General features: G+C 65.0%; 44 protein-coding genes, 1 tRNA gene and 2 pseudogenes (1 of these 47 cut by a window edge). 23 read left to right on the top strand and 24 right to left on the bottom strand.

The window, feature by feature from the left end:
• Positions 1-425 (top strand): annotated as a pseudogene (locus ABIE58_RS12330) (IS6 family transposase); the annotation flags it as partial.
• Here the strand turns inward: ABIE58_RS12330 and ABIE58_RS12325 are convergent.
• Entirely contained in the window at positions 346-777 is a 432-nt protein-coding gene (locus ABIE58_RS12325) for a hypothetical protein (RefSeq protein ID WP_354545026.1), read from the bottom strand. The pseudogene ABIE58_RS12330 and the gene ABIE58_RS12325 overlap by 80 nt on opposite strands.
• Before the next feature lie 88 nt (positions 778-865).
• Here ABIE58_RS12325 and ABIE58_RS12320 point away from each other — a divergent pair, with 88 nt between their 5' ends.
• The 3 genes and pseudogenes from ABIE58_RS12320 (at position 866) to ABIE58_RS12310 (ending at position 3,464) form a co-directional block, all read left to right on the top strand.
• Positions 866-1,156, top strand: a complete 291-nt coding sequence (locus tag ABIE58_RS12320; protein ID WP_354545025.1) for an AMP-binding enzyme — start codon at positions 866-868, stop codon at positions 1,154-1,156.
• Between the two features lie 157 nt (positions 1,157-1,313).
• Positions 1,314-2,525: a mandelate racemase/muconate lactonizing enzyme family protein gene (locus ABIE58_RS12315; protein WP_354545018.1), complete on the top strand. Its 1,212-nt coding sequence runs from the start codon at positions 1,314-1,316 to the stop codon at positions 2,523-2,525.
• Between the two features lie 187 nt (positions 2,526-2,712).
• Positions 2,713-3,464: pseudogene (locus tag ABIE58_RS12310) on the top strand (IS6 family transposase).
• Between the two features lie 75 nt (positions 3,465-3,539).
• Here the strand turns inward: ABIE58_RS12310 and ABIE58_RS12305 are convergent.
• From ABIE58_RS12305 to dgcN, 5 genes are all read right to left on the bottom strand, one after another.
• Complete coding sequence (locus tag ABIE58_RS12305) at positions 3,540-4,406, bottom strand: branched-chain amino acid aminotransferase (protein ID WP_354545017.1); 867 nt, start codon at positions 4,404-4,406, stop codon at positions 3,540-3,542.
• A gap of 62 nt (positions 4,407-4,468) precedes the next feature.
• Positions 4,469-4,963: a VOC family protein gene (locus tag ABIE58_RS12300; RefSeq protein ID WP_354545016.1), complete on the bottom strand. Its 495-nt coding sequence runs from the start codon at positions 4,961-4,963 to the stop codon at positions 4,469-4,471.
• A gap of 96 nt (positions 4,964-5,059) precedes the next feature.
• The gene (locus ABIE58_RS12295) at positions 5,060-5,920 is read right to left on the bottom strand and encodes a D-amino-acid transaminase (protein ID WP_354545015.1); all 861 of its coding nucleotides are present in this window, start codon (positions 5,918-5,920) and stop codon (positions 5,060-5,062) included.
• Positions 5,921-5,925: 5 nt separating this feature from the next.
• Positions 5,926-6,891 (bottom strand): N-acetyl-D-Glu racemase DgcA, encoded by a 966-nt coding sequence (dgcA, locus tag ABIE58_RS12290; RefSeq protein WP_354545024.1) that lies wholly within the window; start codon positions 6,889-6,891, stop codon positions 5,926-5,928.
• Between the two features lie 37 nt (positions 6,892-6,928).
• Entirely contained in the window at positions 6,929-7,930 is a 1,002-nt protein-coding gene (dgcN, locus tag ABIE58_RS12285) for an N-acetyltransferase DgcN (protein WP_354545014.1), read from the bottom strand.
• Positions 7,931-8,184: 254 nt separating this feature from the next.
• Here dgcN and ABIE58_RS12280 point away from each other — a divergent pair, with 254 nt between their 5' ends.
• Positions 8,185-9,144, top strand: a complete 960-nt coding sequence (locus ABIE58_RS12280; protein WP_354545013.1) for an L-malyl-CoA/beta-methylmalyl-CoA lyase — start codon at positions 8,185-8,187, stop codon at positions 9,142-9,144.
• 29 nt (positions 9,145-9,173) lie between these two features.
• Here ABIE58_RS12280 and ABIE58_RS12275 read toward each other — a convergent pair whose 3' ends face one another.
• From ABIE58_RS12275 to ABIE58_RS12265, 3 genes are read right to left on the bottom strand one after another with little or no spacing between them, the layout of a single operon-like run.
• The gene (locus ABIE58_RS12275) at positions 9,174-11,252 is read right to left on the bottom strand and encodes a dipeptide ABC transporter ATP-binding protein (protein WP_354545012.1); all 2,079 of its coding nucleotides are present in this window, start codon (positions 11,250-11,252) and stop codon (positions 9,174-9,176) included.
• Positions 11,253-11,281: 29 nt separating this feature from the next.
• Complete coding sequence (locus ABIE58_RS12270) at positions 11,282-12,466, bottom strand: ABC transporter permease (protein ID WP_354545011.1); 1,185 nt, start codon at positions 12,464-12,466, stop codon at positions 11,282-11,284.
• Positions 12,467-12,475: 9 nt separating this feature from the next.
• Positions 12,476-13,522 carry an ABC transporter permease gene (locus ABIE58_RS12265; protein WP_354545010.1) on the bottom strand — a complete coding sequence of 349 codons (1,047 nt, stop codon included), beginning with the start codon at positions 13,520-13,522 and terminating at the stop codon, positions 12,476-12,478.
• Between the two features lie 283 nt (positions 13,523-13,805).
• Between ABIE58_RS12265 and parE the strand changes: the two genes are divergently transcribed.
• The 5 genes from parE (at position 13,806) to fghA (ending at position 18,587) form a co-directional block, all read left to right on the top strand.
• Positions 13,806-15,761 carry a DNA topoisomerase IV subunit B gene (parE, locus tag ABIE58_RS12260; RefSeq protein WP_354545009.1) on the top strand — a complete coding sequence of 652 codons (1,956 nt, stop codon included), beginning with the start codon at positions 13,806-13,808 and terminating at the stop codon, positions 15,759-15,761.
• Entirely contained in the window at positions 15,758-16,387 is a 630-nt protein-coding gene (locus ABIE58_RS12255) for a hypothetical protein (RefSeq protein ID WP_354545008.1), read from the top strand. Before parE ends, ABIE58_RS12255 begins: the two co-directional genes overlap by 4 nt.
• A 230-nt stretch (positions 16,388-16,617) precedes the next feature.
• On the top strand, positions 16,618-16,722 hold the full coding sequence (locus ABIE58_RS12250) for a hydroxyisourate hydrolase (RefSeq protein WP_354545007.1): 105 nt from the start codon (positions 16,618-16,620) through the stop codon (positions 16,720-16,722).
• Positions 16,723-16,793: 71 nt separating this feature from the next.
• Positions 16,794-17,726: an AEC family transporter gene (locus tag ABIE58_RS12245; RefSeq protein ID WP_354545006.1), complete on the top strand. Its 933-nt coding sequence runs from the start codon at positions 16,794-16,796 to the stop codon at positions 17,724-17,726.
• Between the two features lie 27 nt (positions 17,727-17,753).
• Complete coding sequence (gene fghA, locus ABIE58_RS12240; RefSeq protein ID WP_354545005.1) at positions 17,754-18,587, top strand: S-formylglutathione hydrolase; 834 nt, start codon at positions 17,754-17,756, stop codon at positions 18,585-18,587.
• A gap of 24 nt (positions 18,588-18,611) precedes the next feature.
• Here fghA and dnaE read toward each other — a convergent pair whose 3' ends face one another.
• A complete protein-coding gene (gene dnaE / locus ABIE58_RS12235; RefSeq protein ID WP_354545004.1) occupies positions 18,612-22,112 on the bottom strand; it encodes a DNA polymerase III subunit alpha in 3,501 nt (1,166 codons plus the stop codon).
• A 134-nt stretch (positions 22,113-22,246) separates the two neighbouring features.
• Between dnaE and ABIE58_RS12230 the strand changes: the two genes are divergently transcribed.
• The 4 genes from ABIE58_RS12230 to ABIE58_RS12215 are packed head-to-tail and all read left to right on the top strand — an operon-like array spanning position 22,247 to position 26,873.
• Positions 22,247-23,764, top strand: coding sequence for an ABC transporter ATP-binding protein (locus ABIE58_RS12230; protein ID WP_354545003.1), 1,518 nt, complete (start codon positions 22,247-22,249; stop codon positions 23,762-23,764).
• A 15-nt stretch (positions 23,765-23,779) separates the two neighbouring features.
• A complete protein-coding gene (locus ABIE58_RS12225) occupies positions 23,780-24,862 on the top strand; it encodes an ABC transporter permease (RefSeq protein WP_354545002.1) in 1,083 nt (360 codons plus the stop codon).
• Positions 24,862-25,776: an ABC transporter permease gene (locus ABIE58_RS12220; protein WP_354545001.1), complete on the top strand. Its 915-nt coding sequence runs from the start codon at positions 24,862-24,864 to the stop codon at positions 25,774-25,776. Before ABIE58_RS12225 ends, ABIE58_RS12220 begins: the two co-directional genes overlap by 1 nt.
• Before the next feature lie 23 nt (positions 25,777-25,799).
• Positions 25,800-26,873 (top strand): BMP family ABC transporter substrate-binding protein, encoded by a 1,074-nt coding sequence (locus tag ABIE58_RS12215; RefSeq protein ID WP_354545000.1) that lies wholly within the window; start codon positions 25,800-25,802, stop codon positions 26,871-26,873.
• Between the two features lie 127 nt (positions 26,874-27,000).
• Here the strand turns inward: ABIE58_RS12215 and ABIE58_RS12210 are convergent, their stop codons facing one another.
• From ABIE58_RS12210 to ABIE58_RS12200, 3 genes are read right to left on the bottom strand one after another with little or no spacing between them, the layout of a single operon-like run.
• The gene (locus ABIE58_RS12210) at positions 27,001-27,621 is read right to left on the bottom strand and encodes a class I SAM-dependent methyltransferase (RefSeq protein ID WP_354544999.1); all 621 of its coding nucleotides are present in this window, start codon (positions 27,619-27,621) and stop codon (positions 27,001-27,003) included.
• 16 nt (positions 27,622-27,637) lie between these two features.
• The gene (pssA, locus tag ABIE58_RS12205; RefSeq protein WP_354544998.1) at positions 27,638-28,381 is read right to left on the bottom strand and encodes a CDP-diacylglycerol--serine O-phosphatidyltransferase; all 744 of its coding nucleotides are present in this window, start codon (positions 28,379-28,381) and stop codon (positions 27,638-27,640) included.
• Positions 28,378-29,055: a phosphatidylserine decarboxylase gene (locus tag ABIE58_RS12200; protein ID WP_354544997.1), complete on the bottom strand. Its 678-nt coding sequence runs from the start codon at positions 29,053-29,055 to the stop codon at positions 28,378-28,380. The genes pssA and ABIE58_RS12200 overlap by 4 nt, the downstream gene beginning before the upstream one ends.
• 110 nt (positions 29,056-29,165) lie before the next feature.
• On the opposite strand from ABIE58_RS12200, the gene ABIE58_RS12195 reads away from it, so the two are divergent.
• The 3 genes from ABIE58_RS12195 to ABIE58_RS12185 are packed head-to-tail and all read left to right on the top strand — an operon-like array spanning position 29,166 to position 31,544.
• Positions 29,166-30,104: an aldo/keto reductase gene (locus ABIE58_RS12195; protein WP_354544996.1), complete on the top strand. Its 939-nt coding sequence runs from the start codon at positions 29,166-29,168 to the stop codon at positions 30,102-30,104.
• Positions 30,101-30,757, top strand: coding sequence for a DUF938 domain-containing protein (locus ABIE58_RS12190; protein ID WP_354544995.1), 657 nt, complete (start codon positions 30,101-30,103; stop codon positions 30,755-30,757). Before ABIE58_RS12195 ends, ABIE58_RS12190 begins: the two co-directional genes overlap by 4 nt.
• A 49-nt stretch (positions 30,758-30,806) precedes the next feature.
• Entirely contained in the window at positions 30,807-31,544 is a 738-nt protein-coding gene (locus tag ABIE58_RS12185; protein ID WP_354544994.1) for a GH25 family lysozyme, read from the top strand.
• Positions 31,545-31,573: 29 nt separating this feature from the next.
• On the opposite strand, the gene ABIE58_RS12180 is transcribed toward ABIE58_RS12185, so the two are convergent.
• Positions 31,574-34,081, bottom strand: a complete 2,508-nt coding sequence (locus tag ABIE58_RS12180; RefSeq protein ID WP_354544993.1) for a GcvT family protein — start codon at positions 34,079-34,081, stop codon at positions 31,574-31,576.
• Between the two features lie 195 nt (positions 34,082-34,276).
• Between ABIE58_RS12180 and panB the strand changes: the two genes are divergently transcribed.
• Together panB and panC are read left to right on the top strand one after the other, a co-directional pair.
• A complete protein-coding gene (gene panB / locus ABIE58_RS12175; RefSeq protein ID WP_354544992.1) occupies positions 34,277-35,101 on the top strand; it encodes a 3-methyl-2-oxobutanoate hydroxymethyltransferase in 825 nt (274 codons plus the stop codon).
• Positions 35,098-35,940 (top strand): pantoate--beta-alanine ligase, encoded by an 843-nt coding sequence (gene panC, locus ABIE58_RS12170; protein ID WP_354544991.1) that lies wholly within the window; start codon positions 35,098-35,100, stop codon positions 35,938-35,940. Before panB ends, panC begins: the two co-directional genes overlap by 4 nt.
• Before the next feature lie 210 nt (positions 35,941-36,150).
• Here the strand turns inward: panC and ABIE58_RS12165 are convergent, their stop codons facing one another.
• From ABIE58_RS12165 to ABIE58_RS12145, 5 genes are read right to left on the bottom strand one after another with little or no spacing between them, the layout of a single operon-like run.
• Entirely contained in the window at positions 36,151-37,137 is a 987-nt protein-coding gene (locus tag ABIE58_RS12165) for a P1 family peptidase (RefSeq protein WP_354544990.1), read from the bottom strand.
• Positions 37,138-37,155: 18 nt separating this feature from the next.
• Entirely contained in the window at positions 37,156-38,298 is a 1,143-nt protein-coding gene (locus tag ABIE58_RS12160; protein WP_354544989.1) for a saccharopine dehydrogenase family protein, read from the bottom strand.
• 3 nt (positions 38,299-38,301) lie between these two features.
• Entirely contained in the window at positions 38,302-39,357 is a 1,056-nt protein-coding gene (locus ABIE58_RS12155) for a saccharopine dehydrogenase (protein WP_354544988.1), read from the bottom strand.
• An 11-nt stretch (positions 39,358-39,368) separates the two neighbouring features.
• The gene (locus ABIE58_RS12150) at positions 39,369-39,983 is read right to left on the bottom strand and encodes a glutathione S-transferase family protein (protein ID WP_354544987.1); all 615 of its coding nucleotides are present in this window, start codon (positions 39,981-39,983) and stop codon (positions 39,369-39,371) included.
• Positions 39,984-39,996: 13 nt separating this feature from the next.
• Positions 39,997-40,647 carry a histidine phosphatase family protein gene (locus ABIE58_RS12145; RefSeq protein WP_354544986.1) on the bottom strand — a complete coding sequence of 217 codons (651 nt, stop codon included), beginning with the start codon at positions 40,645-40,647 and terminating at the stop codon, positions 39,997-39,999.
• 182 nt (positions 40,648-40,829) lie between these two features.
• Here ABIE58_RS12145 and ABIE58_RS12140 point away from each other — a divergent pair.
• Positions 40,830-40,905: transfer RNA gene (locus tag ABIE58_RS12140), tRNA-Thr, on the top strand.
• A 266-nt stretch (positions 40,906-41,171) separates the two neighbouring features.
• On the opposite strand, the gene ABIE58_RS12135 is transcribed toward ABIE58_RS12140, so the two are convergent.
• From ABIE58_RS12135 to tsaD, 5 genes are all read right to left on the bottom strand, one after another.
• Positions 41,172-42,800, bottom strand: a complete 1,629-nt coding sequence (locus ABIE58_RS12135) for a long-chain-fatty-acid--CoA ligase (RefSeq protein WP_354544985.1) — start codon at positions 42,798-42,800, stop codon at positions 41,172-41,174.
• 92 nt (positions 42,801-42,892) lie between these two features.
• Positions 42,893-43,312: an EVE domain-containing protein gene (locus tag ABIE58_RS12130; RefSeq protein ID WP_354544984.1), complete on the bottom strand. Its 420-nt coding sequence runs from the start codon at positions 43,310-43,312 to the stop codon at positions 42,893-42,895.
• A complete protein-coding gene (locus ABIE58_RS12125; RefSeq protein ID WP_354545023.1) occupies positions 43,312-43,581 on the bottom strand; it encodes a YciI family protein in 270 nt (89 codons plus the stop codon). The genes ABIE58_RS12130 and ABIE58_RS12125 overlap by 1 nt, the downstream gene beginning before the upstream one ends.
• Complete coding sequence (locus tag ABIE58_RS12120) at positions 43,581-44,537, bottom strand: NAD(P)H-dependent glycerol-3-phosphate dehydrogenase (protein WP_354544983.1); 957 nt, start codon at positions 44,535-44,537, stop codon at positions 43,581-43,583. The genes ABIE58_RS12125 and ABIE58_RS12120 overlap by 1 nt, the downstream gene beginning before the upstream one ends.
• The gene (gene tsaD, locus ABIE58_RS12115; RefSeq protein WP_354544982.1) at positions 44,534-45,628 is read right to left on the bottom strand and encodes a tRNA (adenosine(37)-N6)-threonylcarbamoyltransferase complex transferase subunit TsaD; all 1,095 of its coding nucleotides are present in this window, start codon (positions 45,626-45,628) and stop codon (positions 44,534-44,536) included. The genes ABIE58_RS12120 and tsaD overlap by 4 nt, the downstream gene beginning before the upstream one ends.
• A gap of 76 nt (positions 45,629-45,704) precedes the next feature.
• Between tsaD and ABIE58_RS12110 the strand changes: the two genes are divergently transcribed.
• The 3 genes in view from ABIE58_RS12110 to ABIE58_RS12100 are tightly spaced (at most 48 nt apart) and all read left to right on the top strand, a layout consistent with a single transcriptional unit that may run on beyond the window.
• Positions 45,705-46,436, top strand: coding sequence for a uroporphyrinogen-III synthase (locus ABIE58_RS12110; protein ID WP_354544981.1), 732 nt, complete (start codon positions 45,705-45,707; stop codon positions 46,434-46,436).
• Between the two features lie 48 nt (positions 46,437-46,484).
• A complete protein-coding gene (locus tag ABIE58_RS12105) occupies positions 46,485-47,792 on the top strand; it encodes a COG4223 family protein (protein WP_354544980.1) in 1,308 nt (435 codons plus the stop codon).
• 19 nt (positions 47,793-47,811) lie between these two features.
• Positions 47,812-48,338: the 5' end (the start) of a heme biosynthesis protein HemY gene (locus ABIE58_RS12100; protein ID WP_354544979.1), read on the top strand. 964 nt of this gene lie beyond the right edge of the window; only the first 527 of its 1,491 coding nucleotides appear in the window; it begins with the start codon at positions 47,812-47,814; the stop codon falls past the right edge of the window.

The following is a 48,338-nucleotide window of genomic DNA, read 5'->3' as shown; positions in this document are numbered from 1 at the left end:
GGGATCAAATCCCCGACGAACGGTGACACGCTCGACATCCTGGTTCAGACACGCCGCAATGCCAAAGCCGCCAAGCGATTTCTGACACGGCTGATCGCTCAATTTGGTCAGCCGAGGGTGGTCATCACCGACAAGCTGCGCAGCTATACAAAACCGATTGCACGCCTGGCACCCGGGGCCGATCACCGGACCCACAAAGGGCTCAACAACCGGATCGAGGGCAGTCACAGGCCGACGCGACGACGAGAGAAAATCATGGGACGGTTCAAATCTCCCAGCAGGCACAGCGCTTCCTTGCCGCGCATGACCAGATCAACACGATATTCAAACCCCGCCGCTATCGCCTCACCGCCACATCCTATCGCCATGCCCGGGCAGATGTGTTCGAGCTGTGGACGAACTATGCTCTTCAGATGAAGCCATGACTTGGTAAACGCGGGGCATCGCAGCATCAACCAAGCAACTTGGCAATGCCCCTTCCGGGAAGTGACAAAAATCCCGTTCCACCACCAACTGCCCGATCTTCGAATGCAGCTTCTCGATCTCCGCCTCGTTCCCCTTCCTGGGATCAGACCCGCGCCGGGTGAACGCCGTGGCCATGTTCCGGGTCGCCGCGTTCGGCAGGCATTTGATCCCCCGGATCAAATGCTGATCTGCCTCACTCCATGTGCTGATCTGGTTGGGATGCACGCTGTATTTTTTCGACAGCTCGGCCAGCGTCATCTCTTCTCGGATCGCTTCCAGCGCGACCTTCGCCTTGAACTCAGGCGTATGCATTTTTCTCTTTGTCATTTCGGATCGTCTCTCTCGTCAGGCGATCCACCTTAACAACTGGTCCAAATTTCCGCGACCACCTCCGGTGCCCTTGGGCTTTCTCGTGATGACAGATTGTGCGCAGAGAGAGGCCGATGCTCTCGAGCGTAAGATCGTTGCGCCCGTGCGCAAGCAGATCGGTCCGGTCGCCGCGTTCCGAAATGCGCTTGTGTTTGGACGCCTGCCCAAAACACGTTCGGGCAAAGTTCTGCGCGGAACGATGCAAAAGATTGCTGATGGCGAGAGCGTAAGGACGCCCGCCGCTATCGAAGATCCCGAGGTTTTGGACGAAATCCGCGAGGCGCTGCAGCAATACGATCGAGCTCCATTGAATGGCGCATGATAGCTTGGGTGGACAGGTTTTCGGTGGTCCGATACAAAATGCGTATCAGTGACAATAGTCTTGGAATTGGAGTTTCCACGAGAATGGATCGAAGATCTTATGACAAAGAGAGCAAGCAAGTGTTGGGGCTTCCGGCAACAGTAAGTGGAGAACAACAATGACGAAGATTGCCAAGGTCGAGACGCTCAGCTGTGATGCCGGCTGGCGCAACTACTATTTCTGTAAGGTGACGACCGAGAACGGGACCGTGGGCTGGAGCGAGTATGACGAGGGCTTTGGTTCCCCCGGTGTTTCCGAAGTCATCGCGAGACTTGGCAACCGCTTGATCGGACTGTCAGTGATGGACCACGAGAGATTTTACGCTGAGGCGTACTGCTTGATCCGACCCGCTGCCGGTGGCATTGCCTCGCAAGGAATCGGTGCGCTGGAAAACGCTCTTCTGGATGCGAAAGCAAAGGTTCTAGGCGTGCCGTGCTTTGAACTTTTGGGCGGGCGCATGCGGCCTGCCGTCCCGGTTTATTGGTCACATTGTGCCTCTTGGAGAATAAATCACCCACAGGTTTACGGCAAGCCGATCACGTCACTCGAAGGCGTTCGCCAAGCTGGAGCAGAAGCGAGAGAAAAGGGTTTCCGAGCCGCGAAAACCAATCTGTTCTCTCTGGATGAGAATGACGAAAATCCCAAGTCCTGGCGGCCAGGCTTCGCCGCGCCCTTTCACCCGGAACTTAACCCTACCCCAAAGCTGCTCCGTAATATGCGCCAGCACCTTGAGGCGATGATCGAAGGCGCAGGTCCCGACGTCGAGATACTGCTCGACCTCAATTTCAATTTCCGCACCGAAGGGTTCGTGCGCGCGTTGCAGGAAGTTGCTGACCTGCCGCTGTTCTGGGTGGAGATCGATTCTTACAGCCCTGAAGCACTGGCATATATACGAAGCCAGAGCCCGCATCCCATCAGTTCGGGTGAGACGCTCATAGGTATGCGTGAATTCCTGCCGTTCTTTCGGGCGCAGGCGTTGGACATTGCCATCGTGGATACGGTTTGGAACGGCGTCTGGCAGTCCATGAAGATTGCCAATTTGGCCGAAGCCTTTGAAGTCAATGTCGCACCGCACAACTTCTACGGCCATCTTTGCACGATGATGAACGCTCACTTCTGCTCTGCGGTACCTAACCTGCGGATCATGGAACTTGATATTGACCGCACCCCTTGGGATGCAGACCTCTTCTCGTCCGTGCCAGACGTGAAGGACGGGTTGTTGCAGGTGCCTGATACTCCTGGTTGGGGCATCGAGCCGATCGAAGAGCGCATTCTTGCTCGGCCACCGCTGAAGAACGCCGGGCTGTTCCGGCCGCGCCCCGCGACCTGAACGCCAACGAAATTCAACACATTCACATAGGAGAAAGATATGCTGGACTGGAAAGAATATCGGCGAGAAATCGTTGGCCGCGTAGGCGAATTTTCGAAGGCTGCCCCGAGGCGATGAAAGGGTGTGCAGCGCTTGCAGAGGCATTGCCAAGTTGTTTGCGGCTTCTGCGGCTGGTACCGGTTGTGCCATGCAGATACCGTCATCAATGCCGCGCCTGAAAGGCTTTCGTTTTCCCCGCGAGATCGTCGCCTATGCGGTCTGGGCCTGTTATCGCTTTGCGCTCAGCACGGCGGATGTTGAGGATCTCCTGGCGGCGCGTGGTGTCATCGTCAGCCGCGAAGTCATCCGACTTTGGGTCAACCGGTCTGGCGCGCATTTTGCGGCCTGTATCCGCCGGGACCGGCCGCGTCTGAGCCGCAAGTGGCACCTGGACGAGGTCGTGATCCAGATAGGCGGCGTGAAGCACTGGCTGTGGCGGGCCGTCGATGGTGAGGAGGATCTGGATTTGATCCGGGGGATCAAATCCCCGACGAACGGTGACACGCTCGACATCCTGCCTCAGACACGCCGCAATGCCAAAGCCGCCAAGCGATTTCTGACAAGGTTGATCGCTCAATTCGGCCCGCCGAGGGTGGTCATCACCGACAAGCTGCGCAGCTACACGAAGCCAATCACACGTCTGGCGCCCGGGGCCGATCACCGGGCGCACAAGGGTCTCAACAACCGGGTCGAGGGCAGTCACAGGCCGACGCGACGACGAGAGAAAATCATGGGCCGCTTCAAGTCCCCCAGCAGGCACAGCGCTTCCTTGCCGCGCATGACCAGATCAACACGATATTCAAACCCCGCCGCTATCGCCTCACCGCCACATCCTATCGCCATGCCCGGGCAGATGCGTTCGAGCTGTGGACGAACTATGCTCTCCAGATGAAGCCATGACTTGGCAAACGCGGGGCATCGCAGCATCAACCAAGCAACTTGGCAATGCCGATACGCGGCACCCTGCGCGCCGGATCACCGACCGGCGGAATGCGCCCAATCCCAGTAAAGCTCTCGCACCCGCTCGGTCACGGGGCCGGGCTGGTATTGCCTGTCCTCAAAGGCCGAGACCGGCGTTACCTTGGTCAGGTTGCCCGAGAGAAACACCTCGTCGGCGGCCCTGAAATCGTCAAAGCTCATCACCGTCTCGTGCACCACCATCCCGGCCTGCCGCATGTTGTCGATATGGCGCGCGCGGGTGATGCCCGCCAGAAACGTGCCGTTGGCGATGGGGGTAAAGACCTCGCCATCGCGCACGGCAAAGACATTGGCCGTCGCCGTCTCGGCCACGTTGCCCAGCGCATCGGCCACCAGCGCGTTACCAAAGCCCCGGTCCCGCGCCTCTTTCAGCATCCGCGCGTTGTTGGGATAGAGACAGCCCGCCTTGGCATTGACCACCGCATCCTCGAGCACGGGGCGGCGAAAGCGCGTGCGACAGAGCGTCGTGGTGGTGCCGGGCGGCGGCATCGGGATTTCCTCGAGGCAGATGGCAAAGCCGGTGGCCCCCTCCTTGGGCAGCACGCCCAGATGCCCGCCGTCGAGCGCCCAATACATCGGCCGGATATAGATCGCGGCCCCTTTGGGATAGGCGGCCAGGCCCTCGCGGATGATCGCCTCCATCTCTGGCGCGCTCACCGTCGGCGTGACCATCAGCGCCTCTGCCGAAGCGTTGACGCGAGCGCAATGGCGATCGAGATCGGGGACGATCCCGTCGACATAGCGCGCCCCGTCGAATACCGATGATCCCAGCCACATGCCGTGATCGGCGGCCCTCATCACCGCGATGTCGCCGTCATGCCAGCGGCCTTCGAAATAGGTGCGGATATTGGTGCCTGTCGCCATGTGCTGTTCTCCCCGTATTTCGCGCGCAGGGTAGGCGCGGCGCGCCGGGGCGTCCAGAGGGATCAGGCGCGCGCCGGGGCCTCGGCCAGCAGCGCCTCAAGATCAAGCGGCGCATTGACCATCGCAAGCCGCCCGTCGGCGTCGCGGGGCCACTCGGCCTCGGGCTTGTCGCGGTAAAGCTCGACGCCGTTTTGGTCAGGGTCGCGCAGGTAGATGGCCTCGCTCACCCCGTGGTCGGCTGCGCCGTCGAGGGTAAGGCCTGCATCGAGCACACGCCGCAGCGCATCGCCCAGCGCGGCGCGATCAGGATAGAGAAACGCGGTGTGGAAAAGCCCGGTATGGCCCGGCGGCGGCGGCGTGGCACCCGCGCTCTCCCAGGTGTTGAGGCCGATATGGTGGTGATAGCCCCCCGCCGACAGAAACGCCGCCCGCCCGCCTGAATAGTATTGTTGAAGCTCAAATCCCAGCACGCCGGAATAGAAACCGATGGCGCGTTCCAGATCAGAGACCTTGAGATGGACATGGCCAATACGGGTGTCGGGATGAACGGGTGTCATGGGCGTGGCTCCTTTTTCTGGCACGCCGCAAGGATGCGCCCTGTGCGCCAATCGCTCAATTCCACGAATTCGCCCAGTTTCTGTGCGCGGATGCGATCAAACCCCCATCTTCCGGCTCTCCTCCAGGTAAATCTCGCGCAGGCGCGTGGCGACCGGCCCCGGTGTGCCTGCCCCGATCACCGCGCCGTCGATCTCGACCACCGGCATGACAAAGGCGCTGGCAGAGGTCACGAACGCCTCATCCGCCGCCTTCGCCTCGTCGATGGTGAACGCGCGTTCCTCCACCTGCATCTGCGCCTCGCGCGCAAAGCGCAGCACGGCGGCGCGGGTGATCCCGTGCAGGATGTCGTTGCTGAGATGCCGGGTGATGATGCGCCTCCCCTTGACGATATAGGCATTGTTCGAGGTGCCCTCGGTCACATGCCCGTCCTCGATCATCCAGGCGTCATCCGCGCCCGCCGCCTTGGCCATCATCTTGCCCATCGACGGATAGAGAAGCTGCACCGTCTTGATATCGCGCCGCCCCCAGCGCAGATCGTCGATGCCGATCACCTTGATGCCACGCTTGGCCGCCGGGTTGTCAGCCAGCCCCGGTTTCGACTGTGTGAACAACACCAGCGTCGGCTCGGTCGTCTCGCGGTCGGGAAAGGCAAAATCGCGGTCGCCATCGCTGCCGCGCGTGACTTGCAGGTAAACGAGACCGTCGGTGATCTCGTTGACGCGCACCAGTTCGCGGTGGATGTCGAGCAGATTGTCAAAAGCGGCGGGCTTCTTCATTTCGAGCTCCGACAGCGACCGCTCCAGCCGCGCGAGGTGGCCCGCGAAATCAATCAGCTTGCCGCCCAGAACACTCGTCACCTCATAGACCCCGTCGGCCATCAGGAACCCCCGATCAAAGATCGATACGGTAGCCTCGGTCTCGGGCAGGTAATCTCCGTTCACGTAAACAGTGCGCATGGTCGTCATCCCCACAGGGCCGCGTCAGACGGGTGAACCCCGGCGGCATCATATGTCAAAGCGTGCTCCCGGTCTTCGGCCAGAAGCAGCGGGCCGTCAAGATCGGTCACGCCTGCCCCCTGCGCCACCAGCACGGCCGGGGCCATCGCGAGCGAAGATCCGACCATGCAGCCCACCATGATGCCAAAGCCCTCGGCGCGCGCGGCCTCGCGCAGGGCAAGTGCCTCAGTCAGACCGCCTGTCTTGTCGAGCTTGATGTTAACCATGTCGTATTTGCCCTTGAGCGCGGGCAGGCTGGCGCGGTCATGGCAGCTTTCATCGGCACAAAGCGGCACGGGGCGGGCGAGGCCCAGGAGCGCGCCATCCTGGCCTGCGGGCAGCGGCTGTTCCACCAGCGCGACGCCAAGCCGCACCAGATGCGGCGCAAGATCGGCGTAGACCTCCGCGCTCCAGCCCTCGTTGGCATCAATGATGATGCGCGATTTGGGCGCGCCGCGCCGCACCGCCTCGAGCCTCGGCATGTCATCGGGCGTGCCCAGCTTGATCTTGAGCAGGGGCCGGTGCGCGTGGTGCGCGGCCTGCGCCTGCATCGCCTCCGGGCTGTCGAGCGAGAGCGTGTAGGCGGTGATCTCCGGCCCCGGCGCGGGCAGGCCCGCGATCTCCCACACCCGGCGGCGCGCCTGTTTCGCCTGCAAATCCCACAGCGCGCAATCGACCGCGTTGCGCGCCGCGCCGGGTGGCAAAAGCTCTTGCAGCGCGGCGCGGTCAAACCGCTCCGGCAGGCCCGCGATCTGCGCCGTGACGCTATCAAGCGTCTCGCCATAGCGGGCATAGGGCACGCATTCGCCGCGCCCCGCCGCGCCGCCCTGCGACACCGTCACCGTCAGCACCTGCGCCTCGGTCCGCGAGCCGCGGCTGATGGTAAAGAGCTGCGCGAGGCGGAATATGTCGCGTGTCACCTCGATCTGCACGGCCGCTCCCTTCATCTTGCCAAAAATATCCAAAGCCTCACATCGCCGCCAGCGCATCCACCAGCTTGCCCGCGCCAAAGCGGTAGGGGTCGGTGGCAGGCAGGCCCATCTCGGCCTCCACCCCGGCGAGATAGGCGCGCGCCTCTGCCTCTGCCATGTGCTGCGTGTTGACCGCCACGCCCGCGACCTCGCAGGCCGGGTTGGCGATGCGCGCCAGCGGCAGGGCGGTGTCGCGCAACTCCGCCAGCGAGCGCACGGCATAGCCGGGCAGGCCGCGCATGTGGCTGCGCGTCGGCTCGTGGCAGAGGATCAGCGCGTCGGGCTGTCCGCCGTGGATCAGTGCCATCGTCACCCCGGAATAGGAGACATGAAACAGCGAACCCTGCCCCTCGATCATGTCCCAGTGGTCGGGCTCGTTGTCGGGCGTGAGATATTCCACCGACCCGGCCATGAAATCCGCGATCACCGCATCGAGCGGCACGCCGTGGCCGGTGATGAGAATGCCGGTCTGCCCGGTGGCGCGGAAGGTGGCCTTCATGCCGCGTGCCACCATCTCGGCCTCCATCGCCATGGCGGTATACATCTTGCCGACCGAACAATCGGTGCCCACGGCAAGGCAGCGCTTGCCGGTCCGTTTCACGCCATTGGCGATGGGATAGCCCACGGTGGGCACGCGCACGTCATGCAGCGTGCCGCCATGGGTCTGCGCGGCGGCCACCAGATCGCCCTCGTCACGCAACAGGTTGTGCAGCCCCGAGGCAAGATCGAACCCCATTTCCAGCGCCCTGACCAGCACCTCCTTCCACGCCGCCGAGATCACGCCGCCCCGATTGGCCACGCCGATCACCACGGTTTTCGCGCCTGCCGCCTTGGCCTCTTCCAGCGTCATGTCGGCAAGGCCCAGATCGGCCCCGCAGCCGGGCAGGCGGATCTGGCCAAGCGCGTTCTCGGGCCGCCAGTCGCGGATGCCGATGGCGACCTTGGCGGCGAGCATGTCGGGCGCGTCGCCGAGGAAAAGCAGATAGGGGGTCTCGATCATGGGGCTGTCCTCCAGGGGCAAGGTTTGTGGCAACATGCCCCGGATGCGGCACCATATTTTACCGAAATCAATGTCTGTGCATCATATTTAGGTGAATTCTTCGCCACATTGGGCTATTCCTCGAATATTCTGCAAAGGGTGCTGCGGGCCGGATGTATGCGAGGGTGCACGAAACCCGCTTGCACAGGGGCGCGCAATTTCATACCTCCGGGCACAGTATCCACGCAATTTCCGAACCAAGGGAGCGATCCAAGATGAGCTTTCGCCTGCAACCCCCCGCGCCTGCGCGCCCCAACCGCTGCCAGCTTTTCGGCCCCGGCTCCAATGCCAAGCTGTTCGAGAAGATGGCGACGAGTGACGCCGATGTCATCAATATCGACCTCGAGGATTCGGTGGCCCCCACCGACAAGGACGCCGCGCGCGCCAACACCATCGCCGCGATCAACGAGGTGGATTGGGGCAACAAGTATCTCTCGGTGCGCATCAACGGTCTCGATTCGCCGTTCTGGTATCGCGATGTGGTGGATTTGCTGGAACAGACCGGCGACCGGCTCGACCAGATCATGATCCCCAAAGCGGGCTGCGCGTCCGATATCTACGCCGTCGATGCGCTTGTGACCTCGATCGAGGCCGCCAAGGGCCGCGCCAAGCGGATCAGCTTCGAGGCGATCATCGAATCCGCCGCAGGCCTTTCCCATGTCGAGGAAATCGCCGCCGCCAGCCCCCGGATGCAGGCGCTGAGCCTCGGGGCTGCGGATTTCGCCGCTTCGATGGGGATGCAGACCACCGGCATCGGCGGCACGCAGGAGGCATATTACATGCTGCACGAGGGCGCGAAATACTGGGCCGATCCGTGGCATTGGGCGCAGACCGCCATCGTCGCCGCCTGTCGCACGCATGGCCTTTTGCCCGTGGATGGCCCGTTCGGGGATTTCTCGGATGACGAGGGCTTTCGCGCGCAGGCGCGTCGCTCCGCCACGCTCGGCATGGTCGGCAAATGGGCGATTCACCCCAAGCAGGTGGCGCTTGCCAACGAGATCTTCACCCCCTCGGATGAGGCGGTTCAAGAGGCGCGCGAGATCCTGAAAGCGATGGAAGAGGCCAAGGCCCGCGGTGAGGGCGCCACCACCTACAAGGGCCGCCTTGTCGACATCGCCTCGATCAAGCAGGCCGAGGTGGTCGTCAAGCAGGCCGAGATGATCGCCGAGCGGTAAGCCGGACAGGGGCGGCCCACGCCGCCCCGTCACTCTGCTGCCAGCTTTATCACCGGCTCCATCCGGCTCAGCATGTCCTGCGACAGGTGGCATTTCACCTGATGGCCGGGGGCAAGCTCGCGCTGGGGCGGCACTTCACGCTCGCAAAGCCCCCCCGGCACCTCCGATTTCCAGCGACACCGCGTCTGAAACGGGCAGCCGGGTGGCGGGTCCATCGCCGAGGGCACGTCGCCTTCGAGCACGATATGGCGTTTCTCGACGCTGGTATCGGCAATCGGCACCGCCGACAGGAGCGCTTCGGTATAGGGGTGGTAGGGCGGCGAGAAGACCTGATCGGTGGTGCCAAGCTCGACCACATGGCCCAGATACATCACCATCACCCGGTCGCTCAGATAGCGCACGATGCCGAGGTCGTGGGAGATAAACAAGAGCGTCGTCTTGTGCTCGCGCTGGATCTCCATCAACAGATCGGTCACCGCCGCCTGCACGCTCACGTCAAGCGCCGAAACCGGCTCATCGGCCACCACGATCCGCGCACCCCCGGCAAAGGCGCGGGCGATCCCCACCCGCTGTTTCTGCCCGCCTGATAGTTGCCTTGGCATCCGCTCGGCAAATTCGCGTGGCAGCTTCACCAGATCAAGCAGGCGCAGCATCTCGTCGCGGCGCGCCTGATCGCTCTCGCCGATGCCGAACACCTCCAGCGCGCGGATGATCTGGCGGCCCACCGTCATTGACGGGTTGAGCGTGTCGAACGGGTTCTGGAACACCATCTGGATATCGGCCACGGTCTGCGTGTCGCGCTTCTCGATGGGGATCGCTTCGATATTGCGGCCATCCAGCAGGATCGCGCCCTCGGTCGCCGTCTCCAGCCCCATGAGCACCTTGGCAAAGGTCGATTTGCCACAGCCAGACTCGCCCACGATGGCCAGCGTCTCGCCCTCGCGCGCCTCGAAACTCAGCGTCTCGTTGGCCTTCACCACCTTCGTCGCGCCACCGCCGAAAAGCGCATTGGCCGCGACCTCGTAATATTTCTTGAGCTTGTCCATCTTGAGCACAACACGCCCCGGCGCGCGCGCCTCGTGCTGTGCCATCGCCTCGATGGGCGCGTGCCAGTCGATCTCGGAAAACCGCAAGCAGCGGGTGAAATGCCGGTCATCGCCTTCGATCGCGGCCATGCGAATATCGCCTGCATCGCAAAGCCCGGCCTGAAAATAATCGCAGCGCGGCCCGAAATTGCACCCCTCCGGCCGCTCGTCCGGCAGCGGGAAATTGCCGGGAATGGCCTTCAATGGCCGCGCGTTCTTGTCCGCGCCGGGCAGGGGAATGGAGCGGAAAAGCGCCTGCGTATAGGGGTGCTGCATCTTGTCGAACACGTCGCGCACGCTGCCCGTCTCGACCGCCTCGCCGGAATACATAACGCAGATGCGGTCGCAGGTTTCCAGCACCAGCCCGAGGTTGTGCGATATGAACAGCATCGAGGTGCCGTATTTGCGGCCCAGATCCTTGACCAGATCCACCACCGCCGCCTCTACCGTGACGTCAAGCGCGGTGGTCGGCTCGTCGAGAATGAGCAGCGACGGTTTCGACATCAGCGCCATGGCGATGACAATGCGCTGCTGCTGCCCGCCCGAGAGCTGATGGGGATAGGCGTCGAGGATGCGTTCGGGATCGGGCAGCTTGACATCGCTCACCACTTCGAGCGCGCGCGCCCAGGCCTCGGCGGCGGAAATCCCCTCGTGGATCATCGGCACTTCGATCAACTGACGGCCCACCTTCATCGCCGGGTTCAGCGACGCCATCGGCTCCTGATAGATCATCGCGATCTCGTTGCCGCGAAGCGCGCGCAACTCTGCCGCGCTCATCTCTCCCAAATCGCGGCCCTTGAAGCGGATGGTGCCGCCCACGATCCGGCCATTCACCCCCAGATCGCGCATCACGCCCAGCGCCACGGTGGATTTGCCACAGCCTGATTCCCCAACCAGCCCCACCGCCTCACCGGGCTGCACCGACACGGAAAAATCCATCACCGCCGGAATCTCGCGCAGCCGCGTGAAGAAGGAGATCGACAGGTTGTCGATTTCGAGGATCGGTCCGTCATGTTCGGCCATGTCGCGCTCCTTCATCTTGCCGCTAATACTCAATCCCGCAGGCTCTCTTCGCGCAGCCCGTCGGCAAGCAGGTTGAGCCCCAGAACAAGGCTCAAGAGCGCAAAGGCCGGCGGCAGCGCCGGGTGCAGGTAGAGCGACAGCAATTTGCGCCCCTCGTTGATCGTGCTGCCCCAATCCGGGCTTTCAGGGCTGAGGCCAAGGCCGAAGAACCCCAGCGTGCCCAGAAGGATCGTAGTATAGCCAATGCGCAGGCAGAAATCGACCAGAAGCGGTCCGCGCACATTGGGCAGGATTTCCCACAGCATGATATACCACGCCCCCTCGCCCCGCGTTTGTGCTGCGGCGACGTAATCGCGGGTCTTGATGTCCATCGTCAGGCCGCGCACGATGCGGAACACGGTGGGCGAGTTGACGAAGACCACGGCGACGAACACCACCAGCAGGTTTGGCGGAAAGCCGATCAGGCCCAGCGGGTCGGCATTCCACGCGATGCCCGAATAGAGCCACAGCCCCACCACCAGCGTGATGCCCACATAGATATTGCGCGTCTTGGGCTGCGTGTGAAACCGCGAGTTCCACAAGAGCACCAGGAACACGATGGGAAAGATGAACAAAACGGCGGCCATGTAGACCGGGATGCCGGTCAGCACGATCTCGGGCGTGACCAGCAGGTAAAAGAGCAAGATCACCGGGAAGGCGAGGATCAGGTTCGCCAGAAACGACAGGAACGTATCGAGCCGCCCGCCGTAATAGCCCGCAGGCAGGCCCAGCGTGATCCCCACCATGAAGGCAAAAAGGCTGGCGAAAGGCGCGATCTTGATCACTTCCCAGGCCCCCACCACCATGCGGCTGAAGACATCGCGCCCCAGATTGTCACCGCCCAGCAGGTAATAGGGATAGGCCCCCTCGGCGATCGTGCCCATCATCTTGGAATAGGGCGTGCCGGGCAGCTTGTTCTTCATCGAGGCGGATTGGTCGAGCACGTCATGGGTGGTGATCATGTCAAAGCCGCCGCCGAGAATGCCGGTGAAGACCCAGAACATCACCAGCGCAAAGCCCGCCATGCCGATGGGGCTGTCAAAGAGCTTGCCATAAAGGCCAAGCCGCCGCTTGAACGTGATCGACAGGGCAAAGGTGGCGATCAGCGCGATCCAGACGGGCGTGAATTGCCCGAGGATGCGCAGGATGATCTCGCCCCAGCTCAACAACTCCATGGCACTCTCCTAGCTCACGCTGATCCGGGGGTTGAGATAGACATAACCGATATCGGAAATCAGTTGCGTCACCAGCACCACCACCACCGACACGACCGAGACCGCCAACAGCAACTCGATGTCGTTATTGCCCGCCGCCTGCACCAGCGTCCAGCCAAAGCCCTTGTAGTTGAACAGCGTCTCGACGATCACCACCCCGTTCAACAGCCACGGGAATTGCAGCATGATCACCGTGAATGGCGCAATGAGCGCGTTTCGCAGCGCGTGTTTCAGCACGATATTGGGGAAACTCACCCCCTTGAGCCGCGCGGTGCGGATATATTGCGCGGTCATCACCTCGGCCATGGAGGCCCGCGTCATCCGCGCGATATAGCCCATGCCGTAAAGCGCGATGGTCAGCACCGGCAGAAAGAAATTCTCGAATGTGGGGTTTTCCATCGCGCTTGTCGCCGTGCCCTTGAACCATTTGAGGCCCACGGCGGTGCTGGCAAACACCGCGATGAACAGCACGCCCGAGACGTATTCCGGCGTCGCCGTGGTGGTGATCGCCACGGTCGAGAGCGTGCGGTCGGTGCGCGATCCCTCGCGCATCCCCGCCAGCACGCCCAGGATCAGCGCCGAGGGCACCATCAGCAGCATCACCCACAGCATGAGCCGCCCGGTAAGCGCCAGCTTGTCGCCGATGATCTCGGCCACCGGCTTGCGGAACACGGTGGAATGGCCCCAATCCCCTTGCAGGATGCCGCAAAAGCGCGGGGCCTCTTCGGGCGGCGTATCGGGGGCGATGCAGCGCCCGCGCAGGGTGCCATCCTCGGCGGCGGTGGTCCAGCCGGGCCACACGCCCATCCATTGCCCGTATTTCACAGGCAGCGGATCGAGATAGCCGTTGCGCTCCAGATAGCTTGCCACCTCCGCATCGGTCATGCGGAAATTGCCCTGGGTCTTGGCCAGCTTTTCAAGGTTGGGATAGAGGTTGGTCAGGAAAAAGACGATGAATGTCAGGCAAAGCGCCGTGAGCAGCATCACACCCACGCGGCGCAGGATAAACTTGGCCATGTCACGCCCCCCTGTCGGCGTTGTTTTCGCAGGACGCTATGCGAGGGGGGCGGGACGGTCCAGATAATTTTGCGACACGAAGGGACGAAAATCGACATCGACTCGCGCAACGGCCGGGCGCTTGTCTCTCAAGGTGGCGATGTCGGGGCCGCGCACCCGGTGACGCCACAGGCCCGCGCGCGCGTGCCCGTCACGGGCGGGCAGCCATCGCCTGCCCCCCACTTCCCCCGCCCCGCGCGCTCTGCCATACTGCCGCTCAACCCATAAAACAAAGAGCAGCGGCATGAATGATCTTCTCTCGCCCACCCCGAAATCCGATTATGACGCCTCCTCGATTCAGGTGCTCGAGGATATGGAGCATGTCCGCCTGCGCCCCGGCATGTATATCGGCGGCAAGGATGACCGCGCGCTGCATCACATGGTGGCCGAGATCATCGACAACTCGATGGACGAGGCGGTGGCGGGGCACGCCACATGGATCGAGGTGGAGCTGCACGCAAACGGCCATGTCAGCGTGCGCGACAACGGGCGCGGCATCCCGGTCGATCCCCACCCCAAGGACCCGAGCAAATCCGCGCTCGAAATCATCTTTTGCACGCTCAACGCAGGCGGCAAGTTCTCGGGCGACAGCTATCAGACCTCGGGGGGCTTGCACGGGGTCGGCTCCTCGGTGGTCAATGCGCTGTCGGATCACCTGCGGGTCGAGGTGGCGCGGGGCCGCGAGCTTTACATGATGGAGTTTTCGCGCGGCATCCCGCAGGCGCCCTTGGCCAAGATCGGGGCCGCCCCCAACCGGCGCGGCACCTCTGTCACCTTTCACCCCGACCCCGACATCTTTGGCACGCTCACGCTCAAGCCCGCGCGCCTCTTCAGGATGGCGCGCTCCAAGGCCTATCTGTTTTCAGGCGTCGAAATCCGCTGGAAGAGCGAGATCAGCGATGGCGAGACGCCCGCCGAGGCGACCTTCAAATTCCCCGGCGGCCTCGCCGATTACCTGGCCGAGACGCTGGGCGGGGCCACCACTTATGCCGAGCGTCCCTTTGCCGGATCGGTCGATTTCCGCGACAAGTTCAACGTGCCGGGCAAGGTGGAATGGGCGATCAACTGGACGCCCGCGCGCGACGGGTTCCTGCAATCCTATTGCAACACAGTGCCCACCCCCGAGGGCGGCACCCACGAGGCCGGGTTCTGGGCCGCGATCCTCAAGGGGATCAAGGGCTATGGCGAATTGACGAATAACCGCAAGGCCGCGCAGATCACCCGCGAAGACCTGATTTCGGGGGGCTGCGCGCTGGTCTCGTGCTTTATCCGCGAGCCGGAATTCGTCGGCCAGACCAAGGACCGGCTGGCCACGACCGAGGCCGCGCGCATGGTCGAGGGCGCGGTGCGCGACCATTTCGACAACTGGCTGGCCGCCGATACCAAATCCGCCGGCGCGATCCTCGATTTCCTGGTGCTGCGCGCCGAGGAACGGCTGCGGCGACGGCAGGAAAAGGAAACCGCGCGCAAGACCGCGACCAAGAAACTGCGCCTGCCCGGCAAGCTGGTGGATTGCACCGCGAGCAACCGCGCGGGCACGGAGCTTTTCATCGTCGAGGGCGATAGCGCGGGCGGCTCTGCCAAGATGGCGCGCGACCGCAAGACGCAGGCGCTCTTGCCGCTGCGGGGCAAGATATTGAACGTGCTGGGGGCGGCCTCGTCGAAACTCGGCAGCAACCAGGAGATCAGCGACCTGACGCAGGCGCTCGGCACCGGGCTGGGGACGAAATTCAACCTCGACGATCTGCGCTATGACAAGATCATCATCATGACCGATGCCGATGTCGACGGCGCGCATATCGCGGCGCTGTTGATGACGTTCTTCTTTTCGCAGATGCGCCCGATGATCGACGCGGGGCATCTCTATCTGGCCTGCCCGCCGCTCTATCGGCTGACCCAGGGGGCGAAACGTGTCTATTGCCTGGATGAGGCCGAGCGCGATCTGTGGCTGGAAAAGGGGCTGGGCGGTAAAGGCAAGATCGACGTTTCGCGTTTCAAGGGCCTGGGCGAAATGGACGCCAAGGATTTGAAGGAAACCACCATGGACCCCACCTCGCGCAAACTCATCCGCGTGACGATCGACGAGGATGAGCCGGGAGAGACCGGCGATCTGGTGGAACGGCTGATGGGCAAGAAACCGGAATTGCGGTTTCAGTATATTTCGGAGAATGCACGATTTGTGGAGGAGTTGGATGTATGATTCAGAAAGTCGACACATTCGAATATGTTCGAAAAAGAAATGTTAAAATTGAAATTGATCGACTTATTAGTATTCTCGATTCAACAGGGGAAACGTCAATCACATTGGAATGTGGCGACACAATTTATGAGTCTCTCGAAGAGATAAAGTTTAACAAATCTGCAATTGTTATTCCATTTCGGATTGAATGTGGCGAAACAACGATACGTTTTGATCCTTTCGAGGTTACTATTTCCGGCAGATCGAGTTCATCACATCGACAGAAAGCGTTATCAAAGGAATTGGAGGCCTACGTTCCGCTGCTATCTAAGCGCCCAGTAATTACCTTGTTTTTAAGTATGTTCTTCATCGCATTTGGGTTTCCGAGGCTATTTGACTATTTTGATTTTGAAAACTCAACAAAAATTTTTGGAGCTAATTTAACTGACATTGCGCAAGTTTTTTTAAATATCCTGTCAGCCGCTGCTGTGTCACTTCTTTATATCTTTGAATGGTCTATGGTAAAACTCTATAGCTCAACAAATAGTTTCTGGGGGCGCCATAAAGAGCAAATTGCGGTGGGTTTCATACTTGCGCTAGTTGGAGCAGCGCTCTCCTACGTCGCTAGTAATTTACTTCCAGTCTGACTTTATCATACCAAAATCTCTTCATTTGCAATACCCCGCGCGAATAGCAACCGTAGGGTGGGCAGTACTGCCCACCAATCCCACCCGCGCCATGGTGGACAAAATTGCCCACCCTACGCCGCGCCGCCCTGTCTCCGGCGTCATTCCCGCGAAGACGGGACTCTCGTGGGTAAAGGGCGCGACAGTCTCCAAGAGATCCCCGCTTTCGCGGGGATGACGGGGCGCGCGGGGTGGCGAGGCGCGGTTCATCCTCAATCGTCAACAATCGCTCAAGGCCATACCATGTGCCGCTGCTGCTGTCGCCCTATGGCTATGCCACCTATCGGGGGAGTTGAGCGGCGCGCTCTGCCGCGATGGCCGATACAGGCGATTGACGCGGGCCGCGATGCTGCTAAGCGGTCGGTCCATGCTTGGCGTGTTTTTCCAGACCTTGCCGTTCTTCCTTGTCATCGGCCTCGGCTACGGGGCCGGGCGGCGCGGCTTCTTTTCGCCCGAGGGCACGCTGTGGCTCACGCGCTTCGTGTTCTACTTTGCGCTCTCGGCGATGCTGTTTCGCTTTTCCGCCAATCTGACGCTGGCCGATGTGCTCGATTGGTCGGTGGTGCTGGCCTATCTGTCGGCCAGCCTTGTCGTCTATCTGCTGGCCACCATCGTGGCCATGCTGCGCGGGTTGCGGGTCGCCGAGGCGGCGATCGAGGCGCAATGCGCGGTGGTGGGCAATGTGGGTTTCCTTGGCGTGCCGATGCTCGCCATGCTCATGGGCGAGGCGGCGATCGGGCCGGTGATGCTGGTGCTGGCGGTCGATCTGCTGGTGTTCGGCTCGCTGGTGGTGATCCTCATCACCGGGGCGCGCGACGGGCGCATGTCTCCCGCGATCCTGCGCAGCATCGGTGGCGGCCTCATCCGCAACCCGATGATCGTGGCCATCGCCGCGGGGTTTCTGTGGTCGGGCCTCGCGCTGCCGATCCCCGCGCCGATGAACGCGTTTCTCGCGCTTCTGGGCGGGGCGGCGACGCCCTGCGCACTTTTCGCCATCGGCGCATCGCTGGCGGAAAAGACGGCGGAGCGGCCCCATGTCGCGGCGTGGTTATCGTCGTGCAAGCTGGTGCTGCACCCGGCGGCGGTGGCCGTTTCGGCTCTGTGGGTGTTCGAGCTTCCGGGCTATGCAGCGGCGGTGGTGATCGCGGCGGCGGCCTTGCCCGTGGCGGGCAATGTGTTCATCATCGCGCAAAGCTATGGCGTGGCCCCGCGCCGCGTCTCGTCGGCGATCTTTCTCTCCACCGGCGCGGCGCTCATCAGCGTCTCGGTGGTGATCGGCTGGACCGCCACGCTTTATTGACACGAGGGACGAAAGGACAGGACCAGAATGCAAACCATTTCCGAGAATGCCTGCTTTGGGGGCATACAGGGCGTCTATACGCATCCTTCCGAGGCGTGCGGTTGCGATATGACCTTTGGCCTTTTTGTGCCCGAAGAGGCGCAGGGCGGCCCGGTGCCGCTGTTGTGGTATCTTTCGGGGCTGACCTGCACCCATGAGAACGCGATGGTCAAGGCCGGGATGCAGGGCTGGGCCGCAGAGCAGGGCATCGCGGTCGTGTTCCCCGACACCTCGCCGCGCGGGCCGGGCGTGGCCGATGATGACGCCTTTGACCTCGGGCAGGGCGCGGGCTTCTACGTCAACGCGACGCAGGCCCCGTGGGCCGCGCATTACCGCATGTGGGATTACGTGGCGACGGAATTGCCCGCGCTTCTCGGGGCCGGGTTTGCACTCGACATGGAGCGGCAGGCGATCACCGGCCATTCGATGGGCGGGCACGGCGCGCTGACGCTGGCGATGTCGCTGCCGGGGCGGTTTCGCTCGGTCTCGGCCTTTGCGCCGATTTGCAACCCCACCGGCGGCGATTGGGGCCGCAAGCAGTTCGCCGCCTATCTCGGGGAGGACGAGGCACGCTGGGCAGCGCATGATGCAAGCCTCTTGATGGCCGCGCGCGGCTTTGACGGGCCGGTGCTTGTCGATACCGGCACGGCGGATCAGTTCCTCGATCTCTTGCGCCCCGAAACGCTTGCCTCTGCCGCGCTGGCCCGCCGCCAGCAGGGCACGTTCCGGATGCAACCGGGCTATGACCACAGTTATTTCTTCATCGCCAGTTTCATGGAGGAGCATATCGAATTTCACGCCGAGGCGCTGTGGCGCGACTGACGGCGCGGCCCTGGCCCGGCGCGCTCAGATTTCCTCGACCATGACCACGCCGGTCAGGCTGCGGATCGCGCCCTTGATCTGGGGGGTGACGGGGTATTCGGTGCCGCTGTCGATTTCGACCTCGCCGGGCAGGCCCTCGCCCAGAAGCCGAAACCGGATCGGGCCGGGGCGGGTGCTGCGTGCCGCGCTCATGGCCCCCTCCATCACCGCCGCGACCGAGGCGATGGCCTCTGCCTGATCGACAAAGACGCACAGCCCCACCGCGCCGGCATCGGCCACCATGCCATCCACCGGCTGCACCGTGCGGCCAAGCAGTTTCAACTGATCGGCCTCCATCGTCGCCTCGGCGGTGATGACGACCTGTGCGCCGGTTTCCAGGAAATCGCGGGATTTCTCCAGCACTTCCGAGAACAGCGTGACCTCGTATCCGCCCGTCGGATCGCTCAGTTGCGCAAAGGCAAAGCGGTTGCCGCGCGCCGATTTGCGCTCTTGCCGCCCGGCGACGACCCCGGCCATTTTTGCCAGGAACGGCCCCTGCGCGGCGCGGGCTGTCACCTCGTCGAGGGTCTTGACCTCCTGGCGTTTCAGCACCGTCATGTAATCGTCGAGCGGGTGGCCCGAGAGGTAGAACCCCACCGCCGCGAATTCCTCGGTCAGCCGCTCGGCGGGCTGCCAGTCATCGACCGGGGCAAGGCGCGGCTCTGGCAGATCCTCGCCTGCATCGCCAAAGAGCGAGACCTGATTTGAAGCCTTTTGTTCATGGATCGCCGCCGAATAGCCCATCAGCGCCTCGATGCTCTCGAACACGCGGCGACGGTTGCGATCGAGCGCGTCGAACGCGCCTGCGCGCGCGAGCATTTCCAGCGGGCGCTTGCCGATACGCTTGAGATCGACCCGGCGCGCCATGTCGTAAAGCGTGGCAAAAGGCCTGTCGCCGCGCCCCCCGGTGATGAGCTTCATCGCCTCGACGCCCACGTTCTTGAGCGCGCCCAGCGCGTAATGCAGCACGCCGTCGCGGACCACGAACGTGGCGTCGGAGCGGTTCACGCAAGGCGGCGCCCAAGGCAGGCCAAGCCCCTTTTTCACCTCTTCGAAATACACCGTCAGCTTGTCGGTGAGGTGGATATCGCAATTCATGACACCGGCCATGAATTCCACCGGGTGATTGGCCTTGAGCCACGCCGTTTGATAGCTCACCACCGCATAGGCGGCGGCGTGGGACTTGTTGAAGCCGTAATTGGCGAATTTATCCAGGAGGTTCCAGACTTCGAGCGCCTTGGCGTCATCGACGCCGTTGGCCTTGGCCCCTTTGATGAACTTGGGCCGCTCGGCATCCATCGCCGCCTGGATTTTCTTGCCCATCGCCCGGCGCAACAGGTCGGCGCCGCCAAGGCTATAGCCCGCCATTTCCTGCGCGATCTGCATCACCTGTTCCTGGTAGACGATGATGCCCTGCGTCTCGTCGAGGATGTGATCGACCGACGGGTGAAGGCTGTCGCGCGCGCTCTGCCCGTTCTTGACCTCGCAATATTTCGGGATGTTCTCCATCGGGCCGGGACGGTAGAGCGCGACAAGCGCCACGATATCCTCGATGCAGGTGGGCTTCATCCGCTTGAGCGCATCCATCATCCCTGAGCTTTCCACCTGGAACACGGCCACGGTGCGCGCGCGGGCATAAAGCTCGTAGGTCTTCGGATCGTCGAGCGGGATTTGCCCGATATCGTTCTCGGCCCCCTCAAAGGGCTGGTAGATGGTGCTGCCATCGGCGGCGACATGCAGATCGCGCCCCGAGGCGCGGATCTGCTGAATCGCGTTCTGGATCACGGTCAGCGTCTTGAGGCCGAGAAAGTCGAACTTGACCAGCCCCGCCTGTTCCACCCATTTCATGTTGAACTGCGTGGCGGGCATGTCCGAGCGCGGATCGCGGTAAAGCGGCACAAGCTCATCCAATGGGCGATCACCGATCACCACGCCTGCGGCATGGGTGGAGGCGTTCCTGAGCAGCCCCTCGACCTGCTGGCCATAGCGAAGCAGCCGGTCCACCACCTCTTCGGCCTGCGCCGCCTCGCGCAGGCGTGGCTCGTCGGCGAGCGCCTTTTCGATCGAGACGGGTTTGACGCCCTCGACCGGGATCATCTTGCTGAGGCGATCCACTTGCCCATAGGGCATTTGCAGCACCCGCCCGATATCGCGCACGGCGGCCTTGCTGAGCAACGCGCCAAAGGTGATGATCTGCCCCACCTTGTCGCGGCCGTATTTCTCCTGAACATAGGCGATCACCTCCTCGCGGCGATCCATGCAGAAGTCGATATCGAAATCGGGCATCGACACGCGTTCAGGGTTGAGGAACCGCTCGAACAGCAGCTTGTAGCGCAGCGGGTCAAGGTCCGTGATCGTCAGCGCATAGGCCACGAGGCTGCCCGCCCCAGAGCCGCGCCCCGGACCCACCGGGATATCGCGCTCCTTGGCCCATTTGATGAAATCGGCCACGATCAGGAAATAGCCCGGAAAGCCCATGCCCTCGATGATACCCAGCTCGAATTCCAGCCGTTTTTCATACTCTTCTACCGGGGCGGCATGGGGGATGACCGAAAGCCGCGCCGCCAGCCCCTCGCGCGCCTGACGGCGCAACTCGTCCACCTCGTCATCGGCGAAACGCGGCAGGATCGGGTCGCGCTTATACGCGCCGAAGGCACAGCGCCGCGCGATCTCGACCGTGTTTTCAAGCGCCTCGGGCAGGTCGGCGAAAAGCGCCGCCATCTCGTCTTGTGATTTGAAATAGTGCTGCGGCGTGAGGCGGCGGCGCGGGGCGTTCTGGTCGACATAGGCCCCGTCGGCCACGCATAAAAGCGCGTCATGCGCCTCATACATCTCGGGCTTGGGGAAATAGACATCGTTGGTCGCGACCAGCGGCAGGCCCATCGCATAGGCGATCTCGACATGGCCGCGCTCTGTCAGACGCTCGGGTTCGGGCGCGCCGCCCTCGCCGGGGTGGCGCTGCAACTCGACATAGAGCCGGTCGCCGAACGCCGCCTTGAGCCGCGTCACGAGCGCCTCCGCCGCCGGGCGCTGCCCTCCCTGCAAGAGCCGCCCCACCGGGCCGTCGGGGCCGCCCGTCAGGCAGATCACCCCCTCGGCATGGGTCGCAAGCTCCTCCGCCGTCACATGCGGCAGGCTGCCATCGCCGCGCAGGTAGAGGCAGGAATTGAGCTTCATCAGGTTGCCGTAACCGGCCTCGTTCTGGGCCAGCAGGACCACCGGCGCGGGCGGCTTGGCGCGCTCGCCCGGTGCCGCCTCCTGATAGGCCAGATCGACCTGGCAGCCCATGATCGGCTGCACCCCCGCGCCCTGCGCCGCCACGGAAAATTCCAATGCGGCGAACATGTTGTTGGTGTCGGTGACGGCGACAGCAGGCATTCCCGCCTTGTCGCACAGGCCCGGCAATGTCTTGAGCCGCACCGCCCCTTCAAGGAGCGAATATTCGGTATGCACCCGCAGGTGGATGAATCGGGGGTTGCCAGACATATGGGCAGACTAGCCGCAGCCTTGCGGGAACGAAAGCCTGCCTGCACCACAATCCATTGCCGAACCCCCAAAGGCTGGTCTAGGGTCTGACAAACACAGGGAGCGGCCCCGCCAAGGGGCGGGGACAGACGCGCGTGACCACGCCTTTGCTGAGCATCAATGGCCTCACCAAGGCCTATCCGGGTGTCATTGCCAATGACGCGGTGTCGTTTGATAGTCGCGCGGGCGAGGTGCATGCACTTCTGGGCGAGAATGGCGCGGGCAAGTCCACGCTGGTCAAGATGGTCTATGGCCTCGTGAAACCCGACAGCGGCACGATGTCCTTGCGCGGTGCGCCCTATGCACCCGCCAATCCTTCGGCGGCGCGCGCGGCGGGGGTGGCGATGGTGTTTCAGCATTTCTCGCTCTTCGATGCACTGAGCGTGGCCGAGAACGTGGCGCTTGGGATGGAGCATCCGCCCCCCATGCGCACGCTTGCCGCGCGCATTCGCGAAGTGTCGGAAACCTACGGCCTGCCGCTCGATCCCGCGCGCCTCACCGGCGATCTGTCGGCGGGAGAGCGGCAGCGGGTCGAGATCATACGCTGCCTGTTGCAGGAGCCGCGGCTTCTGATCATGGACGAGCCCACCTCGGTGCTGACACCACAAGAGGTGGAGATCCTGTTTGCCACGCTGCGCAAGCTCACCGCCGAGGGGGTGGCGATCCTCTATATCTCGCACAAGCTGGAGGAAATCCGCGCGCTGTGCGATGCGGCAACGATCCTGCGCCACGGGCGCAACGTCGGCACCTGCGTGCCGCGCGAGACCTCGGCGCGCGAGATGGCCGAGGCGATGGTGGGCGCAAGTTTTGCCGCGCCGCGCCGCGCCGCCCATACCCCCGGCGCGGTGGCGCTTGAGGTGGCGGCACTCTCGCTGCCCGCGCCCTCGGCCTTTGGCTGCGCGCTGCGCGATGTGTCCTTCACCCTCCGGCAAGGCGAGATCCTCGGGATCGGCGGGGTCGCGGGCAACGGTCAGGACGAGGTTCTGGCCGCGCTCTCGGGCGAGCGGCTGACCGATCCCGCCACGGTGCAACTTGATGGCCAGCCCATCGGGCGGCTTGGCCCCGATGCGCGGCGTGCGCTGGGCCTGTCGGCCGCGCCCGAGGAACGGCTTGGCCACGCTGCCGCGCCGGACATGAGCCTGACCGAGAACGCCGTGCTGAGCGCCGCCGCGCGCGAAAACCTCACGCGCCACGGCTTTATCCGCTGGGCGGCGGCGCGTGCCTTTGCCACCCGCGTGATCGCGGCATTCGACGTGCGCACGCCGGGGCCGGAGACGGCGGCGCGCGCGCTGTCGGGCGGCAACCTCCAGAAATTCGTGATCGGGCGCGAGGTGCTGCAACGCCCCCGCGTTCTGGTGGTCAACCAGCCGACATGGGGCGTCGATGCCGCCGCCGCTGCCGCGATCCGGCAGGCGCTGCTTGATCTTGCGGCGGATGGCGCGGCGATCCTGTGCATCAGCCAGGACCTTGACGAGTTGATGGAAATCGCCGACCGCTTTGCCGCGCTCAACGAGGGGCGGCTCTCGGAAGCGCGCGCCACGGCGGGCCTCAGCCTCGACAAGATCGGCCTGATGATGGGCGGCGCGCATGGCATGGAGGTGGCGCATGTCTGACGCGAGGCGCGCGCCATGCTGAGGCTGGAAAAGCGCCCGCAGCCCTCGCGGCTCTGGACCTATGCCACCCCGCCGCTGGCGGTGGTGATCACCATGATCGCGGGCGCGGCGCTTTTTGCCGCGCTGGGCAAGGACCCGGTCGAGGCGATCGCAACGATCTTCTGGAAGCCGCTTTTCGGCGAGTTCTCCTTTTACTACCGCCCGCAGCTTCTCATCAAGGCGGCGCCGCTCATCCTCATCGCTATCGGCCTCAGCCTCGGGTTTCGGGCAGGCGTCTGGAATATCGGCGCGGAGGGGCAGTATATCCTTGGCGCTCTGGCGGGGGCAGGCGTTGGTCTTGCGTTTTATCCAACCGAGAGCTGGGCCGTCTTTCCGCTGATGGTGCTGGCAGGGGCGCTTGGCGGCTGGGCCTGGGCGATGATCCCGGCGCTACTCAAGGTGCGGTTCGGCACCAACGAGATCCTCGTGTCCTTGATGCTGGTCTACGTGGCCGAGCAGTTGCTGGCGGCGATGGCGCTGGGGCTGATGCGCAATCCCGAGGGGCGCGGCTTTCCCGGCTCGCGCAATCTGCGCGATTATCCCAGTGCCCATAATGCCGATATCATCGCGGGCACGGGGATGCATTGGGGGGTGGCGGCGGCGGTGATCGCGGTGATCCTCGCTTATGTGCTGCTATCACGTCATATGCTTGGCTTTCACATCCGCCTCGCCGGGCAGGCCCCGCGCGCGGCGCGTTTCGCGGGCGTGCGCCCCGGTCGGCTGGTGATTTTCTGCCTTGGCACTGCGGGGGCGCTGGCCGGGCTGGCGGGGATGTTCGAGGTGGCGGGCCCCGCCGGGCAGATCAGCATTGATTTCAACGTGGGCTATGGCTTTACCGCGATCATCGTGGCCTTTCTGGGACGGCTGCACCCGGCGGGCATCGCGCTGGCGGGGCTCTTGATGGCGCTCACCTATATCGGCGGCGAGATGGCGCAATCGACGCTGGGCCTGCCCGCCGCCGCGATCCAGCTTTTCCAGGGGATGCTGCTGTTTTTCCTGCTGGCGGTGGACCTGCTGACGAATTACCGCATCCGTATGCGCAAGAGGGAGGCGGCCTGATGGGCGCGATCGACCCGAGCCTGCTATTGGCCGCGATCATCGTGGCGGCAACGCCCATTCTGCTGGCCGCGCTTGGCGAGTTGGTGGTGGAGCGCGCGGGGGTGCTCAACCTCGGCGTCGAGGGCATGATGATCACCGGCGCGATCTGCGGCTTTGCTGTGGCCGTCAATTCCGGCTCGCCCGCGTTGGGATTCGTGGCGGCGGCGGCGGGCGGCGCGGTGCTGGCGCTGCTTTTCGCGGCGCTCACGCAAATGGCGCTGGCCAATCAGGTGGCGAGCGGTCTGGCGCTGACGCTCTTTGGTCTCGGGCTGTCCTCGCTGCTGGGGCAGGGCTATCAGGGCATCAAGCCGCCGTCCGTGCCCCGGCTCGATCTCGGGCCGCTCAGCGACCTGCCTTTCCTGGGCCGTGTGCTCTTTTCCCACGATCTGATGGTCTATCTCGCGCTGGCGCTGGTAGCGGTTGTCTGGGCGATGCTGAAATATACCCACGCGGGGCTGATTCTGCGCGCGGTGGGCGAGAACCACGACGCCGCCCATGCGCTCGGCTACAGGGTGGTGCGGGTGCGGGTGCTGGCGATCCTTTTCGGCGGGGCCTGCGCCGGGCTGGGCGGGGCCTATATCAGCCTCATCCGCGTGCCCCAATGGACCGAGGGCATGACCTCGGGCGCGGGCTGGATCGCGCTGGCGCTGGTGGTCTTTGCCTCGTGGAAGGCGGGGCGCGTGCTGCTCGGGGCCTGGCTTTTTGGCGGGGTCACGGTGTTGCAGCTCAACCTGCAGGCAGCGGGGCTTGCCATCCCGGTCGAATATCTTTCCATGTCGCCCTACTTGATCACCATCCTTGTGCTGGTCATCATGGCGCGCGACAAATCCCGCGCGCCCGCATCCTTGGGTCGCGTCTTTCACGCCTCGCAATAAGATCAGAACAGGGAGACACCTGCATGAACCTCAGACATCTGTTGACCACAGCCACGCTTGCGCTCGGCCTTGCGACCGGGGCGGTCGCGCAGGACAAGACCAAGGTGGGCTTTATCTATGTCGGCCCCATCGGTGATGGCGGCTGGACCTATGAGCATGACAAGGGCCGCCTCGCAGTCGAGGCGCATTTCGGCGATGCGGTCGAGACGATCTATCAGGAGAGCGTGCCCGAGGGCGCGGATGCGGAGCGCGCGATCACGCAGATGGCGTTGCAGGGCGCGGACCTGATATTCACCACCTCGTTCGGCTTCATGGAGCCGACGCTGGCCACCGCCGAAAAATTCCCCAACGTGAAATTCGAGCACGCCACCGGCTACAAGACCGCGCCCAATGTCAGCACCTATTCAGCGCGGTTCTACGAGGGGCGCGCCGTGCAGGGCCATATCGCGGGCAAGATGACCAAATCCAACATCATCGGCTATATCGCCTCCTACCCGATCCCCGAGGTCATCCGCGGCATCAACGCGGCCTATATCCACGCGAAAAAGGCAAATCCCGATGTCGCATTCAAGATCATCTGGGCCTATACGTGGTTTGATCCCGCGAAAGAGGCCGACGCCGCGCAGGCGCTGATCGAGCAGGGTGCGGATGTGATCCTGCAACATACCGATTCCACCGCGCCGCAAGCCGCCGCCGCGAAGGCCGGAAACGTCATCACCTTCGGGCAGGCCTCGGATATGGCCGAATATGCGCCCCATCCGCGGGTGTCGTCGATCATCGACAACTGGGCACCCTACTATATCGCGCGCACGCAGGCGGTGATTGACGGGACGTGGGAGAGCCAGCAGGTCTGGCACGGTATCGACAAGGGCATGGTCAAGATCGGCGAAATCACCGACGCGGTGCCCGCAGATGTGAAGGCCGAGGCGCTGGCGCTGAAGGCCGCGATGGCGGATGGCAGCTATCACCCCTTCACCGGCCCGCTCAAACGTCAGGATGGCAGCGCGTGGCTCGCCGAGGGCGAGGTCGCCGACGATGGCACGCTCGCGGGCATGGATTTTTATGTCGAGGGGATCAGCGGGCAAATCCCGAACTGATCGCGCGACGACGGAAAGATACTGGTCGTGCCGGGTGCGGCGCGACCAGTTGCAAATATGGGGATGATTGCCGAGGCGCTCACGCGGGCCTTGCGCAGACGTTGAAGAAGCCGCACGGGTGCAAAACTCAATTCACCCGCTTTTCCAGCACAAGAAACGTCATCATTCCCATCGGCGGCAGGTCGCGGCGGGTGAGGATGTGCAGGCGCGGGTCTTGCAGGACGGCGGCGATCTCGAAATCCGAGTGCCAGCCCAGCACCCGCTCCAGCGGCGCGGCGGCGCGGGCGAGACCGGCCCAGACGCCGCGCTCATGCTTGAAATGGTTGGTGATGACCACCTGCCCGCCGGGGCGCAGCACGCGGGCGATCTCGGACATAACGCGTTCGGGCTCGGGGACCACCGACAGCACATGCATCGCCGCCACCGTGTCAAAGCTGGCATCGGGGAAATCGAGCTGGCGCGCATCCATCTGGCGCAGCGCCGCGACATTGCGCAGGCGCAGTTTCGCTACCCGCGCGCGCGCCTTGCGCAGCATGTCATGACTGTAATCCATGCCGGTGATACGCAGCGCGCGATCATAGGCCCCAAGCGACAGGCCGGTGCCCACGCCCACCTCGAGGACATCGCCGCCGCGCGCGTTGATATAGGTCACCGCCTCGCGCCGTCCGGCATTGGTCAGCTTGCCAAAGGTCGCATCATATACCGGTGCCCAGCGGGCATAGCTGTTTTTTACCGCGTCAAGATCCATCGCCTGCTTCTTTCACTCATGAATTTTGGTTTTTGGGATACCAGATCAAGGCCGCCCAGATCACGACCGCGACATAGGCAAGGCAGAGCACGATCAGCGCCCCCCATGTGAAAAGCGCGAGGGCGGCGGCCACGCAGGCGAAGGCCAGCAGAAAGAATTTCACGTTCTCGCGCGAAATCTTGGTCCGCTTGAACGACCAGACCGGCACGGACGAGATCATAAGGAAGCCGACCCCGGCCATGTAAAGCGCCACCAGCGGCGCGGGCGGCTGCGGCATCCCCGGCACGGCGAAGGTGAAAAACATCGGCAGCATCGCCAGGAGCGCGCCTGCCGGCGCGGGCAGCCCCTCGAAATAGGCCCCCGATCCACCCTTGGCCCCTTCCTCGCGGGAACTGACGTTGAAGCGCGCTAGGCGCATCACGCCGCAGACCGCGAAGAAAAGCACCGCGAGCCAGCCCGCGTGCCGCATGTCCTGCAAGCCCCAGAAATAGATCACCATCGGGGCCGCGACGCCAAAATTGACGAAATCCGCCAGCGAATCAAGCTCGGCCCCCATCGCCGAGGTGCTGCGCAAGAGCCGCGCAAGCCGTCCGTCGAGCCCGTCGAGAATACCCGCGACAAGCAAAAGCTGCACCGCGCGCACGTAATCGCCCTGCACCCCCATGCGAATCGCCGTGACACCCGCGCAGATCGCCGCCACGGTGAGCATGTTGGGCAAGAGCTGCGCCAGCGTCAGTTCCTTGCGCGGGGGGCGGCTCATGCGGCCCCCTTTGTGGTTGCGGTCTCGGCGATCACCGTCTCGCCTGCCACCATCGTCTGTCCTACCCGCACCAGCGGCACCACGCCGTCGGGCAGGTAGACATCGAGCCGCGAGCCGAACCGGATGAGGCCAAAGCGCTCTCCGCGCCCGAGGCTCTGGCCCTCGCCGGTGAAACAGACGATCCGCCGCGCCACCAGCCCGGCGATCTGCACCACCGGCAGGGGGCGGCCATCGGCCATCTCGATGACGATGCCGTTGCGCTCGTTATCGGCGCTGGCCTTGTCGAGCGAGGCATTGAGAAACTTGCCCGCGCGATAGGCCACCCGCGTCACCCGCCCGGCCACCGGCGCGCGGTTCACATGGCAGTTGAAAACGCTCATGAACACGCTCACCCGCGTCAGGGCCACATCCGGCAGGCCAAGCTCGGCAGGCGGTACCGCAGGCTCGATCAGCGATACGATACCATCGGCGGGGCTTATGATCAGGCCGGGGCGCGCGGGCGTCACCCGCTCTGGATCGCGGAAAAAATAATAGCACCAAAGCGTCAGCCCCGCCCCGATCCAGCCCAGCGGCTCCCAGATCACGAACAGCACCAGCGCGATGGCGGCAAAGATCGCGACGAACCGGCGCCCCTCGGGGTGCATCGGCTTGATGAATGTCTCGTGCATCTTCATGGGCGGCGGTGTCCTCGGGCGCAAAACTCTGCCAATCGCCTAAGCCCCCTCCCCCTCAAATGCAAGGCGGCACCTTTTCATCCCGCCCGCCGCGTGGCACCTTGCGCGCCATGAGCACCCCGATCACCTCCCCCGATGGCACCCCCGCGAGCCGCTTTGCCTTTGGCACCATGCAATTCGGCGGCACGGCGGATGAGGCCGCCTCTCGCGCCATGTTCGAGGCCTGCCTTGCGGCGGGCATCACCCATTTCGACACCGCCTATCTTTATACCGATGGCGCGGCGGAAACCCTGCTTGGCCGTTTTGCCGCGCCCCATCGCGACCGGCTCGTGATCGCCACCAAGGCGGGCTATTCGGGCGGCGCGGGGGCCGCGAATATCCGCGCGCAATTCGATCTGTCGCGGCAGCGGCTGGGGATGGATCACGTCGATATCCTCTACCTGCACCGGTTTGATCCCGACACCGCCCTTGAGGAAACGCTGGAGTGTTTCGCCGACCTGAAATCGCGCGGCCAGATCAGCCATGTCGGCCTGTCGAATTTCGCCGCATGGCAGGTGATGAAGGCGGCTTGCCTTGGCGCGCGTCTCGATCTGCCCATTTCGATCCTGCAACCGATGTATAACCTCGTGAAACGGCAGGCAGAGGTGGAAATCCTGCCGATGGCCGCCTCCGAGGGGATGGTGGTGGCGGGATATTCGCCGCTCGCAGGGGGGCTGCTCACTGGCAAATACGCGCGCGGCGAGACCGGGCGGCTCACCGGCAATGAGCGCTATGCGGTGCGCTATGGGCAAGACTGGATGCAGGAGGCGGCCAGCGCGCTGGTGGAGATCGCCGCAGAGCTGCGCACCGATCCCGCGACGCTCGCCGTGGCCTGGGCCGCGCACCATCCTACGGGGCCGGTGCCGATCATCTCGGGGCGGTCGGCGGCACAGATCGCGCCCTCGCTCGCGGCGGCGGATTTCGCGATGGATGACGCGCTCTATCGCCGCCTCGCCGCGCTCACCCCGGCCCCGCCCCCGGCGACCGACCGCACCGAGGAGGGCGCATGACCGCGCGCCGCCCGCTGCCGCCGATGGCCTCGGTCGCGCATCCCGGCGAGGGGGCCAAGCTGCACGCGCCCTCGGCAGAGCGCAACGCGGGGCCGATCAGCGACGCGCTTTGCCGCATCGCGCCGGGGGTGGGCCGCGCGCTGGAACTGGCCTCGGGGACCGGGCAGCATGTGGTGGCATTTGCCCGCGCCATGCCGGGGCTGGCGTGGCAGCCCACCGAGATCGACCCCGCCCGCCGCGCCAGCATCGACGCCCATGCGGCAGAGGCGGGTTTGGCCAACCTCCACCCCGCCCTGCCGCTTGACGCGACCGAGCCGGGATGGGGCGCGGCCCATGCCGGGCAAGACCTGATCTTGCTGGTGAACCTCTTGCACCTCATCAGCACACCCGAGGCGCAGACCCTCATTCGCGAGGCAGGCCGCGCGCTTGCACCCGGCGGCTGCCTCGCGCTTTACGGGCCGTTCCTGCGCGAGGGGCGCGCCACGTCGGAGGGCGACGCGCGGTTTCACGCCAGCCTTGCGGCGCAAGACCCCGAGATCGGCTACAAGGACGTGGCCGAAGTAGCGACATGGCTGAGCGATGCCGGTCTCGCACCGCAACCGCCACGTGCGATGCCCGCGAACAATCTCTTTGTGGTGGCTTGCCACGGTTGATGCCGATAACGATTGATCGTGTGTAGCGGTTTCATTCGGGGGATAATCTATGCTTCGAGGGGTCCTGTGCTGCCTTGCACTTCTCGCAACCCCGGCGCTTGGGGCCGGGCCGTTCGGCGATTACGATCCGGTCGATTTCGACCCCAAAGGGCCGCAATCATATGCCGTTCACGGCATCGACGTGGCCCGCTTTCAGAATGAGATCGACTGGCGGCGGGTGGCCGCGTCGGGGGTGGGGTTTGCCTTCATCAAGGCGACCGAGGGCGGCGATCTGAAGGATCCGCAATTCGATCGCAACTGGCAATTGGCCGCGCGCCACGGCATCGCGCGCGGGGCCTATCACTTCTACTATTTCTGCACGCCCCCCGAGGTGCAGGCGCGGTGGTTCATCCGCAACGTGCCGAAACGGGGCAAGGCTTTGCCGCCGGTGCTCGACATGGAATGGAATCCGTTTTCGCCCACCTGCACGGTGCGGCCACCGGGGGCAGAGGTGCGCAGGCAGGCGCGCGTTTTCCTAGACATGGTGGAGCGCCATTACGGCCAGCGCCCGATCATCTACACCACTCCGGAATTCTACGCACAGACCGGGATCGGGCAGGTTCAGGCAGAATTCTGGCTGCGCTCGGTCGCGAAAACGCCCGATCAGGTCTATCCCGGCCAGCCTTGGGTGTTCTGGCAATATACCGGCACGGGGGTGGTGCCGGGGGTGGAAGGCGGCGTGGATATCAACGCCTTTCGCGGGTCGGAGCGCGCGTGGCGCAGGTGGTTGAAGAGCCATGAAAGATGAGGGGGCACCCGACGGCCCCCCTTTTGCGCTCACCCATCCTTGCGGATCGTCTCGTTTTTCGGATCATAGGGGCTGTCGCAGGTCACGGTCGCATCCCAGAGCCGGTCGAGCATCTTGACCTTGAGCTTGGTGCCTTCAACCGCTTGCTCAGGTTTGACATAGCCCATGCCGATGGATTTCCCGAACGCCACCGAATAGCCCCCCGAGGTGAGACGGCCCACCCGTTCGCCGCTTTCGGTATAGAGCACCTCGCGGCCCCACGGGTCGGCATCCTCCGGCCCGTCGATCAGAAGCGTGCAGCATTTCACGCGCACGCCGGTTTCAACCATCGCCGCCTTGCCGCGAAAGTCTTTTTCCAGATCGACAAAGCGCGGCAGATCGGCCTCTAGCGGCGTGGCGTCGCGGCCCAGCTCGTTGCCGAAGGCGCGATAGGATTTTTCCTGCCGCAGCCAGTTTTGCGCACGCGCGCCGACCAGTTTCATGCCATGCGCCGCGCCCGCCTTTTCCAGAAGGTCGAACAGGTAATTCTGCATCTCAATCGGGTGATGCAATTCCCAGCCCAATTCGCCGGTATAGGCGACGCGGATGGCGTTCACGGGGCACATGCCCAGTTCGATCCGTTGCGCGGAAAGCCACGGGAAGCGCTTGTTGCTGAGCGCCGTTGCCGGGTCGGCATCCTTGATGACCGCGTTCAGAACATCGCGAGATTTTGGCCCGGCGATGGCGAAGACGCCCCATTGCGTGGTCACGTCCTGAATTTCGATATAGCCAAATTCGCCCGCCATATCCTCGGCCGATTTGCGCAGGTAATCGGCATCGTATTCCGTCCAGGCCCCGGCGGAGACGCAGTAATATTCGTGCTCTTTCAGGCGCACGATGGTGTATTCGGTGCGCGTGGTGCCGCGATCGGTGAGCGCATAGGTCAGGTTGATGCGGCCCACTTTCGGCAGCTTGTTGCAGGTGAACCAATCAAGGAAGGCCGTGGCCCCCGGCCCCTTGATGACATGCTTGGTAAAGGCGGTGGCATCAATGAGGCCCACGCCCTCGCGGATGGCTTTAGCCTCGTCCACCGCATATTGCCACCAGCCGCCACGGCGAAAGCTGCGCGCGTCGTGATCGAAGGTTTCAGGCGCGTCCAAAGGCCCGAAATAATTGGGCCGCTCCCAGCCGTTGACAAAGCCGAACTGCGCGCCGCGCGCCTTTTGGCGGTCATAGGCGGGCGAGGTGCGCAGTGGGCGGCAGGCGGGGCGTTCCTCGTCGGGGTGGTGGAGGATATAGACGTGGTCATAGGCCTCCTCGTTCTTGCGCGCGGCAAACGCGGTGGTCATCCAGCTTGACGAATAGCGCTTGGGGTCAAGGCTCGCCATGTCGATCTCGGCCTCGCCATCGACCATCAGTTGCGCGAGGTAATAGCCGGTGCCGCCCGCCGCGGTGATGCCGAAGCTGAACCCTTCGGCCAGCCACATGTTGCGCAAGCCCGGCGCGGGGCCGACCAGCGGGTTGCCGTCGGGGGTGTAGCAGATCGGGCCGTTGAAATCATCCTTGAGGCCCGACTCTTCACAAGACGGGATGCGGTGGATCATCGCCATGTATTGCTCTTCGATCCGCTCCAGATCGAGCGGGAAGAGATCGGCGCGGAAACTGTCTGGCACGCCATATTCAAAGCAGGCGGGCGCGTTTTTCTCGTAGACCCCCAGAATCCAGCCGCCACGTTCCTCGCGCACGTAGGATTGCGCATCGGCGTCGCGGATCACCGGATGTTCGCGGCCACCGTTCTGGCGGAATTCGACCAGGGCCGGGTCCTTGTCCATCACGATGAACTGGTGTTCCACCGGGATCGCGGGGATCTTGATGCCAAGCTTTTTCGCCGTGGTTTGGGCGTGGTTGCCGCTGGCGGTCACGACATGCTCGGCGGTGATCACGATCTGCTCGTCAGAGGGCACCAGATTGCCGCCCCGCTCCACCATCTTGGTGCAGGTCACTTCCCAGGCGTCACCATTCCAATGGAAGGCATCCGCCTGCCATTTGCGCTCGATCATCACGCCACGCTGGCGCGCGCCCTTGGCCATCGCCTGCGTCACGTCGGCGGGGTTAATGTAGCCGTCCTCGGTGTGATAGATCGCGCCCTTCAGGTCGGATGTCTCGATCAGCGGCCAACGTTCCTTGATCTGATCCGGGGTCAGCCACTCATAGGCCACGCCGCAGGTTTCGGCAGTCGAGGCATAGAGCATGTATTCATCCATGCGCTCCTGCGTTTGTGCCATGCGCAGGTTGCCGACCACGGCAAAGCCGGCGTTCAGGCCGGTTTCCGCCTCAAGCGTCTTGTAGAAATCGACCGAATATTTATGAATATGGGTGGTCGCAAAGGACATGTTGAAGAGCGGCAAAAGCCCCGCCGCGTGCCATGTGCTGCCAGAGGTGAGCTCGTCACGCTCCAGCAGCATCACGTCGGACCAGCCCGCGCGGGCCAGATGATAGGCGATGGAGGTGCCGATCGCGCCACCGCCGATGACGAGGGCTTTGACTTCGGTTTTCATGGCGTGCGACTCCCTTGGGGCATACTCTCTCGGGGCGATATTTATCAGTCCTGCGATATCGCGCGAAGCCCATCCGACCCAACACCGCCCGAAAGCGACGAAACGTCGTAACCGGGCGGGAAAACAAGGGGTGTGGATATTCCCCGCCGCGCTTGGTAGCTTGCGCCGCAACGCAGAAAGCCCAGAGGGATCGCCATGAGCGCCACCGCCCGCAAGACCGCCCCGCTGCCCGATGACATACGGGCAATGAAGGGCCGCGCGCCCATCGTCTCGCTCACCGCCTATACCACGCCGATGGCGCGGATGATGGATGCGCACTGCGATTTCGTCCTCGTCGGCGACAGCCTCGGCATGGTGGTGCATGGCCTGCCCTCCACCCTTGGCGTGACGATGGAAATGATGATCCTGCACGGCAAGGCGGTGGCGCGCGGCCTCACGCGCGCGATGCTGGTGATCGACATGCCGTTCGGCAGCTACGAGGAAAGCCCCGCGCAGGCGTTTCGCAACGCCGCAAAGATCATGGCCGAGACGGGCGCGGCGGCGGTCAAGCTCGAAGGCGGGCAGCACATGGCCGAGACCATCGCCTTTCTGGTGGCGCGCGGCGTGCCGGTGATGGCGCATATTGGCCTCACGCCGCAATCGGTGAACACGCTCGGCGGCTACAAGGTGCAGGGGCGCGGGGCCGGGGCCGAGCGGCTCTTGGCCGATGCGCGCGCGGTGAGCGATGCGGGGGCGTTCTCGGTGGTGTTGGAAAAGCTGCCCTCGGCGCTGGCGGACCGGATCACGGCAGAGATCGCCATTCCCACCATCGGCATCGGCGCAGGCGCGGGCTGCGACGGTCAGATCCTTGTCGTCGATGACATGCTGGGCCTTTTTACCGCGTTCAAGCCGAAATTCGTCAAGCGTTACGCGGAATTGGGCGAGGCGGGCGAGGCCGCCATCGCAGCCTTTGCCAGCGAGGTGCGCGCGCGCGCCTTCCCCGCGCCCGAGCATGGCTTTGCCGAGGAGGCACCGCGTTGAGCGCGCCGATCCTGCGCCGCCTCGATGATCTGCGCCACATGACCGCCCCCTGGATTCGCGCCGGAGAGCGCATCGGCGTGGTGCCCACCATGGGCGCGCTGCATGACGGGCACCTGTCGCTGGTGGCGGCGGCCAAGGCCGCCTGTGACCGGGTGATCGTGACCATTTTCGTCAACCCCAAACAGTTCAATAACTCCGCCGATCTGGCCAATTACCCCCGCACCGAGCGAGAGGACGCGCGCAAGCTTGCACGCTTCGGCGTCGATGCGCTCTGGGTGCCGGATGGTGACCAGATGTATCCCGCAAGTTTCGCCACCACCGTTTCGGTCGCGGGGCTGACCGATGTGATGGAGGGCGCGTTTCGCCCCGGCCATTTCGACGGCGTGGCCACGGTGGTAACCAAGCTTTTCACCCAGACCAGCGCCACGGATGCGTTTTTCGGCGAGAAGGATTACCAACAGCTTCTGGTCGTGCGCCGCATGGCCGCCGATCTTGATCTGCCGGTCACCGTGCATGGCTGCCCGACGATCCGCGATATCGACGGGCTGGCGCTGTCGTCCCGCAACCTTCTGTTGTCGGACCGCGCGCGCACCCTCGCCCCGCGCCTGCACGAGGAGATGGAGGTGATTGCCCTTGGGCTGCGTGAGGGGCGCGCGTTCGACGATCTGCGCGAGGCGGCGCTGGCGCGGCTCGACAGGGCCGGGTTCACCGGCGCGGATTATCTCGATCTGCGCGCGCAGGACGATCTCGGCACGATTGCCGCCCCCGACCGCCCCGCCCGCCTCTTTGCCGCCGCATGGCTTGCCGGGGTGCGGCTGATCGACAATATCGCGGTCTGATTGCCTGACGTAACGTCATGCCGCGCACAGGGGCAAAGGTAAGGAAAACCTGACGGGACAAGCGCGCAATTTTTCCCCATGTATCTGGCGTAGGGCTCGCGCAGGATTGCGAGGGTAATGAGTGTCCCCTTTACCGGTGTCCGGCGCGCCACCACTCTCGTCTGTTGTGTGCCGATCGGCCCCGGTGGAAACACCGGGGCCGCGTTGGTCTCAGCCAAAGCGCGCCGACCATGCCGGCACCGGATCGCCTGGACAGGGCCGCGCGGCATGGATCGCACGGGCAATCGCGCGCGCCATCGTGCAGGCGGCAGCGTGCCCCAGCAGCACCTGCGTGGGCATATCGGGCGCAGGCCGCGCGCCGGTGGCGGCGGCAAAGATCGCATCGCCATCCATCAGCGTGTGCGAGGGCACCAGCGCGCGGGCCAGCCCGTCATGCGCCGCAGTCGCCAGCCGCGTGCATTGCGCCTGTGTGAGCGTGGTATCGGTGGCAATGATGCCGATGGTGGTGTTGGCATTTGGCGCGTGTTTGACCGGTGCGGCGAGCGGGTCGGGATACGCACGCGCGGGGCCAAGCCCGCCGAACTCATCGCCGATCTCGAACGGCGCGGCCCAGAAATGCGGCCCCGCGCCCACCGTCGCCCCCCCGAGCGCGTTGACCGCCACCAGCGCGCCGACCATTGTGCCATCGGGCAGCCGGGTCGAGGCAGAGCCAAGCCCGCCCTTGAGATTGGCCGTGGTGGCCCCGGTTCCCGCCCCTTCGCTGCCGATGGCGAAATCCTCGGACGCACCCGCCAGCGCGGCCCGCCCGAGGGCATTGTAGGGGTTGGTCGTCCAGTCGCTCTCGCCGCCATTCAACAGATCGAACAGGATCGCCGCCGGAACGATAGGCACGCGGGCCGCGCCCACGGCAAAGCCGCGCCCCATGTCGCGCAAGCCCTCGGCCACGCCTGAGGCCGCATCGAGGCCAAAGGCCGAGCCGCCCGAGAGCACCAGCGCATCCACCTGTTGCACCGCGCGGTCGGGCGCGAGCAGATCGGTCTCGCGCGTGCCCGGCGCGCCGCCCATGACATGCACGCCGGCGGTAAACGGCGCATCGGCGGTGAGCACCGTCATCCCCGAACGCAGGCCCGCATCGCCTGCATTGCCGACGCGAAGCCCGGCCACGTCGGTGATGAGGTTGCGCGGTCCGGTCTGCATCTGCGTCCTCCCGTTCGGTCAGGCGAGGTGATCGACCACCTGCAAGTGTTGCGCCAGCCGGTCCACCTCTGACAGGTAGCGCGCCACCAGTTTGGGATCGTGCGGCGCGGGGCTGACGCCTGCCGGGATTTCGCGCGCCAGCACCGATTCGACCGCCAGCGACACCGGCACCGACACCAGCCGCGCCATCGCGGTGCCGCGCGCATCGCCCCAGGCATCCATCACGTAGGTCTTGTGCCAGACCGCCGCGCCATCCTTCTCGGCCTTCAGCCCGACGCAGAGCACCACGCGATCCGGCTCGCCCTCGGCATAGGCGTGGTCCTGCCAGAACTGCTCGGACATCTCCTTGAGCCGCGCCTCTCCTGCCGCGCCCTCCAACGTCTCGATCTCGGTAAAGATATCGGCCCAGGCCTCGGCCCAGCCGTTGAGCCGCAACGTGCCGCGCACGAAATCGCGGATCCGCCACTCGGGATCAAACCGGTAATCGGCGATGAACGGGATCGAATCGCGGTTGGGGTAGACCTCGAATGTCTCGGGCGTTGGCAGCGGCGCCTCATAGGACGAGAGCGCATCCCACGGTCGCGCCACGTCCAGCTCTGCGAAGGCCCGGATCGAGCGCGACTGCGAGCGCAGCGCCTTGAGCACCCCCAGCGGTGACCAGCTGAACTTGTAGCGAAACGGGTTCGGAACTTTCGGCACGCCGCCGCAATAGGAGGTGAAGGACAGGTCATTGCCCGGATCGAACGCCTCTGAAGCGCGGTAATCGGCCACCATATGATGGGCCATCAGGTGGTCGATGCCGGGATCAAGGCCGATCTCGTTGACGAAGCTCAGCCCCTTCTCGCGCGCCGCGCCATCGAGCGCGCGCATCTCGGGCGCGATATAGGAGGACGAGACGAAATGCGCCCCGCGATCAAGGCACATCTCGGCCAGCGGAACGTGCCAGTCGCCGGGCAGCATTGAGACGACCACATCGCCGGGCTGCACCGCGGCTGCGAGCGCATCCTTGTCAAAAGCGTGGATCGCGCCGGTCAGATCGCCCACCGCCGCGCGCGCCTTGTCAACCGAGCGGTTCCAGACGGCCACATCATGGCCCGCCTCGATCAGTCGTCGTAGGCCGGGAATGGCCGAAAGGCCGGTGCCGCACCAATGGATTGTCATGTCTCAGACCTCCTTCATATGGGTGTGATACGTGGCCCCCGCGCGGCCCCAGACGCCCTGATCCAGCGCGTCGAGCGCCAGAAGATGCGGCAGAAGCTGGGCCGCGAAATCCTCGGACGCCTCGCGCGGCAGGAGCGAGGGCAGGTTGTCGATCGCCATCACATCGAGCGGCGGCGCATCGTGCACGCGCGTGACCGGCGCGGCCCATGTGGTGGCGGCCTCATAGACTGGCACCGGGTTGTAATCGCTGTCGGGATCGCAGGCCACATCGCCGATCACCGAGAGGCGGCGGGGGGCGGCCAGCGCCTCGGGCGGCACGAAAACGGGCGCGCCGGGGCGCGCGAGGATGCAGTTGATGAAAAGGTCATGGTCGAGGATTTCGGGGAACGGCCCACCCTGCGCCGTTTCTGCCATGTCCCATTTGGTGACGCGCACGCCCAGCGCCTCGCACAGGTCGCTTGCCCCGGTGCCGACGCGGCCCAGCGCGCCGATGACGATGGCGGTGGGGCGCTCTGTGCCGGAGGCATCAAGCCGCGCGCCAAGATCCGCGACCAGCGCATCGCGCCCGGCAAAGGTATCGACCGACGGACAGATCCCGCCCTGCCGCTGCGCCGCCCAACCCATGAGCGACACCGCCGCCCCGGCATAGCCCGCCCAATAGCCGAAGGCGGCGACGCGGCGGCCCGCCTCATCCACCAGATATTCCAGATCGAGGAGCGTGCCGCCCCCGGCCTTGAACCGCTGCAAGAGCCGCCGCCCGGAATGCTGCCCCTTGAAGGCGTGGCCGAACATGATGTGGCGATGCGGCAGGGCCGTGCCGTCATCGGGCAGTTCCTTGAGGCCAAAGATGATCGCGTCGCGCGGGGCATTGGGCCATGTGCCCTCGGGCGCGGTCTCGCAGCCCGCCGCGCGGTAGCCATCAGTGGGGATCGCGCGCGCGCCGCTCTCCTCCACCGTGACGCGAAACCCCTTCGCGATCAGCGTCTCCGCCCCCTCGGGGGTAATTCCCACGCGGTCCTCGTTCGGCCTTTGCTCGGCCCGCACCCAGAGATGCACCATGCCCACCCCCATCAGATCATGTCATCCGCGATCACCTGCGCCACCGAGGCGCGGGTGCGCATCGTCTCGACGAAAGCAGCGATCTTGGGGAAATTCGCCATGTCCACCCCGTCGCCCTCCAGCCAGCTACAGGCGACAAAAAGGTAAGGATCGGCCAGCGAGACCGCCTCGCCCAGCACGTAAGGCCCTTGCAGCATATGGTGCTCGACATGCTCGGCGCTCGCGGTCATGGTCTCCACCGCCTTGGCGCGCATATCGGCGAGCGAGCTTTCCAGATCGGCCCAGCGCTGGCCGCGCGCGCGATGCGCGTGGTTCACATGCATGGTCGAGGCAAGATAAAGCATCGCCTCGCGCATCCTTGCGGCCTGCCACGGATCGGAGGGGCGCAACCCGGCGGCGGGGGCGAGATCGGCGATATGCTCAAGGATGGCGGCGGTCTCGGTCAGGATGCCCTGATCGGTCGCCAGCGCGGGCACGCGCCCCTTGGGGTTGACCGCGTGATAGCGGGGCTGCCGTTGCTCGCCCGCCTTGAAATCGAGGCGCACCGGCTCGAAATCCAGCCCCGCCTCGTGGAGCGCGATGGCCACGGCGACGGCGATGGTGCCCTTAGCATAGTAAAGCTGCATGATCCTTGTCCTCTCAGATGAAGGTGCGGGCATGGGCCCGGTCGGGTGTGTCGAGATGCGGCGTGGCGTTGAACGCCCCCAGCATGAGCATGTCATGGACGTGATGCACCCGGTGCAGCGAGCTGTTCATCACCTGCAACATCACCTTGGACATGCCGCCAATATCGAGGCCGAGCGCATGGCGCAGCGCCATGCCGATCACGCCGCCAGAGGTGACGACAAGCACCCGCCCGCCGCTGCCCGACAAGTCGTCGAGCAGGCCGGTGACGCGGGTGGCAAAGCTCTCATAGCTTTCGGGCAACCCGTCGAGATTGCCCTGCGCCCAATGCGAGATCACCTGCGGCAGGTAGCGGGCGAATTGGGTGGCATCCTGCGGCGTAGGCAGGCCATGCTGCGCCTCGACCGCACGGGCCAGCGCGAAATAGCTCAGCTCGTCGAGCCGCGCATCGACATCGCCGCCGCCATAGCCCATCGCCTCGGCCGTGCCGCGCTGGCGGTTGAGCGTGCCAGTGATGACCCGGTCGAAATGCGGATCGGTGCCGCGCAGATGCGCGCCAAGCCAACGGGCCTGCTGCTCGCCCAAGGGCGAGAGCCGGTCATAGCCCGCCTCGTCTGTGGCCTTGTTATTCGCCTGCCCGTGCCGCACCAGAACGATCTCGGTCACATTGCGCCCCCCGTCTTGCGCCGCGACGTTAGCGCCCCGCCCGCGCATGTGAAAGGGCGTGCGTGCGGATTTCCCGCGCCGCGCGGGGCCCGAGCAATTCCTGTTGCGCCGCGCCCGCGCCTCGGGTAAAGCGGCACCCGGTCCCGTCGCGGTATCTGCGATGACGGATCATAAGGAAGGTCGCCGCTGTAGCTCAGCTGGTAGAGCACGTCATTCGTAATGATGGGGTCGGGGGTTCGAGTCCCTTCAGCGGCACCAGCCTTCTCAAGAAAATCTCTAAGTTTTAATGATTTAGGCGGCTTCTCGTCCGGCGCGGCAATGCCCCTTGCGGTGATGGGGGCGGTCTTTGTCGATGTCGTGGCAGAGTGCCGAGGTCATGGGTGTTGAAGGCACCACAGATGCAGAGGGCCCCCATATTCGAGCGGGTCATCACCGCCTGCGAAACAGGGGGTCTCTTGCAGTTTGTCGCGCCCTTCGCCCGTGATTGCGCGCGGCGGGCGGAAGACCAAAATCAGCCCTGCCGCTCACAGCCCCTTGGCCACCTGGCGCAGTTCGAATTTCTGGATCTTGCCGGTCGAGGTCTTGGGCAGGTCCTGAAACACCACCGCCTTGGGCGTCTTGAAACCCGCCAGCCGCTCGCGGGCGAAGGCGATCAGCTCGGCCTCGCTCACCTCGGCACCGTCCTTCAACTCGACAAAGGCGCAGGGCACCTCGCCCCATTTCTCATCCGGCTTGGCCACCACGGCACAAAGCAGCACCGCCGGGTGGCGCATCAGCACCCCCTCCACCTCGACCGAGGAGATATTCTCGCCGCCCGAAATGATGATGTCCTTGGCGCGGTCGGCGATCTTGAGATAGCCGTCGGGATGCTGGAAGGCGATGTCGCCCGAGTGGAACCAGCCGCCGCGAAACGCCTCCTCGGTGGCCTTGGGGTTCTTGAGATAACCCTTCATCACCGAATTGCCCCGGATCATGATCTCGCCCAGGCTCTCGCCATCCATCGGCACCTGCTCCATCGTCTCGGGGTCAAGCGCGGTGATCTCTTCCATCATCGGCATGAGGATGCCGGTGCGCGCCTTGATGGCATAGCGGTCGTCATCGGGCAGCGCGTCCCACTCGGCGTTCCACAGGCATTCGGTGACATGGCCATAGGTTTCGGTCAGCCCGTAGACCTGCGTCACCTTGAAGCCCAGCGGCTCGATCGCCGCCAGCGTGGCGGCAGGCGGCGGGGCACCGGCGGTGAACACATCGACGATGTGCTCGAAAGCGCGCCGCTCGCCATCCTTGGCATTCACCAGCATGTTGAGCACGATAGGCGCGCCGCCGAAATGCGTGACACCCTCATCGGCGATGGCGTCATAGATCGCGCGCGCGGTGATGTCGCGGCAGCACACCACAGTGCCGCCCACCATCGGTATGAGCCAGACATGGTTCCAGTTGTTGCAGTGAAACAGCGGCACGATGGTGAGATAGACGGGGTAGCGCGGCAAATCCCAGCTTACTACCGTGCCCATCGTCATCAGATAGGCCCCGCGATGGTGGCAGACCACGCCCTTGGGCCGCCCGGTGGTGCCGGAGGTGTAGTTGAGCGCAAGGCTTTCCCATTCGTCCTCGGGCATGATCCACTCGAAATCAGGGGTGCCGGTGGCAAGGAAATCCTCGTAGGCCATGTAATCGGAATGGGCGTGGACGCCCGCCTCGTCATCGGGCACCTCGATGATCGCGGGCGCGGGGCGCTCCATCAGCCCGAGCGCGGCATCGAGCGTGGGCAGGAACTGCGTGTCGCACAGCACCACCCGCGCCTCGCCGTGATCGAGGATATAGGCGATGGTGTCGGCCTCGAGCCGCGTGTTGATCGCGTTGAGCACGGCACCGGCCGCAGGCACGCCGAAATGCGCCTCGCAATGGGCGGGGATATTGGGCAGGATCGTGGCCACCACGTCACCCGGCTCGATGCCGATATTCACCAGCGCCGAGGCAAGCCGCGAGACGCGCGCGTGGTATTCGGCATAGGTCTTGCGGTGGCCATGATAGGCTATAGCAAGCCGGTCAGGGTAAACATGCGCCGCGCGCCGCAGATGCGATAGCGGCGTCAGCGGCACGAAATTCGCCTGCCGTCGCTCCAGCCCCGTTTCGTCCTTCATCCAGCCCATGCGGCCCTCCCCTGCCTGCACCACGCACATTCCGTGATTAGCAGGAACCGGCGGGCTCAGGTCAAGTGGCAGCCGCCTCACGGGCCGCGAAACTAAGGCAAAAGCCCCGCCATGCCGCAGACGATGCGCCATTCGTCTTCGCTCACCGGCTGCACCGACAGGCGCGCGCGGCGCACCAGTGCCATGTCCGACAATCGCGGATCGGCCTTGATCGCGGCGAGCGTGACCGGGGTTGGCGCGGCCTCCAGCGCGCGGATGTCCACGCAGTCCCAGCGCGGATCACCGGCAGTGCTGTCGGGATGGGCCTCCTTGATCACCTCGACCATGCCCACGACCGCCTTTTCCTTTTGCGAATGGTAAAAGAAACCGCGATCGCCCACGGCCATCTCGCGCATGAAATTGCGCGCCTGATAATTGCGCACGCCGTCCCATTCCTCGCCCGCCGCGCCGCGGGCCACCTGATCGGCCCAGGACCACGTTGATGGCTCGGACTTGAACAGCCAGTAGCGCATCAGATGACCTTTTTCCACGGGATCAACTCGACCCCGGCAAAAAGCCCCGCCTTCGCGTAGGGATCGTTTTCGGCCCAGTCGCGCGCGGCGGCCATGTCCGCCACGTCGAGGATCACCAGCGAGCCGGTCATCGCGCCCGCCTCGTCCAGTAATGGGCCGGCCTGAGATACCACCCCGGTCTCTTTCAGATAGGCAACATGCGCCTCGCGAGTGTCGAGACGGGTTTGCAGGGCACCGGGCTTGTCGCGGGCAATAAGGGCTATCAGCATCATTCTTCCTTCAATGGTCGCGCCAGCAGCATATCCACCGCTTGCGCCACGTGCAATTCACCGCTGACAAGCGCGGCCACCGCCGCCGTCACCGGCATTTCAAGGCCCAGCGCGCGGGCACGTCCCAGCGCCGCGCGCGCGGTGGCCGCCCCCTCGACCGTCACCGAGGCGTCGAACGCTTCGCCCCGCCCGAGGCTTTCGCCGTAGCGATAGTTGCGCGATTGCGCGCTGGTGCAGGTCAGCGCCAGATCGCCAAAGCCCGACAGCCCCGCCAGCGTCTCGGGTCGCGCACCAAGCCCTGCGGCAAGCCGGTTCATCTCGGCAAAGCCGCGCGTCATCAGCGCGGCGCGCGCGCTCTCGCCCAGCCCCGCGCCCATCACGGCGCCACAACCGATGGCGATCACGTTCTTGAGCGCGCCGCCCAGTTCCGCCCCCACCGCATCCATGCTGCGATAGAGCCGCAGCGTGGGTGTCGACAGCACCGATTGCAGCATCGCCCCGGTCCCCGGATCGCCACAGGCCAGCGTCAGCGCCGTGGGCAGGCCCAGCGCGATATCGCGGGCAAAACTCGGGCCGGTGAGGATCGCCGGGATCGCGTCGGGGCAGGTTTGGGCAATCAGGCCGGTGGGGCCAAGGCCGGTGGTCAGGTCCATCCCCTTGCAACAGGCGACGAGCGGGCGTGCGCGCAACGCCCCGCGATGCGCGGTGAGATATTCGCCCAGCGCCTGCATCGGCATGGCCAGCAGGCAGGGACCGGCAGGATCAGGCACCGCGCCCGAGATCACGGTAATCGCCTCGGGCAGGGCAATGCCGGGCAGGCGGCGGGTATTCTCGCGCCGCGAGCGCATTTGCGCCGCGTGGCCCTCGTCGCGCGCCCAGAGCGTGACCGGCCCGGCCTGCGCCAGCGCCACCGCCAGCGCCGTGCCAAACGCCCCTGCGCCACAAATCAGCGTCATGCCTTGGCCCCCCTCTTGCCGTGGCCGAGCATCGCTGGGCTTGCAGTATCAAGCGGCCAGCGCGGCCGCGCCGCAAGCGTCAGGTCGTCGCGATGGCCCAGCCGGTATAGCTCCGCCCCGGCATAGGCGATCATCGCCGCGTTATCGGTGCAAAGCGCCAGCGGCGGCGCCAGAAACCGCGCGCCCGCCTGCGCCGCCACATCCCGAAGCGCGGCGCGAATGGGGCCGTTGGCCGCAACGCCCCCGGCCACGGCAATCAGCGGTGCGCCAGGCCCCTCGGCCAGGTAAAGCGCCAGCGCGCGCCGCGTCTTCTCGGCCAGCACGTCGCAGACCGCCGCCTGAAACCCGGCACAGAGGTCTGCCCGGTCCTGCCGCGTCAGCCCCGCCTTTTCGGCCACGATCCCGTCGCGCGCGCGCAGCACCGCCGTTTTCAGCCCCGAAAACGAGAGATCGCAGCCCGCCCGATCCAAAAGCGGGCGCGGCAGGCGAAACCGCGCCGGATCGCCGGTCGCGGCGGCGCGCTCCACCTCCGGGCCGCCGGGCTGCGGAAGGCCAAGCAGGCGCGCCACCTTGTCAAACGCCTCGCCCGGCGCATCGTCGATGGTGCCGCCGATCCGCGCGAATTCCTCGGGCCCGCGCACGATCAGGAATTGGCAATGCCCCCCCGACACGAGCAGCATCAGGTAGGGATAGGCTACCCCGTCGGTCAGGCGCGGCGTCAGCGCGTGACCGGCAAGATGGTTGACGCCGACAAGCGGCAGGCCCGCGCCCGCCGCGATCCCCTTGGCGCACATCACCCCCGCCAGAACCCCGCCGATCAGGCCCGGCCCGGCGGTGACAGCCACCGCATCCATCGCATGAAGCCCAAGCCCCGCGCGCCGCAAAGCCTCGCGCACGGCGATATCGAGCTTTTCGGCATGGGCACGCGCCGCGATCTCGGGCACCACGCCGCCGAAATCGGCGTGCAGCGCGGCCTGCCCCATCACCACGGAGGCCAGCACCCGCGCGCCCGCACCGTCAAGGCGCAGCACGGCGGCGGCGGTATCGTCGCAACTGCTCTCGATCCCGAGTATGGTCAGCGCTGTGCTCATCCCGGCCCTGCTGCATTGCCCCCAACATCATAGGCAGGTAACACCTTACCAAAGGGTCAACAACTGCGGACCGCCGATGCCTCCCCGCCTGCTCATCACCCGGCCCGAGCCATCGGCAAGCCATTTCGCCGCCGATCTGCGCGCGGCGTTGCCGGGGGCAGAGGTCATCATCTCGCCGCTCATGCGCATCACCTATGGCGGCACGCTGCCGCCGCCCGTGCCCGGCGAGGTGCTGATCTTTACCTCGTGCCACGGGGTCGAGGGGGTCTGCCGCCTCAGCCCCCGCCGCGACCTGACCGCCTATGCCGTGGGCCGCGCCACGGCGGAGGCTGCGCGGCAACGGGGATTCACCACCATCGCGGCCGAGGGCGATGCCCCGTCGCTGCTTGCCCGGATCGCCGCCGACGGGGCGCGCGGCCCGTTCCTGCACCCGCGCGGCGCGCATGTGGCCGCCGATATCGCGGCGGCGCTGCGATCCGCGGGCCATGCCGCGCGCGAGGTCGTGGTTTACGATCAAGAGGCGCTGCCGCTGTCCGAGGCGGCCCGCGCCGCGCTCGATGGCACGGCCCCGGTGATCGTTCCGCTGATGTCGCCGCGCAGCGCGGTGCTGTTTCTCGACGCGGCGGGCCAAACGCGCGCGCCCCTTCTGATCGCGGCAATGAGCCGCAACGTGGCCACGCGCATCCCCGAGGGGGCCGCAGAGCGCGTGGTGGTCGCCAAGACGCCCGATGCCGCATCCATGCGCACGGCGCTGCACGATCTGGTGAAACACGCCAAGCGGGTTGAGAGCCACAAGGGGGCGCAGTAAGGTCAAACTGACAGTTCGACCAGACAAGATTCGAAAAGGTGGCGTGCCGTGGCGAGAAAGAAGACATCCAGGACGGACAAGGCCGACGCATCGCAGAGCGCCGGTGAGGGCATGACGCCACCCGAGGCCGGGGCGCAGGACATGCCCGAGACCGAAACCGCCCCCCTGCCCGAGGATGCCTCAACGCCCGAGAGCGTCGAGGCCCCCGACGACACATCAGAAACCGGCGCGCCGCCTGACGACGTGCCGCAGGATACACCCGAGGCAGAGGCCAAACAGGACGCGAGCGGGGATACGACAGATCTCGAAGCCGATCCCGCACCCGATGCCGAAACGGAAACCCCGCCAGAGGGACCAGAAGAGCCTGCCGCCGCTGCCACCGAACCCGAATCCGAACCCACTGCCGATACCACCCCGATGGTGCGCACAGAGCAGGTCACCGTGCGGCAGGGCGGGTTCTGGTCGATGCTAGTGGGCGGCATCGCGGCGGCGGGGATCGGGGTGGCGGCGGCCCCCTATATCCATCCCTATTTCCCGAAACCCGAACCGGACACCGCCTCCGATCCCGCGATTGCGGCGCGGCTTGATGCACAGGCGCAGCGCCTCGACGATCTCGGCGCGCGGCTCGACGCGCTGCCCGCGCCCGCCGATCCGGGCGACGCGGTCGCCGGGCTGAGCGAGACGGTGACAGACCTCACCGAGCGGGTCGCGAAACTGGAGGCTGACACCGCGACCCTCGCGGATCGCCCCGCGCCGACGGCCCCGGATACCGCCTCGGCGCTCGATGATCTGCGCGCCCGCCTCGCCGCGCAAGGGGATGAGATCGCCGCCCTGCGCGACGCGATCGACGCCGAGGAGCAAGCCGCACGCGACAGCGCCCGCGCCACGCTGCAACGCGCCGCGCTCACCCGCGTGATGACCGCGCTCGACACCGGCGATACGTTCTCCGCTGCCCTCGCCGACCTGCGCGAGACCGGTGCCCCGGTACCCGACGCGCTGGCACAGGCGGCGCAGACCGGCGTGCCGACGCGTGCGCAGCTTGTCGAGAGCTTTCCCGAGGCGGCGCGCGCGGCGCTGGCTGCGGCGCGTGGCACCGGCACCGGGCCCTCTGTCGGCGGCTTCTTGCGCGCGCAGCTTGGCGTTCGCTCGCTGGAGCCGCGCGAGGGCGACGACACCGACGCTATCCTGTCGCGCGCCGAGGCGGCGCTGGCGGGTGGGCGTCTGGGCGATGCGCTGGCAGAGATCGAGACCTTGCCCGAGGCGGCGCGCGCCGCCACATCCGACTGGGCCGCGCGCGCCACGGCGCGGCACGACGCGCTTGCCGCTGCCGAGGAACTGTCGGCGCAACTGAACTGAATTTGAAAGGTCGGCCCTGATGCTTTGGTCCATTGTGAAGGTTGCAGTTTTCATCGCCCTTGTTGGGGCGATCACCCTTGGCGCGTCCTACCTGCTCGAACTTGAGGGCGGCGTGCGCATCGTCATGGCGGGGGTCGAGATCAACCTCACCCCGATCAAGGCGGTGATCGCGCTTGGCCTGCTGGTGCTGGCGATCTGGCTGTTGATGAAGCTCGCGGGGATGCTGGTGGCGGTGCTGCGCTTCGTCAACGGGGATGAAACCGCGCTGTCGCGCTATTTCGACCGCAACCGGCAGGAAAAGGGCTATCGCGCGCTGGGCGAGGGGGTGCTTGCGCTTGCCTCGGGCGAGGGAGACAAGGCCGTGGCCCATGCCGCGAAAGCCGAGAAATACCTGCACAAGCCCGCGCTCACCGACCTTATTACCGCGCAGGGCGCGGAAATGGCGGGCGACAAGGCGCGGGCCGAGGCGGCCTTCAAGCGCCTGCTGACAAACGAGAAAACCCGCTTTGTCGGGATTCGCGGCATCCTGCGGCAAAAGCTGGAGGC

The organism is Roseovarius sp. MBR-78 (genome assembly GCF_040547535.1).
In the GTDB taxonomy this organism is placed as follows: domain Bacteria; phylum Pseudomonadota; class Alphaproteobacteria; order Rhodobacterales; family Rhodobacteraceae; genus Roseovarius.
The sequence above is the reverse complement of the archived record's forward strand: the minus strand, read 5'-3'. Positions and strand labels throughout refer to the sequence as shown.

What these genes read in the sequence shown, in the direction of transcription:
- dgcN (WP_354545014.1), bottom strand. Translation starts at nt 7,930, where the DNA reads ATGATCGAGACCCCCTATCTGCTTTTCCTCGGCGACGCGCCCGACATG.
- ABIE58_RS12325 (WP_354545026.1), bottom strand. Translation starts at nt 777, where the DNA reads ATGCATACGCCTGAGTTCAAGGCGAAGGTCGCGCTGGAAGCGATCCGA.
- ABIE58_RS12180 (WP_354544993.1), bottom strand. Translation starts at nt 34,081, where the DNA reads ATGAAAACCGAAGTCAAAGCCCTCGTCATCGGCGGTGGCGCGATCGGC.
- ABIE58_RS12130 (WP_354544984.1), bottom strand. Translation starts at nt 43,312, where the DNA reads ATGCGCTACTGGCTGTTCAAGTCCGAGCCATCAACGTGGTCCTGGGCC.
- ABIE58_RS12190 (WP_354544995.1), top strand. Translation starts at nt 30,101, where the DNA reads ATGACCGCGCGCCGCCCGCTGCCGCCGATGGCCTCGGTCGCGCATCCC.
- pssA (WP_354544998.1), bottom strand. Translation starts at nt 28,381, where the DNA reads ATGAGCCGCCCCCCGCGCAAGGAACTGACGCTGGCGCAGCTCTTGCCC.
- ABIE58_RS12210 (WP_354544999.1), bottom strand. Translation starts at nt 27,621, where the DNA reads ATGGATCTTGACGCGGTAAAAAACAGCTATGCCCGCTGGGCACCGGTA.
- ABIE58_RS12220 (WP_354545001.1), top strand. Translation starts at nt 24,862, where the DNA reads ATGGGCGCGATCGACCCGAGCCTGCTATTGGCCGCGATCATCGTGGCG.
- ABIE58_RS12150 (WP_354544987.1), bottom strand. Translation starts at nt 39,983, where the DNA reads ATGCAGCTTTACTATGCTAAGGGCACCATCGCCGTCGCCGTGGCCATC.
- ABIE58_RS12195 (WP_354544996.1), top strand. Translation starts at nt 29,166, where the DNA reads ATGAGCACCCCGATCACCTCCCCCGATGGCACCCCCGCGAGCCGCTTT.
- ABIE58_RS12265 (WP_354545010.1), bottom strand. Translation starts at nt 13,522, where the DNA reads ATGGCCAAGTTTATCCTGCGCCGCGTGGGTGTGATGCTGCTCACGGCG.
- fghA (WP_354545005.1), top strand. Translation starts at nt 17,754, where the DNA reads ATGCAAACCATTTCCGAGAATGCCTGCTTTGGGGGCATACAGGGCGTC.
- ABIE58_RS12225 (WP_354545002.1), top strand. Translation starts at nt 23,780, where the DNA reads ATGCTGAGGCTGGAAAAGCGCCCGCAGCCCTCGCGGCTCTGGACCTAT.
- ABIE58_RS12280 (WP_354545013.1), top strand. Translation starts at nt 8,185, where the DNA reads ATGAGCTTTCGCCTGCAACCCCCCGCGCCTGCGCGCCCCAACCGCTGC.
- ABIE58_RS12160 (WP_354544989.1), bottom strand. Translation starts at nt 38,298, where the DNA reads ATGACAATCCATTGGTGCGGCACCGGCCTTTCGGCCATTCCCGGCCTA.
- ABIE58_RS12245 (WP_354545006.1), top strand. Translation starts at nt 16,794, where the DNA reads ATGCTTGGCGTGTTTTTCCAGACCTTGCCGTTCTTCCTTGTCATCGGC.
- ABIE58_RS12200 (WP_354544997.1), bottom strand. Translation starts at nt 29,055, where the DNA reads ATGAAGATGCACGAGACATTCATCAAGCCGATGCACCCCGAGGGGCGC.
- ABIE58_RS12155 (WP_354544988.1), bottom strand. Translation starts at nt 39,357, where the DNA reads ATGGTGCATCTCTGGGTGCGGGCCGAGCAAAGGCCGAACGAGGACCGC.
- ABIE58_RS12305 (WP_354545017.1), bottom strand. Translation starts at nt 4,406, where the DNA reads ATGGCGACAGGCACCAATATCCGCACCTATTTCGAAGGCCGCTGGCAT.
- ABIE58_RS12275 (WP_354545012.1), bottom strand. Translation starts at nt 11,252, where the DNA reads ATGGCCGAACATGACGGACCGATCCTCGAAATCGACAACCTGTCGATC.
- dnaE (WP_354545004.1), bottom strand. Translation starts at nt 22,112, where the DNA reads ATGTCTGGCAACCCCCGATTCATCCACCTGCGGGTGCATACCGAATAT.
- ABIE58_RS12300 (WP_354545016.1), bottom strand. Translation starts at nt 4,963, where the DNA reads ATGACACCCGTTCATCCCGACACCCGTATTGGCCATGTCCATCTCAAG.
- ABIE58_RS12135 (WP_354544985.1), bottom strand. Translation starts at nt 42,800, where the DNA reads ATGGGCTGGATGAAGGACGAAACGGGGCTGGAGCGACGGCAGGCGAAT.
- ABIE58_RS12315 (WP_354545018.1), top strand. Translation starts at nt 1,314, where the DNA reads ATGACGAAGATTGCCAAGGTCGAGACGCTCAGCTGTGATGCCGGCTGG.
- ABIE58_RS12255 (WP_354545008.1), top strand. Translation starts at nt 15,758, where the DNA reads ATGATTCAGAAAGTCGACACATTCGAATATGTTCGAAAAAGAAATGTT.
- parE (WP_354545009.1), top strand. Translation starts at nt 13,806, where the DNA reads ATGAATGATCTTCTCTCGCCCACCCCGAAATCCGATTATGACGCCTCC.
- ABIE58_RS12270 (WP_354545011.1), bottom strand. Translation starts at nt 12,466, where the DNA reads ATGGAGTTGTTGAGCTGGGGCGAGATCATCCTGCGCATCCTCGGGCAA.
- ABIE58_RS12125 (WP_354545023.1), bottom strand. Translation starts at nt 43,581, where the DNA reads ATGCTGATAGCCCTTATTGCCCGCGACAAGCCCGGTGCCCTGCAAACC.
- ABIE58_RS12185 (WP_354544994.1), top strand. Translation starts at nt 30,807, where the DNA reads ATGCTTCGAGGGGTCCTGTGCTGCCTTGCACTTCTCGCAACCCCGGCG.
- ABIE58_RS12110 (WP_354544981.1), top strand. Translation starts at nt 45,705, where the DNA reads ATGCCTCCCCGCCTGCTCATCACCCGGCCCGAGCCATCGGCAAGCCAT.
- tsaD (WP_354544982.1), bottom strand. Translation starts at nt 45,628, where the DNA reads ATGAGCACAGCGCTGACCATACTCGGGATCGAGAGCAGTTGCGACGAT.
- ABIE58_RS12165 (WP_354544990.1), bottom strand. Translation starts at nt 37,137, where the DNA reads ATGCAGACCGGACCGCGCAACCTCATCACCGACGTGGCCGGGCTTCGC.
- ABIE58_RS12295 (WP_354545015.1), bottom strand. Translation starts at nt 5,920, where the DNA reads ATGCGCACTGTTTACGTGAACGGAGATTACCTGCCCGAGACCGAGGCT.
- panB (WP_354544992.1), top strand. Translation starts at nt 34,277, where the DNA reads ATGAGCGCCACCGCCCGCAAGACCGCCCCGCTGCCCGATGACATACGG.
- ABIE58_RS12215 (WP_354545000.1), top strand. Translation starts at nt 25,800, where the DNA reads ATGAACCTCAGACATCTGTTGACCACAGCCACGCTTGCGCTCGGCCTT.
- ABIE58_RS12120 (WP_354544983.1), bottom strand. Translation starts at nt 44,537, where the DNA reads ATGACGCTGATTTGTGGCGCAGGGGCGTTTGGCACGGCGCTGGCGGTG.